This is a genomic window from Cupriavidus sp. OV096 (assembly GCF_900115455.1).
Lineage (GTDB): Bacteria > Pseudomonadota > Gammaproteobacteria > Burkholderiales > Burkholderiaceae > Cupriavidus.
The window spans coordinates 509,336-567,006 of sequence record NZ_FOWM01000003.1 but is presented as its reverse complement, the minus strand read 5'-3'; the positions used below and the strand labels follow the sequence as shown (position 1 = coordinate 567,006).

Here is a 57,671-nt window from a genome sequence, read left to right as displayed (position 1 = left end):
ATCGCCTCGCCAGCGCGGCCCTTGTAGTCGAGCGTGGTCACGGCCACATCGGCCACCGGCACCTGCCACGGGCCGACCATCTGGTCGCGCGCGTTCATGCCGCCCACGGTACGGTCACCGATGGTGATCAGGAACGACTTGCTGGCCACGGTGGGGTGGCGCAGCACGTCGCGCACCGCCTGCTCCAGCGCGATGCCGGTCACGTCCACCGGCGGCAGTTCCTTGGTCACGCGGGTCACGTCGCGATGCATGCGCGGCGGCTTGCCCAGCAGCACGTCCATCGGCATGTCTACCGTGAAGTGCTCCTTGAGCGCGGCGTCCACGTGGGCGTCCACCAGTTGCAGCTGCTGCTCCTCGGTGGCCACGCCGACGACGGCAAACGGGGCGCGCTCACGCTCGCACATGGCCTGGAAGCGCGGGAAGCTGTCCGGCGCAATCGCCATGACATAGCGCTCCTGCGATTCATTGCACCAGATTTCCGCCGGCGACAGGCCCGACTCCTCCAGGTGCACCTGACGCAGGTCGAAGCGCGCGCCACGGCCAGCGCCGTCCACGAGCTCCGGGAAGGCGTTCGAGATACCGCCCGCGCCCACATCGTGGATCGACAGGATCGGGTTGTCGTCGCCAAGCTGCCAGCAGGCGTTGATGACTTCCTGCGCGCGGCGTTCCATCTCGGGGTTGCCACGCTGCACCGAGTCGAAATCGAGGTCGGCCGTGTTGGTACCGGTGGCCATCGAGCTGGCGGCGCCGCCGCCCATGCCGATGCGCATGCCCGGGCCGCCGAGCTGAATCAGCAGCGTGCCGGCCGGCAGCGGGTCCTTGTGGGTATGGCCCGCGTCGATATTGCCGATGCCGCCGGCAATCATGATCGGCTTGTGATAGCCGCGCACCGTGCCGGCCACGTTCTGCTCGTAGACGCGGAAGTAGCCGCCCAGGTTGGCGCGGCCGAATTCGTTGTTGAACGCGGCGCCGCCGAGCGGGCCCTCGATCATGATCTGGAGCGGCGAGGCGATGCGGTCCGGCTTGCCGGTCACGCCAGCCTTGTCGTCCGGATTGCGATGGGCCACCGGCTGGGCGGCATCGCGGGCGTTTTCCCAGGCCTCGATGGCGTCCGGCAGCATCAGGTTCGACACCGTGAAGCCGGTCAGGCCCGCCTTGGGCTTGGCGCCCCGGCCCGTGGCGCCCTCGTCGCGGATTTCACCGCCGGCGCCGGTGGAGGCACCCGGGAACGGCGAGATCGCGGTCGGGTGGTTATGGGTCTCCACCTTCATCAGCGTGTGGGTCAGCGCCTCGTGGCGGCCGTACTGCTGGTCCGCGCCGCGCGGGAACCAGCGCTCGGCCATATCGCCTTCCATCACGGCCGAGTTGTCCGAATACGCGACGATCGAGCCCTGCGGATTCAGCTGGTGCGTATTGCGGATCATCGCGAACAGCGACTTGTCCTGGCTCACGCCGTCGATCGTCCACGTGGCGTTGAAGATCTTGTGGCGGCAGTGCTCGCTGTTCGCCTGCGCGAACATCATCAGTTCCACGTCGGTCGGGTTGCGGCCGAGCTTGGCGTAGGCGTCGAGCAGATAGTCGATCTCGTCCTCGGACAGCGCGAGACCCATCGCCGTGTTGGCCTCCTCCAGCGCGGCGCGGCCGGTGGCGATGTCCACGAAGCGCAGCGGCTTGGCCGGCAGTTCCTGGAACAGCCCAGCGGCGTCCTCGCGCGAGGCGATCACGGTTTCGGTCATGCGGTCGAACAGGTGCGCGGCCACGGCGGCACGCACGTCGGCGTCCAGCGTCTTGCGGCCACGCAGCAGGCCCTTCTTGCAGATCACGGTGATCTCCACGCCACGCTCGATGCGGTGCACGTGGGACAGCCCGCAGTTATGCGCGATGTCCGTGGCCTTGCTGGCCCATGGCGAGATCGTGCCGAAACGCGGAATCACCACGAAGCGGTCGCCCTCGGTCTGGGCCGTGAACGGCGTGCCGTAGGTCAACAGCGCGGCAATGCGCGACTGGTCTTCGGCGGAAAGCGGGGTGTCGGTATCGACGAAATGCAGAAACTGGCCATGTACCGATTCAATATCGGCATCGATCTGTTTGAGCGTGGCAAGCAGGCGTTGCTGGCGGAAGGCGGAAAGCGCCAAAGCGCCGGGGAAGCACGAGAAATGCGCCATGATCGTAGCGGTCGGGAGGCGTAGGGAGGTCGGGGCTGGCGGCCGCCGGCACCGCTGAGTGGGGAACCGGCTGGCGGGAAACCGCTATTGTACCTTGCCGGGGCCCGCTTTTTGCATTGCGCAATGGGACGGAGGCGGACATGGACGTCCAAATCGGCTGCGACACCGGCAAGTGCAGCGGACGCACCGTTTTAGTGCGCCATGAATCACTTGATTGATAGCCGATGCTTAGAGCGACGTCGCCGAGCGTGCCGCCTGCTCGTACAAGCCGGTCAACACCCGCAAAAGGCGCGCAAGTTCGCCAATCTCGATGTTTTCCTCGCTACCTTCGGTGAAATTGCTGGTCAGGCACTGTTCGCGGATCTCGCGATAGCGGGCGCAGGCCTCGGCGCCGGCCTGCGTGGTGGCGTAGGTGGCCTCTTTGCCCACCCGCTCGCCGGCGACCAGCCCCAGGCCTGCCAGCTTCTTCAGCGCGTAGGTGACAAGGTGGGTGTCTTCCACATTCAGCACGAAGCAGATATCGGCCAGCCGCTTGGCCCGGCCCCGGTGATTGACGTGGTGGAGCACCAGCACGTCCAGGAAGGTCAGGTCGCGCACGCCAGCCGCGCCCATGCAGCGCACCACCCAGCGGCTGTAGGCGTTGTAGGCCGTGTTCAGGCCGAACTCGAACTCGGACAATTCCGGGCTCCGCACCGAGACGAGGTGCGACGATGAGACGATGTTGACGCCGGCGGCGCGGCCCAGCGTGGCGGGAGGCCGGACGGCGGCCGATGGCGCGTCGTCGGACGCGCTGGCCTGGACTGGCTTGCGTGCCATGAAGCAGGTCTCCCTTCGAAGATGAATAAAATTCGTCGAATCACGACAGATTGTTGACGAATTATCGAGGTGAAGTCGGCCTGAGTCAAAAAACCGGCTCAGAACCAGGCGCGAACGCCGGCCACGAAGCGGGTCTCGCCACTGCGGCCACCGGCCGTGCGGACCATGTCGGCGGTATTGCCAAACGACTGGTAGCGCTCCACGCCGACATAGGGTGCGAACTGCCGGCTGATCTCGTAGCGCAGCCGGATGCCGACCGTCCCGCTCGACAGCCCGCTGCCGACGCCCGTCTCCGGATCGTTCTTCCCGTACAGATTGGCCTCGATACGCGGCTGGAGGATCCACCGCTGCGTCAGCAGCAGCTCATATTCCGCCGCCAGGCGCACCGCGGTGCGCCCTTCTGTGCCGACATAGGCCGTCGCGTCCAGCTCGAACCAGTACGGCGCCAGCCCCTGGATGCCCATCGCCAGCCAGTTCCGGGCCGGCCGGCCATGGCCGACATCGTTCCGGAAGCCGAGTTGGGTGTCCCAGTACGAGCCCACCGCGTGGCCCCAGAGCAATTCCGTGCGCGCATCGTGCACCCTGCCCTGCGCGGCCCCCCCTTCGGCCTTGATCACGAGCCGATTGTAGGTACCGCCGAACCACGCTTGGGCCTCGTAGGCGGCGGCATTGTTGCCGTTGCCGTGCGCCCATTCGAGCCGATCGATCAGCACCGAGCCGAAGGGGTGCTCATCCATCATGTGCAAGGACCGATGGCCGCCCAGTGCGTACTGGCCGACGCCCAGCTGGTAACCATCCGAATACGCGTGCGGGTCGCGCGCATCGGCGGGCGCGCTGCCACCCTGCATCGCATCGTGCTGGGCCAGCGCAGCGCTCGTGCCCAGCCCGGAAAACAGCGCCGCGACAATCATTCTTTTCCGAAATTGCAGCGTCATCATGCCACCACCACTTCGCGGAACATGCCGGCGTCCATATGCATCATCAGGTGGCAATGCCAGGCCCAGCGGCCGAGCGCGTCGGCGGTGACGAGGAAGCTGATGCGCTGCGCGGGCTGAACCGGGATGGTGTGCCGCCGCGCCTGGAAGGAGCCGTCCGGCGCCTCAAGCTCGCTCCACAGGCCGTGCAGGTGCATCGGGTGGGTCATCATCGTGTCGTTGTGGAGGATCACGCGCAGCCGCTCGCCGTGGCGGAAGCGCACCGGCGTCGATTTGCCGAACTCGACCCCATCGAATGACCACGTGTAGCGTTCCATATTGCCGGTCAGGTGCAGTTCGACTTCACGCCCCGGGCCGCGCGGGTCCATCGGGCCGCCGATCGTATACATGTCCGAGAGGGTCAGCACGCGCCGCCCGTTGTTGCGCAGGCCAATGCCGGGGTCGTCGAGGTTGGTGCGGGCCATGTCGACGCGCATGTCGGTGCTCGGGCCGTATTCGGTGCGCGCGTGGCGCGCCTTGGTGCTGGGCACCCGGAGCCGGTCGGGCGCGGCCATGCCGTGCTGGCTGTGATCCATGGCGCCGTGGTCCATGTGCCCCATCGCAGCGTGATCCATCGCGCCGTGATCCATCGCCCCATGGTCCATCGCTCCATGGTCCATGCTGCCCATCATGTCGACCGGGGTGAGCCACTCGGGCTGGTCCAGCGGCGGCACGGGCGCCTTGATCCCATCCCGCACGGCCAGCGTGCCGCGCGCGTAGCCGCTCCGGTCCATCGACTGGGCGAAGACCGTGTGGGCGTCGTCGGTCGGCGTCACCAGCACGTCGCAGGTCTCGCCGGGGCCGAATCGGAATTCGTCCACGGAAACCGGGTCGATGCCCTGCCCGTCCACCTGGACCACCTTGAGCTTCAGCCCCGGAATCCGCACGTCGTAGAACGTATTGCCGGCGCCGTTGATAAAGCGCAGCCGCACCGTCTCGCCAGCGCGGAACAGGCCGGTCCAGTTGCCGGCCGGCGTGACGCCGTTCATCAGGTAGGTCAGCGTGGCGCCCGAGAGATCGGCCAGATCCGTCGGATTCATCCGCATCTGGTTCCACATCTTGCGCTTCTCCAGCGCGGCGCCCAGGCCGTCCTGCGACACATCGCGGAAGAAGTCGCCCACCGTGGGCCGGTTGTAGTTGTAGTAGTCGCTCTGGGTCTTGAGCTTGGACAGGATGCGCATCGGGTCTTCTTCCGTCCAGTCGGACAGCAGCACCGAATAGTCGCGATCCGCGCGGATCGTGTCGTCATCGCCATCGATCACAATCGCGCCGTAGACGCCGGTCATCTCCTGGAAGCCGGAATGCGAGTGGTACCAGTAGCTGCCGCTCTGCGCCACCTTGAAGCGGTAGGTGAACGTCTCGCCGGGCGCGATGCCCGGGAAGCTGATCCCGGGCACACCGTCCATCTGGTACGGCAGCAGGATGCCGTGCCAATGGAGCGACGTGGGCTCGTTCAGCCGATTGGTCACGCGGATCGTCACCGTATCGCCCTTGCGCCAGCGCAGCGTGGGGCCGGGCAGCATGCCGTTGATGGTCGGGGCGATGGTTTTCCGGCCGGTGAAGTCCACCACCGCGTCCTGGATGACGAGATCGAACTCGGTGCCGCGCAGCACCGGCGCGGTGCCGCTGCCGGCGCGGGCCGGGCCGGTGGACGCCTGCGCCCATGCCGGCACGGCGCCAACCGCCCCCAGCACGCCGCCTGCCGCCAGGCCCTGAACGAATCGACGCCTTGTCAGGCCGCGCGGCGATGACAGCAACAGCCCCGCCGGAGATATGGGTCGCATGCAATGAATCCTTGGTGTCTCTTATATAGGCGCAGCCAGCTTAGTGACTTCGCAGTAACCGACAAATGACCCGAACATTACATTCCGGTAATCTTCTTGTCATGTTGAGGGAGCGACATACACTGTTGCCTCGCACGGATGGGAGTGGGCATGAAGCTGCTGGTGGTGGAAGACGAGCCGAAAACCGGGGAATACCTGAGGCAGGGCCTGACCGAGGCCGGCTTCGTCGTGGATCTGGCCGTCAACGGTCAGGACGGCGGGCACCTGGCGATGACCGAGGCCTACGACCTGCTGATCCTCGACGTGATGCTGCCCGGCATGGACGGCTGGCGCGTCCTCCAGACCCTGCGCGGCGCCGGCAACCCCGTGCCCGTGTTGTTCCTGACCGCCCGCGACAGCGTGGCCGACCGGGTCAAGGGGCTGGAACTGGGCGCCGACGACTACCTCGTCAAACCCTTTGCCTTTTCCGAGTTGCTGGCCCGGGTCCGGACCCTGCTCCGGCGCGGCACCGCCATCGTGCAGCTGGACCGCATCGAGATCGGCGACCTTGTGCTCGACCTCGCCCGCCGCCGGGCCACGCGCGCCGGCCGCCGCATCGTGCTGACCGGCAAGGAATTCGCCCTGCTGGAACTGCTGGCCCGCCGGCGCGGCGAGGTGCTGCCGCGCTCGCTGATCGCCTCGCAGGTCTGGGACATGAATTTCGACAGCGACAGCAACGTGATCGACGTGGCCATCCGCCGGCTGCGCGCCAAGATCGACGATGACTTCGAACCCAAGCTGATCCAGACCGTGCGCGGCATGGGCTACGTGCTCGAGGTGCCGGAGGACGAGGCGTGAGGCGCCGATACTCGCTCACCACGCGGCTGACAGTGCTGTTCTCGCTGTCGTCGGCGGTGGTGCTGCTCGGGCTGGCCGGGCTGATCCTCTCGGCCATGGACAGCCATTTCGCCGATGAGGACTACGCGCTGCTGCGGGATAACCTCCGCGTCATCGAAAAATCGCTGGCGGCGGGCGCTTCGCCCCAAGCACTTCATGCGGGCCATGCCGGCGACCCCTACGCGCACCACGCCGGCGTGCTGATCCACCTCCGCGAGCCCGATGGCCGCACCCGCTACGCCACCCCGGATTTTGACTTCACGGCAGCGCTGGCCGCCCGGCCGGTCCACGAAGAAGGCGAAGATCGCCTCGCCTGGCAGCAGGCCGGCAAGCGCTACCGGGGCCTGCGCGCGGCGGTGCCGGCGGGCGATGCCGCCCAGCCCATCGGCGTGATCCTGGCGATGGACACCGACATCCACGAGCATTTCCTGCGCGCGTTCCGCCGCTCGCTGGTGCTCTACTGGGCGCTGGCGGTGCTGGCGAGCGGCCTGTTCGGCTGGTGGGCGGCGCGGCGCGGACTGTCGCCGCTGCGTGCGATGGCCTCGCGCGCCAAGGCCGTGACCGGCGACAAGCTCGACCAGCGCATGCCCGTGGAGGCCGTGCCGGTCGAGATGGCCGCCCTGGCCGCCGACCTGAACGCGATGCTGGCGCGCCTGCAGGACGACTTCCGCCGGCTGTCCGAATTCTCGTCGGACCTCGCCCACGAACTGCGCACGCCGCTGACCAACCTGATGACGCAGACCCAGGTGGCGCTCTCGCAGCCGCGCGACGCGGCCCGCTACCGCGACGTGCTGGTCTCGAACGTCGAAGAGCTGCAGCGCCTGTCGCGCATGGTCTCCGACATGCTCTACCTCGCCAAGATGGAGCATGGGCTCGACCTCCCCCACAAGGAGTCGATCTCGATCGGCACCGAGGTGCTGGCCCTGTTCGAGTTCTACGAGGCGCTGGCCGAGGACAAGGGCATCGCCCTGCGGCTGGTGGGCGATGCGCGCATCGACGGCGACCGCCTGATGCTGCGGCGCGCGCTCAGCAACCTGCTGTCGAACGCGCTGCGCTACACCCCCGAGCGCGGCAGCGTCACGGTCACCGTCACCCGGCAGGCGGGCGAGGTGGAAGTCGCCGTGGAGAACGATGGCCCCGGCATCGCGCCGGACCTGCTGCCCTCTTTGTTCGACCGCTTCTTCCGGGGCGACAAGTCGCGCGCCCGGCCGGAGTCCGAGACGGTGGGCCTGGGGCTGTCGATCACCCGCGCCATCGTCGCCGCGCACGGCGGCAGCATCTCGGTGCGCTCCGCGCCTGGCACCACCCGTTTCGCGATGCAATTCCCCCCGCCCGCCCGCGAGCCGGCCGCGTCCTGACCCGCGCGGCGCGCCCGCCACATCCAGACGAACCCTATCTGTCGGCGCCGGGCGCTTCTTGCTACCCTGTGGATTCCCGAAGCCATGCCCGGTGCGCAGCCACTGGGCACGGCCCTTGCATTCGAAGCCATCGTGCAATGCTCACCGCGCGGCGACCGAGCCAGAAGCCGCGCGCGTGATCGCGGCGTACGTCATGTCTCAGACAATCGAACCCTGTATTGCCTGATATCTGACGCGCGCCCGGTAGTTCCAACCCGCGCAGTCGGGCAGGCGCCCACGCGCAACACCAGGAGAGATCGAGATGCGAGTCAAGGCAATGGCAGTTGCGGCGGCAGCCCTGCTGCTTGGCAGCACGGCAGCATGGGCGGACACCAAGTGGGACCTGCCCACCGGCTATCCGGCCACCAACCTGCACACCGAGAACCTGCAGCAGATGGCCAACGACGTGGAAAAGGCCACCGGCGGCAAGCTCAAGATCCTGCTCCATCCCAATGGCTCGCTGCTCAAGGCCAACGAAATCAAGCGCGGCGTGCAGACCGGCCAGGTGCAGATGGGCGAGATCCTGATGTCCACGCTGGCCAACGAGAACCCGGTCTTCGGCGTGGATGCCGTGCCATTCCTGGCCACCAGCTACGCCGATGCCTTCCAGCTCTGGCAAGCCTCCAAGCCGGTGACCGAGAAGGTGCTGGACCGCCAGGGCATGAAGCTGCTCTACGCCGTGGCCTGGCCGCCGCAGGGCATCTACGCGAACAAGCCGATCAACAGCGCCGCCGACATGAAGGGCCTGAAATGGCGCGCCTATAACCCGGCCACGTCGAAGATCGCCGAACTGGTCAGCGCCCAGCCCGTGACGATCCAGGCGGCCGACCTCGCCCAGGCACTCGCCACCGGCACGGTCAACTCGTTCATGTCCTCCGGCGCCACCGGCGTGGACACCAAGGTCTGGGAATCGGTCAAGTACTTCTACACCGTGGACGCCTGGCTGCCCAAGAACATGCTGGTGGTCAGCAAGAAGGCCTTCGCCGCGCTGGACAAGCCCACGCAGGACGCCCTGCTCAAGGCCGTGGCCGATGCCGAGAAGCGCGGCTGGCAGGTTTCCGAGCAGAAGACGCGCGACTACCTGGCCACGCTGGCGAAGAACGGCATGACCGTGGCACCGCCCTCGCCCCAGCTGAAGAGCGATATGCAGAAGGTTGGCCAGGTCATGGTCGACGAATGGGCCAAGAGCGCCGGCGACGACGGCAAGGCCATCCTCGGCGCCTACAAGAAGTAACCCCCATGACCACTCCGTTGCCTGACAAGCGCTGGCTGGATCGCTGGCTGGACTTCTGCGCCGTGCTGGGCGCGCTCTGCATCCTTGCGGTGTGCATCGTCATGATCGCCATGTCGATCTCGCGCGAGACCACCATCACGCTCAAGGGCGGCGACGACATCGTCGCCTGGCTGTGCGCCGCCTCGGCCTTCCTCGTCCTCGGACAGACCTTCCAGCACGGCGGCATCGTGCGCGTGGAGATGCTGCTCGAGGCCGTGGGGCCGCGCCGCCGCTGGATGCTGGAGCTGCTCTCGCTCTCCATCTGCCTGCTGTTCGCCGGCTACGCGTCCTGGGCGCTGGGCACCTTCGCCTGGCAGAGCTGGGATATTGGCGATGTGTCGCAGGGGCAGATCGTGATTCCGCTCTGGATTCCGCAGAGCTTCGCCGTGATCGGCGCGGTGGGCTTCCTGCTCGCCGTGGCCGACGAATGGCTGCGCGTGGTGCGGCGCCTGAAGCCGCGCTACCAGCTGGCGCAGGAGGCCAAGCTGGCGTCGGGCGACTTCGGGGAGACGATCTGATGAGTACCGTTGTCGTCGCATTGATCCTGCTGGTCGTGCTGGTGGTCTTCCTGGCGGTGGGGACGTGGATTCCGGTGGCCATCGCGGCCACCTCGTGGGTGGGGCTGGTGGTGTTCTCGGACCACGATGCGCTGGTCAACCTCGCCAACGCGTGGTGGTCGTCGAGCGCCTCCTACACGCTGGCCTCGCTGCCGCTGTTCGTGTGGATGGGCGAGATCCTGTTCCGGACCAAGCTGTCCGAGCAGATGTTCTCGGGGCTCTCGCCCTGGCTCAACTGGCTGCCGGGCCGGCTGATGCACGTGAACATCCTGGGCTGCGGCATCTTCGGGTCGGTGTCGGGCTCGTCAGCGGCCACCTGCGCGACCATCGCCAAGTCGGCGCTGCCCGAGTTGACCCGGCGCGGCTACGACGAGCGCATGACGCTCGGCTCGCTCGCCACGGCCGGCACGCTGGGCATCCTGATTCCGCCGTCAATCACCATGGTGGTGTACGCGGTATCTGCCGATGTGTCGATCATCCGCGTGTTCCTGGCCGGCTTCCTGCCCGGGCTGCTGCTGATGGTGCTGTTTTCGGGCTACATCGTGGTCTGGGCGCTGATGAACCCGAAGCGCGTGCCGCCCGCCGAGACCTTCGGCTGGCGCTCGCGGCTGGCTTCCATCCGCCAGTTGATGCCGTGCATCGTGCTGATCGCGTTCATCACCTGGATCATGATGGCCGGCTACTCCACCGCCACCGAGGCTGCGGCCTATGGTGTGGTGGCGTCGCTGGCGCTGGCCTGGATGGGCGGGTCGCTCACGCGCCGCGCGTTCTGGGACAGCCTGATGTCGGCCACGCGGCTCACGGCGATGATCATGTTCGTGCTGGGCGCCACCTCGTTCCTCTCGGTGACCATGAGCTTCACGGGCATTCCGCGCGCGCTGGCGGAGTGGGTGGCGGCGCTGCACCTGTCCCCGTGGGCACTGATCGGCGTGCTGACGATCATCTACATCGTCCTCGGCACCGCCCTGGACGGCATCTCGATGATCGCCCTGACCACTGCCACGGTGCTGCCGATGGTGCAGCAGGCCGGCTTCGATCTGGTATGGTTCGGCATCTTCATCGTACTGCTGGTGGAGATTGCCGAGGTCACGCCGCCGGTCGGGTTCAACCTGTTCGTGCTACAGAGCATGACCGGCAAGGACAGTAACTACATCGCCCGGGTATCGCTGCCATTCTTCATGATGATGGTGCTCGCCATCGCCATCGTGACGGTCTGGCCGGCCGTGGTCACGTGGCTGCCGGACGTGGTGATGGCGAAGGAGCTGAAGTAGCGGCGGCGCCATCGAGGGTTCATCGACACAGGGACAAACCGCCAAGATGCATGTGATTGTGATCGGTGCCGGCGTGATCGGCGTGTGCTCCGCCTGGTACCTGCGCCAGGCCGGTTTCTCCGTGACGGTGCTCGAGCGGCGCGGCGCGCCGGCGCAGGAGGCCAGCTTCGGCAATGCCGGCGTCATCGCGCCGGGCTACGTCACGCCGTGGGCCGCGCCGGGCATGCCGGGCAAGGTCCTGCGGACGCTGTTCCAGCGCGAATCCCCCGTTGTCTTCCGGCCCAGCGCCGATCCGGCCATGTGGCGCTGGATCGGCCGCTGGCTGCGCGAGTGCCAGCCGGAGCGCTACCGCGCCAACAAGCTGCGCATGCAGCGCCTGGCGTTCTACAGCCGCGACTGCCTGCATGGGCTGCGCGAGGCGCTGGAGATCGAGTACGAGCAGTCGCGCGGCTATCTGCAACTGTTCCGCACCCAGCGGGACCTCGACCTCGCCGCGCCGGCGCTGGCCGTGCTGCGCGAGAACCGCGTGCCCCATCAGTTGGTCGATGCCGCCGGCTGCCGGCGGATCGAACCCGGCCTGGCTGCCGACACGGCACTGGCGGGCGGCCTCCATCTTCCCGAAGATGAATCGGGCAACTGCCCGATGTTCGTGCGACGGCTGCACCAGCACGCCGAAGCGGCGGGTGTGCAATTCCGGCTCGATACCGATGTGGCCCGGCTGCGCCCCACTGACAGTGGCGGCCTGACAGTCGAACTGGCCGCTCCGCGCGGCGCCACGCCCGAGACCCTGCAGGCGGACCGCGTGCTGGTGGCCGCCGGCGTCGGCAGTGCCGCGCTGCTGCGCCCGCTGGGGCTGCGCGTGCCGCTCTATCCGGTGAAGGGCTATTCGGCCACGGTCATGGTGCGCGACGAGCTACAGGCGCCGCTCGCCGCCCTGATGGACGAGTCGTACAAGGTGGCCATCACGCGCATGGGCAACCGGCTGCGCGTGGCGGGCACGGCCGAACTCGGCTCGCGCCGGCTGGACCCGCGCCCGGCTGCGCTCGACACGCTGATCAAGGTGGCGCGCGACTGGTTTCCGGTGGCGGGCCACTACAACGAGGCCACGCTGTGGGCCGGCGCCCGGCCGATGCTGCCGGACGGCCCGCCGCTGATCGGCGCCACGCGCGTGCCCGGCCTGTTCCTGAACCTCGGCCATGGCTCCACGGGCTGGGCGATGGGCTGCGGATCGGGCAAAATCGCGGCGGACCAGATTGCCGCCAGCGCGGGACAAGGCGACGGACCGGCCATCGACATGGACGGCCTCACCCCTGCGCGCTACGGCCTGGCCTCCGCTTGATACTGGCCTGATGCCGACCATGACCGCCTCGCCCTCCCCGTCTTCCCCACTGCCTGACTGGCTGCCGCTCGACCCCACCGGCACCGACGCCACGCCGCTTCATGACGTGGCCACGATCCGCGAGATCGAGCATGCGGCGCTGGCGGCACTGCCCGCCTTCACGCTGATGACGCGCGCCGGCCATGCCGCCGCCGACTGGCTGGCGCGGCAGGTGCCGGAGGGCCGCATCGTCCTGCTGGCTGGCGCCGGCAACAATGGCGGCGATGCGCTGGTCGCGGCCACGCGGCTGCACCAGTCGGGGCGGCAGGTCGAAGTCTGGCTGACTGCCGAGACCGACCGGCTGCCGCCCGATGCCTCGCGTGCCTGGACCGAGGCCCGCACGGCCGGCGTGCCGCTGCTGGCCGTGCCGGCCGACCCGTCCAACACCACCGCTGCCCTGCCGCCCTGGCCGGCGGGCTGCACTGCCCTGGTCGACGGCCTGCTCGGCATCGGCCTGAACCGCCCGGCGGACGGCAACGTGGCGCGCTGGATCGATCATGTGAACGCCGCCGGACTGCCGGTGTACGCGCTGGACATTCCAAGCGGGCTGTCCGCCGATACCGGCGCGGGCCGACCGGCCATCCGCGCGCGCCGCACGCTGACCTTCATCGCCGCCAAGCCGGGCTTGCTCACGCTGGACGGCCGCGACTGCGCAGGCGAGATCGACATCGCCCCGCTCGGCCTGCCCTATCCGCCGGCGCAGGCCGCCATCGCCCATGTGAACCTGCCGGGCGCATTCCGCGATGCGCTGCCGGGGCGCCCGCATGCGGTGAACAAGGGCACCTTTGGCTCGCTGGCGGTGCTCGGCGGCAGCCACGGCATGGCCGGGGCGCCGCTGCTCGGCGCGCGGGCGGCGCTGCATCTGGGCGCGGGGCGCGTGCATGTGGGCTTCCTCGCCCAGCCGGCGCCGTTGATGGACCCGGTCCACCCCGAACTGATGCTGCACGATGTGGCCGACATGGCCGTCGAGACCATGTCCGCGCTGGTCATCGGGCCGGGCATGGGTACCGGCGGCGCGGCGGGCAAGCTGCTGGGGCAATGGATCGACACCTGCGCCAAGGCCAGCCCACCCCCGCCGCTCGTGCTCGACGCCGATGCGCTGAACCTGCTGTCTGGCGACAAGACCCTGGCCGATGCGTTGCGCGCCAGCGGCGTGCCGCACGTGATGACGCCGCATCCGCTGGAAGCAGCGCGGCTGCTCGGCTGCACCGTGGCCGAGATCCAGCGTGACCGCCTTGGCGCCGCGCGCGCGCTGGCCGCCGCATGGCAGGCCACGATCGTGCTGAAGGGCTCCGGCACGCTCATCGCGGCGGCTGGCGTGGACAGCATCGCCATCAATCCGACCGGCAACGCCGCGCTGGCCACGGCCGGCACGGGCGATGTGCTGGCCGGCATGATCGGCGCGCTGCTGGCGCAAGGCATGGCGCCGAAGGACGCCGCCTGCGCGGCGGTCTGGATCCATGGGTGCGCCGCCGACCGGTTGGTCGCCAGCGGCACCGGCCCGGCGGGCATGACTGCCAGCGAACTCTATCTGCCCGCCCGCGACATCCTCAATGCGCTGATCCAGGGCCGGACGGCATGACCCAGGCCGCCAGTCTCACCACGGGCGACGATCCGCGCCGTCGCCTGCTGACCGGCATCGCGCTGCTGGTGCTCGGCCAATGGATCCTGAGCCTGCTCGACGCCACCGGCAAGACGCTGACCCAGCAGGGCCTGCCCGTGGTCGCGGTGGCCTGGGTGCGCTATCTCGGCCATGTCGTGGCCATCTTCCTGTTGCTGGGGCCGACGCGCTGGCGGCTGCAGTATCGGCCCTCGCGGCCACGCCTCCAGTGGCTGCGCGGCGTGCTGATGCTGGCATCGACGCTGGTGTTCTTCAGCGTGCTGCGCCTGATGCCGCTGGCGCAGGCCACCGCCCTCAACTTCTGCGCGCCGCTGTTCGTGGTGGCGCTATCGCCGTGGCTGCTCGGTGAGCGCCCGGGGGCGCACGCGCGCTGGACGCGCTGGATCGGCGTCGCCATCGGCTTCGCCGGCATGCTGGTGGTGGTGCGGCCCGGCGGCGAACTGAGCACGCTCGGCGTGGGGCTGGGGTTGCTGTCCGCGATGTTGTTCGCGCTGCTGCAAATGCTGACGCGCCACATCGCCGCCCATGACGCGCCGATGACCACGCTGATCCAGAGCGGCGTGACCGGCGCGGTGCTGACCACGCTCATCGTGCCATTCTTCTGGTTCGAGGCGGTTCCCACGCCGGCGCAGGCCGCGCTGCTGCTGTCCGCCGGCATCACCGGGTCACTTGGGCATTACTTCGTGATCCGCGCGTTCCAGTACGCCGATGCCTCGTTCCTGAGCCCCTTCCTGTACCTGCAGATCTTCTCGGCCACGGTGGTCGGGTACTTCGCATTCGGGCAGTTGCCGGACTGGACCACCGCGCTCGGCATCGCCGTGATCTGCGTGGGCGGCGTCTGCGTGGCCGGCGGCGAGCCGTTGCTGCGCCGTGTGGCGGGCCGGCTCGCGGCACGCGCCCGTCCCCGCACTTGAGGGGCAGCAGGGGAACGCACCACGTCGGACAATGTCCGATAAAACACGGACGCCATGGCTGCTAAGGTAGCGTGTGCGTCCGCCCATCCGCCCTTGGTGACGCAATCGGAACAAAAGACGGGAAAGATCCGTCCGTTACCGCGCATGTACCGCCAAATTCCGGCGATATACTACCGCTGCCCGCCACGCCGGGCGTTTGCCCCCCTGAGACAAACCGAACACCGCATGCCGACTGAACTCCACGCCTGGACCGCCCTTCGCCAACACCACGACGCCATCCGCCATACGCCGATGCAGGACTGGTTTGCCGAAGCCGAAGCCGCCCGGCGGGTCGAGGACTTCTCGCTGGAAGCCGCCGGCCTGTACCTGGACTACTCCAAGAACCGCATCACGTTCGAAACCTTCGCGCTGCTGATGAAGCTGGCCGAGGAAGCCGGCGTGACGCAGCGCCGGGACGCCATGTTCGCGGGCGAACACATCAACACCACCGAAGACCGTGCCGCCCTGCACGTGGCGCTGCGCGCGCTGCCCGATGCGCCGTTCAAGGTCGATGGCGTCTCCGTGATGCCGGCCATCCATGACGTGCGCTGCCGTATGCAGGACTTTTCCGAACGCGTACGCGGCGGCGCCTGGACCGGTTCCACGGGCCAGACCATCACCGATGTCGTCAACATCGGCATCGGCGGGTCTGACCTCGGCCCGCGCATGGTCTGCCGCGCGCTGGCGCACCTGGGCGACCAGACCGGGCCGCGCATCCACTTCGTCTCCAACGTAGACGGCACCGAACTGGCCGAAACGCTCGTCCGACTGAACCCGGCGCGCACGCTGGTCATCGTCTGTTCCAAGACTTTCACCACGCTCGAGACCATGGCCAACGCGCGCAGCATGCGCGACTGGTTCCTGCGCAACGGCGTTCCCGAGAACCAGCTCGCGCGGCATTTCGTGGCGGTGTCCACCAATCGCGAGGCCGTGACCGAGTTTGGCATCGACCCCGCCAACATGTTCGAATTCTGGGACTGGATTGGCGGCCGCTTCTCGCTGTGGTCTTCAGTGGGCCTGTCGATCGCGCTGGCCGTGGGCTTTGATGCCTTCGACGACCTGCTGCTCGGCGCGCGCGCCATGGACGATCACTTCCGCACCGCCCCGCTGGCGCGCAACATGCCCGTGGTGATGGCGATGCTGGGCATCTGGTATCGCAATTTCTTCGGCATGCCGACCAGCTGCATGGCGCCGTACTCGACCTCGCTCGAACTGTTCCCGGCGTTCCTGCAGCAGCTGGAAATGGAGAGCAACGGCAAGTCGGTCCAGCTGGACGGCCAGCCGGCGCACGTGCAGACCTCGCCCGTGGTCTGGGGCACGGCCGGCACCAATGGCCAGCACGCCTACTTCCAGATGATTCACCAGGGTTCGCAGATCGTGCCGGTCGACTTCGTGGCACCGCTGGTGCCGCCGCGCAGCCTGCCCGGCCATCATGCCAAGCTGCTGGCCAACTGCTTCGCGCAGGCCGAGGCGCTGATGCGCGGGCGCAGCGCCGAGGAGCTACGCGCGGCCGGCATGACCGACGAGGACCGCCTGCCCCACATGGTGTTCGAGGGCAACCGCCCGAGCAACACGCTGCTGATGGAAGACCTGACGCCGCATGTGCTCGGCGCGCTGATCGCGCTCTACGAGCACCGCACGTTCGTGCAGGGCGTGGTGTGGAATATCAATTCGTTCGACCAGTGGGGCGTGGAGCTGGGCAAGATCCTTGCGCGCCCGATCGAGGCCGAACTCAATGGCAGCGCCCAGGCTACGCACGATGCGTCCACGGCGGCGCTGATCGCCCGCGCGCGCCCCGTGCTGGCGCGCGGCTGACGCCGCGCCCGCCGGAGCGTCAGACTTCGGTGCCCATCCACTCGTCGCTGGCCACGCGGCCGGCGTCGATGGTCAGGATGCGGGCGCAGCGCGCCGCCACGGAGCGGTCGTGCGTGACCAGTACCAGCGTGGACCCGGCATTGCGGTTCAGCTCGAACATCAGCGCGATCACGGCCTCGCCGGTGCTCGTGTCGAGGCTGCCGGTCGGCTCATCGGCGAACAGGATGTCCGGCCGGGCGACGAACGCCCGCGCCAGCGCCACGCGCTGCTGCTCACCACCGGAAAGCGTGCGCGGATAGTGGGTCAGGCGCTTGCCCAGGCCCACGCGCACGAGCATTTCCGTGGCACGCTCGCGCACGCGGTCGGTCTCGCCGCGCAACTCGAGCGGCAGCATCACGTTTTCGAGCGCTGTCAGGTGGCCCACCAACTGGAACGACTGGAACACGAAGCCCACGTGCCGGCCACGCAGCGCGGCGCGCTGGTCTTCATCGAGCGTGAACAGATCCTGGCCGTGCAGCCGCACCGAGCCCGTGCTGGGCAGGTCCAGGCCCGCCAGCAGCCCCAGCAGCGTGGATTTTCCCGAGCCGGACGCGCCGACGATGGCCAGCGTTTCGCCCGGCGTGACGGAAAACGAGACGTCGTGCAAAATCGTCAGCGAACCTGTCGTGTCGGCAACGGTCTTTCCGAGTGACTCGACAGCGAGAATGGAAGAGGACATGAGCGAGAGGATTGGATACGGTTGGCGCCCCAGGGCGCTGGCGGCGTGCGGTGCGATGCTGGGCGCGGCGATGTTGATGGCGGCGCTGCCGGCCGGCGCCCAGGCTCAGGCCCAAACTCAGGCCAGGCCAACGGCCGCGAAACCGGCTGCCACCGCTGCGCCCGCGGTGCTGGTGCTTGGCGACAGCCTGTCGGCCGAGTACGGCATCGCGCGCGGCACCGGCTGGGTCAGCCTGCTGCAGGACCGCCTGCACAAGGAGCGCCTCGATTATAGCGTCGTCAATGCCAGCATCAGCGGCGAGACCACGTCGGGCGGCAAGACGCGCCTGCCGGACCTGCTCGCCCGGCACAAGCCGGCCGTGGTGGTCGTGGAGCTTGGCGCCAACGATGCCCTGCGCGGTCTGTCCCTGCAATCCACAGAAACCAACCTGCGCGGCATGCTGACGGCGGCGCGCCAGGCGGGCGCCGGCGTGGTGCTGGTCGGCATGCGGATTCCGCCGAACTACGGCCCCGACTATACCGAGCGCTTCTTCGCGCTCTACAGCAAGCTGGCCAGCGAGTACCGCGTGAGTCTGGTGCCGTTCTTCCTCGACAAGGTGATCGCCCGGCCCGAGTGGTTCCAGGACGACCGCATTCATCCCACCTCCGCCGCCCAGGCCACGCTGCTCGACAATGTCTGGCCGCAGTTGCAGCCGCTGCTGAAAGCGCCGGCGAAAAAGCGCTGAGATCGTCCTCCCCAAACAAAAAACCCCTGCTGGTCGCTGACCGCAGGGGTTTTTTGCTGGCAAGCCGCGCCGGTTACTGCGCTGCGCCTTCGCTGGCCGGTACGTCGGTGGCCGTGATCGGACGCAGGATCTTGACCTTCGCCCGCGCCTTCAGCGTTTCATAGTAGGCGGCGAGTTCGGCCTGGCCGGCCAGTTGGGCCAGCTGTTGCGACTCGGCGTCGCGCTGGCCCGGGTTCGCCTGGGTCGGCGAGCTGACCTTGCCGATGCGATAGATCGCATAACCATCCGCACCGAGGTCCACGCCGACCACAGCGGGCAGCTTGGTCGTGTCGGCGCGCATGACGGCCTCGACCGCCTTCGGCGACAGGCCGTCTGCCTTGGTACGCGACACCGTCACAGCCTGGCCGAAGCCGGCAGCGCTGTCGGCCTTCTTCAACGCTTCGAGCTTGGCTTCGCCATCCTTGCGGGCCAGTTCGGCAGCCTGCTGGGCGACGTAGGCCTGGCGCACCTGGGCTTCCACGTCCTCGAATTTACGCGCGGTCGCCGGGCGATAGTCGACGATACGTGCCGCCACCAGCGTGGTCGGGCCCACCTGCACCGCTTCGGTGTTGCGCTTGTTCTTGAGCGCGTCGTCGCTGAACAGGGCCTTCAGCACCTTCTCATTGTTGAGCGGGTTCTGCGCGCCCAGCGCCAGGTTCGGCGTGCGGGTGACGTTGTCGGCGGTCTGGATCGTCAGCTTGAACTTGTCGGCGGCCGGCTTGAGGCTTTCGGACTGCTCGTAGACGGTGTTGCCGAAGGCATCGGCCAGCTCCGTGTACTTCTTGCTCGCCAGTTGCTTCTTGAGTTCGGCTTCCAGTTCGGGGCGCACGGCCTCGAGCGGCTGCGTCTCGGCCGCCTTGATGCCGGTCAGCTTGATGATGTGGTAGCCGTAGTCGGTTTCCACCACATCGCTGATCTGGCCGTCCTTGAGCGCGTACATGGCGTCCTCGAACGGCTTGACCAGCGCGCCGCGGCCCATGAAGCCGAGGTCGCCGCCCTTCTCCGCCGAACCCGGATCCTGCGACTGCTTCTTCGCCACGTCGGCGAACGTCTCAGGATGCTTGCGCAGGTCTTCCAGCAGCTTGGTGGCCTTGTCCTTCGCGGCCTTGCGGTCGGCTTCCTTGCCGTCCTTGGGCGCTGAGATCAGGATGTGGCTCGCACGGCGTTGCTCGTCGGTCCGGAAACGCGCGATGTTGCTCTCGTAGTAGGACTTGAGCTCTTCCGGCGTCACGGTCTGGCTCGCGGCCAGGGAGTCGCCGGACAGCACCACGTACTCCACCTTCGCCTGTTCCGGCGTGGTGTAGGCCGACACATGCGCGTCGTAGTAGGCCTTCAGCGCGGCGGCGTCAGCCGTGACCTTGGACGTGAAATCAGCCGGCTTGATCGTCAGCGTCTGCACGTCACGCTGTTGGTCGCGCACGGCGATCAGGCGGTCCAGCAGCGACTTCGGCACGAACGCCGTGGTCCCCACGGCGCCGCCAAGCTGCTGCGTGGCCAGTTCGAAGCGCAGGCGCGCATCGAACTGCTCGGGCGTCATGCCCTGCGTGGCCAGCAGTTGGATGTAGGCCTTGTCGTCGAACTTGCCGTCCGCCGTCTTCAGCTGGGCGATGGCCGGGATGTTCTGGATGGCTGCCGCCACCTGGGCATCGGACACCGTCAGATTCTTCTTGGCGGTGGCGTCGGACACCACGCGTTGCAGGATCAGCTGGTTCACCACGGACTGGCGCGCGGCGGCACCTTCGAACATGCGCGGATCGTACTGATTGCCCAGCATCTGGCGCATGCGCTCGCTCTGGTCGCGCACCACGTTGTCCACTTCCTGCACGGTGATTGCGCGACCATCGACCTTGGCGACGTCGTGCGAGGTATCCATGAAGCGCGAATAGCTTTCCACGCCGAAGAATACGAACGACGGGAAGACAAGCACCAGCAGCAGCAAAAGCATCAGGCGCCGGTTGTTGCGTACGAAATCAAGCATGCTGATTCTGGTAAGGGGTTGGCACGAAGACAAACTCCGCGATTCTAGCAGGTGCCGGGCGCGAAACCGTCATTTGCTGATGCGGCAGCGTCACGTGAGCGGGGAATGGCTGGGAAGACAACAGATACAAAAAAACCCGCATGCGCGGGCGATTTTGCTTGGCGGAGTGGACGGGACTCGAACCCGCGACCCCCGGCGTGACAGGCCGGTATTCTAACCAACTGAACTACCACTCCTGCGTGGGTTCCCTTGGGATGGTGAAGTGGTGGGTGCTGAGGGGCTCGAACCCCCGACCTACGCCTTGTAAGGGCGCCGCTCTACCAACTGAGCTAAGCACCCACTAGACCATCGCGGGCTTGCGCGCCCGCTGGGTAATCTCGCTTCGCACGACTCGGCGGTTACTGCCTGGCTGCCGCTGTTTGCGTTGCGAGGCCGCGATTGTAATACGAGACTTTCCGCGTTGCCAACCCCGGCCGCGCAAAAAAAATGCCGCGGGGGAACCCCGCGGCATCTTCCTGACAGCGCTCGGTCAATCAGTGATGAATCATCTCGACCGTGGCCTTGGCCTTGTCCGCCACCTCGGCGGGCTTGGCCTCTTCCTCGGCCAGCGGCTCGGGCTTGCGCTCGAGTGCCAGCTCCAGCACCTTGTCGATCCAGCGGACCGGCACGATCTCGATGGCGTTCTTCACGTTGTCCGGAATCTCGGCGAGATCCTTGACGTTCTCCTCGGGGATCAGCACCAGCTTGATGCCGCCACGATGGGCCGCCAGCAGCTTCTCCTTGAGACCGCCGATCGGCAGCACTTCGCCGCGCAGCGTGATCTCGCCAGTCATGGCCACGTCCGCCCGCACCGGAATGCCGGTCAGCACCGACACGAGTGCAGTCGTCATCGCCCCGCCGGCCGACGGACCATCCTTGGGCGTGGCGCCTTCGGGTACGTGGATGTGGATGTCGCGCTTCTCGAACATCTCATCCGTGATCCCCAGGCGACGTGCCCGCGAACGCACCACCGAACGCGCAGCTTCGACCGATTCCTTCATCACATCGCCCAACGAGCCGGTACGCGTGATGTTGCCCTTGCCCGGCATGATGGCGGCTTCGATGGTCAGCAGATCGCCGCCCACCTCGGTCCACGCGAGGCCGGTCACCTGGCCCACCTGGTTTTCCTTGCCGGCCAGGCCGAAGTCGTACTTGCGCACGCCCAGGAACTTGTCCAGGTTCTCCGAATCGACCTTCACCGCGCCCGATTCCTTCTTCAGGAGCAGTAGCTTGACCACCTTCCGCGCGATCTTCGACACCTCGCGTTCCAGCGACCGCACACCGGCTTCCCGGGTGTAGTAGCGGATGATGTCGCGGATGGCCGCTTCGGTGATGTCGATCTCGCCAACCTTCAGACCATTGTTCTTGATCTGCTTGGGCAGCAGGTAGCGCGTGGCGATGTTCACCTTCTCGTCTTCGGTGTAGCCCGAGAGGCGAATCACTTCCATACGGTCCAGCAGCGGCGGCGGGATGTTCAGCGAGTTCGACGTCGCCACGAACATCACGTCCGACAGGTCGAAGTCCACCTCGATGTAGTGGTCCTGGAACGTGTGGTTCTGTTCCGGGTCCAGCACCTCGAGCAGCGCCGACGACGGGTCACCACGGAAGTCCATGCCCATCTTGTCGATCTCGTCGAGCAGGAACAGCGGATTGCGCACGCCAACCTTCGACAGGCTCTGCAGGATCTTGCCCGGCATCGAGCCGATATAGGTCCTGCGGTGGCCGCGGATCTCGGCCTCGTCACGCACGCCGCCCAGTGCCATGCGCACGAACTTGCGGTTCGTGGCGCGTGCCACCGACTGCCCGAGCGAGGTCTTGCCCACACCGGGGGGGCCGACCAGGCACAGGATCGGCGCCTTCACCTTGTCCACGCGCTGTTGCACTGCGAGGTACTCGAGAATCCGTTCCTTGACCTTCTCCAGGCCATAGTGGTCTTCGTCAAGCACGCGCTCGGCGTTCGCGAGGTCATTGTTGACCTTGCTCTTCTTGCGCCACGGCAGGTTGACCAGCGTGTCGATGTAGTTGCGCACGACGGTGGCTTCGGCCGACATCGGCGACATCAGCTTGAGCTTCTTGAACTCGGCGTCGGCCTTCTTCTTGGCCTCCTTGGGCATGCGTGCGGCCTTGATGCGCTTATCCAGCTCCTCAAGGTCGGCGCCTTCCTCGCCCTCGCCCAGTTCCTTCTGAATCGCCTTGACCTGCTCGTTCAGGTAGTACTCGCGCTGGCTCTTTTCCATCTGGCGCTTCACGCGGCCACGGATGCGCTTTTCCACCTGCAGGATGTCGATCTCGCCTTCGAGCTGCGAGAGCAGGCTCTCGAGACGCTCGGTCACATTGACCATCTCGAGGATCTTCTGCTTCTGCTCGAGCTTGATCGGCAGGTGCGCGGCGATGGTATCGGCCAGACGACCAGCTTCATCGATGCCCGACAGCGACGTCAGGATCTCGGGCGGGATCTTCTTGTTCAGCTTCACATACTGGTCGAACTGCGACACGATTGCGCGGCGCAGGGCCTCGGTCTCGGCGGATTCGACCGGCGCGGGCGGCACAGGCACGGCTTCGCACATGAAGTGCGAATCGTCCTCGCTCACCTCGGTGATATTCGCGCGTTGCGTGCCTTCCACGAGCACCTTCACGGTACCGTCGGGCAGCTTCAGCATTTGCAGGATATTCGCGATGCAGCCAACCTCGTACAGGTCGTCAGCCGTCGGCTCGTCCTTGGCAGCCGTCTTCTGGGCCACGAGCATGATGCTCTTGCCCGACTCCATCGCAGTCTCAAGCGCCTTGATGGACTTCGGGCGACCCACGAACAGCGGGATCACCATGTGCGGAAACACCACCACGTCGCGCAGCGGCAACAGTGGGAGGCGAATCGGCTCAGCCGGGAGGAGTTGTGTTCCGGACATCATTTTCCCCAGTCAGTCATTTAAGGCGTAAATAGGGTCACGGGAATCGATTGCAAGGTACCGCCCCCGATTCTTTGTGCCGTCATGCCGCGCGAAAAAGTGCCGCGCAAAGCACCTGTGACCCACTCTGAAACAGCATACCCGCGTTTCCTCCCGTTCGTATCGTCGAATTGAAGAAAAAAAGCCGTTCGCTTTCAGGCGAACGGCCGCTTGATTTTTAAGCCGGTGTGGCATGCACCACGTAGGCCGGCGCGTTCGTCAGTTGGACCCCGCAACCTTGGGCTGCTGCTCTTCGTACATGAGCAGCGGCGGTGCATCGCCGGTGATCGTATTTTCATCGATCACCACCTTTTGCACGCCCTTGTAGTTCGGGAGGTCGTACATGACGTCCATCAGCGACTGTTCCAGGATGGAACGCAAACCGCGTGCCCCCGTCTTGCGACGGATGGCCTTGCGTGCGATGGCGGACAGCGCGGCCGGACGAATCTCCAGTTCCACACCTTCCATCGCCAGCAGCTTCTGGTACTGCTTGAGCAGTGCATTCTTGGGCTCGACCAGGATCTGCATCAGCGCGGCCTCGTCCAGCTTGGCCAGCGTGGCCACCACCGGCAGGCGGCCGATCAGCTCCGGAATCAGGCCGAACTTGATCAGGTCTTCCGGCTCGGTCTGGGGCAGCACCTCGCTGACATCACGTTCTTCCTTGCTCTGCACCTGTGCCGCAAAACCGATGCCGGTCTTGTCCGAGCGCTGCATGATGACCTTTTCCAGGCCGTCGAACGCGCCGCCGCAAATGAACAGGATGTTGGTGGTGTCCACCTGCAGGAAGTCCTGATTCGGGTGCTTGCGCCCGCCTTGCGGCGGCACCGAGGCCATCGTGCCTTCGATCAGCTTCAGCAGCGCCTGCTGCACGCCCTCGCCCGACACGTCGCGCGTGATGGACGGGTTGTCGGACTTGCGCGAGATCTTGTCGATTTCGTCGATGTAGACGATGCCGCGCTGGGCCTTCTCGACCTCGTAGTTGCAGTTCTGGAGCAGCTTCTGGATGATGTTCTCGACGTCCTCGCCCACGTAGCCGGCTTCGGTCAGCGTGGTGGCGTCGGCAATCACGAACGGGACGTTCAGCAGCCGGGCCAGCGTCTGCGCGAGCAATGTCTTGCCCGAGCCGGTCGGCCCGATCAGCAGAATATTGCTCTTGGAGAGTTCGACGTCATCCTTCTTGCCAAGATGCTTAAGGCGCTTGTAGTGGTTGTACACCGCTACCGCCAGGATCTTCTTGGCTTGCTCCTGCCCGATCACATACTGATCCAGGCTTTCGCGGATTTCGTGGGGCGTGGGCAGGTCCGAACGCGTGGCGGCCGTGGCGTCCTTATCGGTCGCGGCGGCCTCGTCACGGATGATTTCATTGCACAGGTCGATGCATTCGTCGCAAATGAACACCGACGGGCCCGCGATGAGCTTCTTGACCTCGTGCTGGCTCTTGCCGCAGAACGAGCAATACAGAAGCTTCTCGCTGGATGAACCTTTTTTGTCCGCCATAGGAATCAGTCACATTAGCAGTGTGGTCCCCGCACGGCGGGAGAGCCCCACGGGAAACGCATTAAACGCATCATACGCCAAAACAATTGGCGCAGTCGGCGGCTTCCCCGGCGTGTGGGGCAAAACGCAAAAACGAGGCGCACAGCCTCGTTCCGGTGTAGCCTGCGTCATTTGGCGCAGGCTGTGTGGCGGGAGCCCCGGCGCAGGGCCGTGGGCCGCCCGCTCCGACACACCGGCGTCGGCTCAACCGCGGCGCGAGATGACCTTGTCGATCAGACCGTAGTCCACGGCCTGGTCGCCGCTCATAAAGTTGTCGCGATCGGTGTCGCGGGCAATCTTCTCGACGGGCTGGCCGGTCACTTCCGACAGGATGCTGTTCAGGCGCTCGCGCAGGTACAGGATCTCGCGCGCCTGAATCTCGATGTCCGAGGCCTGGCCACGCGCGCCGCCCAGCGGCTGGTGGATCATGATGCGCGAGTTCGGCAGCGCGCTGCGCTTGCCCTTGGCGCCAGCCGCCAGCAGGAAGGCGCCCATGCTCGCCGCCATGCCCATGCAGAGCGTGGTCACGTCGGGCTTGATGAACTGCATCGTGTCGTAGATCGCCAGGCCGGCGGATACCGAACCGCCGGGCGAGTTGATGTACAGCGACACGTCCTTATCCGGATTCTCGCTCTCGAGGAACAGCAGCTGGGCCACGACCAGGTTTGCGGTCTGGTCGTTCACTTCGCCGACCATGAACACCACGCGCTCCTTGAGCAGGCGCGAGTAGATGTCATACGCGCGCTCGCCCCGGCCGGACTGCTCGACGACCATCGGCACCAGCCCAAGACCCTGGGTTTCCAGAGCAGAGGCCTGCGTCGTGGCGAGACGGTCAAGCAAATCATTGCGGGTCATGCAGGTTCTCCAGGTATTCAGGGAATGCGCCAATCGGCCCCGGCCAGCACTTGCGCGCCAAGCCGGATGCCGCGCAACCGGGGCGCGCCGCGCAATTCGTGCGGCGCGATCCGGTCATGCGAACGCTCAGGCTTGCTGCGCGTTGGTCTCGGCGGTGAGTTCCTCGAACGACACCGACTTGTCCGTGACCTTGGCCTTGTCGCACACGAAATTTACCACGTTGTTTTCGAGCACGTAGGCTTCCATTTCCGCCAGGCGTTGCTGGTCGCCGTAGTACCAGCGCATGACTTCCTTCGGGTCTTCGTAGCTCTTCGCGAAGTCCTCGATTTCCGTCTTGATCTGCTCCGGCTTGGCCTGCAGGCCGTGTGCCTTGACGATCTCGGCCAGGATCAGGCCCAGCTTTACGCGGCGCTCGGCCTGCTGGGTGAACATCTCGGCCGGAATCGGCATGTCCTTGGCGTTCGGCATGCCACGTTGCTCGAGGTCGCGGCGGGCCATTTCCACCAGGCGTTCCTGATCCTGTTCGATCAGGGCCTTGGGCACGTCCAGCTCGCTCACCTTCAGCAGCGCTTCCATGACCTGATCCTTCAGCATGGCGTGCGTGCGGCGCTTGACTTCGCGCTCGAGGTTTTCGCGGATGTCGGCGCGCATCTTCTCGACGCTGCCGTCAGCGATGCCGAGCGACTTCGCGAAGCCGTCGTCCACTTCCGGCAGGTGCGCCCACTCCACCTTCTTCAGCGTGATCGTGAACTCGGCAGTCTTGCCGGCCACTTCCTTGCCGTGGTAGTCGGCCGGGAAGGCCAGCGGGAACGTCTTGCTCTCGCCCAGCTTCAGGCCCAGCGCGGCTTGCTCGAACTCGGGCAGCATGCGGCCTTCGCCCAGCACGAATGCGAAGTCATCGGCCTTGCCGCCAGGGAATTCCACGCCGTCGATCTTGCCGACGAAGTCCAGCGTCACGCGGTCGCCATTCTTGGCGGCGTCATCGGCACCACCGTCGCCATGGGCGCCGGCTTCGCCGCGCACGTGGTAGTGCACGCGCTGCTTGCGCAGGATGTCGATGGTCTTGTCGATCTCGGCGTCGCCGATTTCCGTCTGGGTACGGGTCACTTCAGCCGTGGCCAGGTCGCCCAGCTTGACTTCCGGGTACACCTCGAAGGTGGCTTCGAACGCCACTTCGTCTTCCGACACGCCGTCGGTCTTCAGGTCGAACTTGGGCTGGCCGGCAACCTTCACGTCCTGGGCCTGCGTGATGTCGAAGAACTTGCGGGCGGCCTTGTCGAAGCGCACTTCGAACTCGACCTGCTGGCCATATTGCTTCTCGACCATCTTCATCGGCACCTTGCCCGGGCGGAAGCCGGACATCTTCACCGTCTTCGACAGGCGCACCAGGCGTTCCTGGGTTTCCTTCTGCACTTCGGCCTTGGGAATAGCCAGGGTTACCTTACGGTCCAGCTTGCCGAGGTTTTCAATGACGTTCGACATGGTCGTTAATCCAATCCAGAAATGTAGTTTTAAGCGCAACCGCCTGCGCACCGGCCTGGCCGCGGCCAGTGAAACCTACGGAATCCCGACGCGAACGAAGGGCTTCCGCGCAAACGGAAAACGGGGATTATCGCACGGTTTTTGTTCGCTTCCGGCAGTTTTTACCCTGACGCGTCCGAGGCCGCCCCGGGATCGATAGCCGGCGCGTCCGCCGTGTTGCCGTGCCGCAGCGCCCGCAGCAGCAGCCGGGCGGGGTCGACGGCATCGGCCAGATCCGACTCGATGGGCAACGGTTCGCCCTCGATCTGGCTGGCAATCAACTCCGCGCCCAGTGCGGCCCATGTGAGGCCGCGCGACGCATACGCAAGTGCCGCGTAGAGCCCCGGCATCCGGGGCAGGTCCCGCAGGTGGGCGCCGCGCAGTGGCCCGGACCGGGCCAGCGCCTGCGCCTCATCCGCGAGGAGGCCGATCAGCGGCAGGCGGTTGTGCGTCACGGTGCGCACGCCGACGTAGCCGGTCAACTGCGCGGGATCGAGATGGGCGATGTCGGCGGCACGGTCCGGCAGCAGCGTGGCGAGGCGCTCCAGGTTGGCGGCGTGGACCTCGGGACGCTCGGCCAGCGGGCCTTCGTCAGCGTCATAGCTCGAGCCGATGCGCGCCCCGCCCTCCGGGGCCTGCGGCAGCAGGTAGCCGCCCCCGGTCACCACGCAGTCGGGCCAGCGACCCATCGCCGCGACCTGCGCCGGGGAGAGATCGGTCAGCTGTCCACGCACCCGGCGCAGGGCCAGAAAACGGTTGGAGACGAGCCGTTCGGCCTCATGGGCATTGGCCAGCACCAGGACCGGCGCCTCAGCCAGCACGCTGCCATCGGCCGCCCTCGCCTGCCAGGCGCCATCCACATATTCGATCGCGGCCACCCGGCAGTTGAACCGCGCATCCAGGGCCGCGCCGGCCTTGTCGAGTTGGGCGCGGCAGATGTCGGGCGGCGCCACCCATCCGCCACGCGGGAACCAGAGCCCGCCGCGCGCCACCGTGGCATCGTGGCGCACAGCCGCTTCGGTGGGGTCCATCCACCTGACGAACGATTCGGGGAAGCCCAGGGCGGCCAGCGCCGCCTGCTGGGCCGCACTATCGGCATCACCCTCCCCGATCTGGAGCACGCCGCAGCCGTGCCAGTTCACCGGGTGCCCCGCCGCCGCGAGGGCCGTCCACGCGCGCAGCGCATGAAGATTGCCGGCGCGCGAGAGCCGGGACAGCTGGCTTTCGTCGGGCGACACATGGGCGTGCATGGCCGCCGCGCGATGGCTGGAGGTCTGGCGCGCCGGGCCATCATGGGCGTCGAACAGCGTCACGCGCCAGCCGCGTGCTGCCAGCCGCTCTGTGACCGCGCAGCCGGCCAACCCCGCGCCGATCACAATGGCGTGACGCTTTCGCCACTCCGCAGCGGGTGTCGGGGCATGGCGCCGGTTCTTCCAGGCTGGGGCGAAGCGCGCCACTGTCATGTCGTGCTTGCCGCCGAAACCTGGCGCCTTGTCGACCTCAAACCCGACTGCCTGCAAGCCGCGCCGCACCGAACCGGACGCTGTATACGTAGCGAGCGTGGCACCGGGCCGGGCCAGCCGGGATACCCCCCGGAAGACGGTTTCGGACCACATGTCCGCGTTGCGGGATGGGGAGAAACCATCGAGATAGAACGCATCGGCGCCGAGCGCGAGCTTGGGCAGCATTGCGTCGATATCGCCCAGCGCCAGCGTCAGCGTGACCGCACCGCCTTCGAATTCGAGTCGATGCAAGCCCGGCAGCGCATCGGGCCAGGCCGCTTGCAGCGGTTCGGCGAGCGGTAGCAAATCGCCGAGTCCGGCATGCAGCGCCGCCAGTCCATCGCGCGTAAATGGATGTTTTTCAACGGAAACGAAGTGAAGCCGACGGCAGCGGTGCGGATCGTCGCGCCAGGCTTGCCAGGTGGCGAGGAAGTTCATCCCTTGCCCGAATCCGGTTTCCACGATCACGAACTGGTCGCGCCCCGCCCAGTTGCCGGGCAGACCATTGCCACCCAGGAACACGTGATGCGCCTCCGTCAGCCCGCCTTCCGCGCTGTGATAGACGTCGTCGTAACGTGGCGAAAAGGGAATGCCGTCGGGGGAGAGGATCGGCTCGGCGGACTCGAGGGCACGCGGCATGGCAGGCATCGGCGGACGGGACACTTCGGACGGCAACAGCCGCAGGAACGGGCCGTAAAACGGGCTTCCGGGGGCGGCGGATGGTAGCATAGCGCCCTTCGCGCCACGCGCCCGCCGACGCTTTTTTCGCCGACGCTTGCGCGCCGTCATCCCGCCTCATCATGCTCAGTTATCGCCACGCCTTCCATGCCGGCAACCATGCCGATGTCCTCAAGCACGCCGTCGTGGTCCAGTTGCTGGAGCACCTGACGCAGAAGGACAAGGCGTTCTGGTACATCGACACCCATGCCGGCGCCGGCCTCTACGCGCTGGACCACGCCTACGCGCAGAAGAAGGCCGAGTTCGAAACCGGCATTTCGCGCATCTGGCAGGCTGCCGCCGATGGCCAGACCCTGCCCCCGTTCCTGGACGAATTCCTGGACCAGGTGCGCGCCCAGAACCCGGACGGCAACCTGCGTCACTACCCGGGTTCGCCATGGCTGGCCTGGCAGATGCTGCGCGATCAGGACCGCCTGCGGCTGTTCGAGCTGCACAGTACCGAGATCCAGGTGCTGCGCGACAATTTCCGCGGCGCGGGCCGCAAGGTCATGCTTTACGACGGCGACGGCTTCAATGGCATCAAGGCCATCCTGCCGCCGCCGCCGCGCCGCGCGCTGGTGCTGATCGACCCCTCATACGAAGACAAACAGGACTACGCGCGTACCGTGCAGGCCCTGGAAGACAGCCTCGAACGGTTTGCAACTGGCGTTTATGCGATCTGGTATCCGCAGGTGCAGCGGCGCGAGTCGATCCAACTGCCGGCGCAGCTGATGCGCCTGCCGCTGAAGAGTTGGCTGCATGTGACGCTGACTGTGAAGCATCCGGTGGAAGGCGGGCTCGGCCTGCATGGCAGCGGGATGTTCATCGTCAACCCGCCATGGCGGCTCAAGGAGACGATCGAGGAGGCGATGCCGCTGCTGGTGGATTTGCTCGGTCAGGATGCCGGCGCAAGCTACACGCTGGAATCGCTCGATAACTGACCCCGGCGCGCGTCAGGCCCGGGGCTCATTCCGATGGGCCGACAGACTGGGCCAGACCCGCGTCAGTGCGGCATGCACCAGCAGGCCCAGCGCCAGCCCGGCGGCGTCGGCGACCAGGTCATGCCAGTCGGACGAGCGGGTCGCCGTCATGCCTTGCAGCCATTCGATCAGCACGCCATAGGCCATCAGGCCGGCCAGCACCGCCGCCATGCGGCCGGCCCAGGCGCGCACGCCAAGCAGCGCGAGCACCCCGAAGGCAAGAAGGTGGTTGGATTTGTCCCAGCCGGTGGTCGGCTGTGGCACCGAGAGCGGCAGCAGCGACAGGACCAGCACGGCCACCGCGCAGATCGAGAACAGCAGTCGGTATTGATTCGGGGTCAGGCGCGGCACGGGGATTGGGGCCTATCGACGAGATGTCACGTCCAGAGCATAACAGGCCGCACCGCCACGGCTACGTGGCGTGCCACACGTTCCCGCCGCGCGCTATTGGTAAGTCATGGTAAAGGTCATCGCCGTATTCGCAGTTCCGCCGGTTATCGCCCAGGCGGTCTGGTGATAGCGGGCCCTCAAGGGAATCCGGTAGCTTCCGCCAGCCGTGGGCCAATAGCCAGTAAATGATCGGTTCGCGCCGAGCGGCAGTATGGCGCCGGCATTATCCAGCAATTGCACGCCAACGCCCCGCGCGGTTGAGTTGCTGTCGAGCGCCACGATCGATTTCGCGGCGTCGAGAACCCGCGTGACAGCATCCAGTCGATACTGAATGCCTTGTATCCCCGCCGGGCAGTTGTTGACGTCGATGGCGAACGACGTGGCGGGCGCGGGCGATCCGATCCCCCCAAAATCCATATTCGAGCGCGTGCCCATATTCACCGTGACATTGGGGGTTGAGCAGGCAAGCTCGGAGAACGTGGGATTGCCACTCACTGTGACATCCACGCCAGCCATGGGAAGCTGCTTGTAGAACTCCTCGATGCCAGCCTGTGCGACCCTGCCCGGCAGACTCACTGTGCCGGCCCTGATCGGCCCGGTCTTGACGAAGGCGAAATTCATTCGCGTTCCCCATTGCATCCGTGTCGCGCCGGGATTCGTCGTCCCCATGGTAATGCCCCAGGTCGGCGGCACGCTAACAGGCTTCGCGTTGTCACCGCCATACCACTCGCGCCGCGTCCCTGAATTCACACCGATAACCAGGCCAACGCCCTGTAGATTGGTATTGTAGACATGGTAATTCACGCCATTTTCAATGAATGTCACCCCAGACTGCTGGAGGGTTGACCGATAGTACGGCCCCGCAGGCCGATACGCCGCCAGCATGCAGGTCCACACCTCCCGGCCCATGCTCTGCATGCCTGTCCACGGAGAAATGCGGGCGCCGATCGGCACATCCCGCGCTACCCCGAAGTTGCCCGAGGGCAGCTGGAAGTTGAACACCGAGGGGTTGGGACTGTCGCACGACACGGCCTGGGCCTCCCCCTGCACGAGGGCGAACCACGCCATCACGGCGCCTCCTGTCGTGCGAAGGAGGGTTCTTGTGTGAATCACTGACATATTTACCTGCTTTTGATGCATTACTGGTAAGTCATGGTGAAGGTCATTGCCGTATTGGCGGTGCCTCCCCTTATTACTTCGCCAGTTTTGTAATAGCGTGCCTTTAGCGGAATCTTGTAGCTTCCGCCAGACGTGCGGTTATATCCGGTGAATGGCTTATCCACCCCGAGCGGCAGCACGGCACCGGCGCCATCCAGCAACTGCACGCCAATGCCCTGCGCGTTCGAATTCCCATTGAGGGCCACCACTGAATTGGCGCTATTAAGTACCTGGGTGACGGCATCCACCCGATACTGGATGCCATTCAGCCCCCCGGGACAATTGTTGACGTCAATGGTGAACGCGGTGGCGGGCGCGGCGGACCCCACACCTTGAAAATCCGTGTGCGACCGCGTGCCCATGTTCACGTTGACATTGGGCGTGGTACAGGCCACTTCGGAGAAGGTGGGGCTGCCACTTGCCCTCACATCGACGATGGCTTGCGGATTCCCGTCGTACATTGCGTCAATGCCGACCTGCAGGACAGTACCCGGAAGATTCACCGCGCCGGCTGTAATCGGCCCGGTCTTGACGAATGCGAAACTCATTCGCGTCCCAAACCCTATGGGTTGGCGGCTACTGCTTGTTGTCCCGACGGCAACCTCCCAATTTGTCGGGACGCCGTGCAGCCTCGCGTTATCGCCGCCATACCAATTGCCCCCAGCCCCTGAATTGACGCCGATCACCAGTCCAACCCCCTGGACATTCGTGGTGAAGACCGGAAAATTCTCCCCGCCCTCGGAATAGTGGAGTTGCCCGGCCCGCGGCAGCCCTGCCCGATAAGCCGGCCCGATGTTCACGTCCGCCGGCACAGTGCATCGCCACGTCTGCCTGCCCGCAGTTTGTCTGCTGGTCCACGGGGAAATGCGCGTGCCAACCGGCGCATCCCTTGGCACCGCGAAGGTCCCCACGGGTAGCTGGAAATTGAACACGGCGGGATTGGGACTGTTACACGTGAGACCCTGGGCGTGGGCTTGCCCCTGGGCAAGCGCCAGCCATGCCACCACGGTGATCACCATCGTCCGCCCAAGCTTTGCTGCTGTAATGACTGACATCAAAAATCCTCCGCTGTTGGCATTTGCCTCCGGCTTTCCGGCGGCGATTGCGGGCCGAAGCCGCGCGGCTACAGGCATTGCGCATCGACGGTGGCGATGCCGATCGCGTTGCGCGCATCGGACAGCGCGGGGAGTCGATAGCTGAACTGACATGCCTGCCCCGCGCCATCGGCCGAAGCCACCGTCAACTCGCCGCTATCGCTCTGCAGGCCACGGACGATGATTCGCCCGCCCTGCCCCACCATGCCCACCGATTCGCCCGCGGCGTCGAGCACTTCCCCGCCGAACGGCACCGGCTTGCCATCCGCCGTCCGCACGCGCACGATGGCGGCCCGGCCGGGGTTCGCCGTCTCGAACAACACCTTCACGATTGCGCCGGCGGTCGGGGCGAGTTGTTGCAGCGTCGACTTGAGTTCGACATCCAGCGGCAGGCCCTTGGGATCAATTTCCACCTCGTTTCGGGCAAACGGCATCAGGCTCGACACCACCGCACGCCCCCACGGATCCACCCGCAAGCCATTGCCGCCCCCGACCCGCGCACCGGATGCACCCTTCGCTTCGACGATCGCCAGGGTGTCGCCCAGGCTCGGCGTCAGGACAACGCCGCCGCTGTAGGCAACAACGCCGCCCGAGATACCGGCGGATGCCTGGGTATAGGTGTTGCTCTTGCTGGCACCGCCCGTGAACGCGGCCAGTGTCGACTGATACGACGCGTTCCCACCGACGCTCGTGGCATGGCTCGCGCTGCCCCCTCCGGTGTACCCGGCATTCAAGCCGTAGCTGAATGCGTTGTCGACGCCGTACGATCCAGTCACCGACTGGTTCACCGAGGTAGGCCCCGACGAGCCGGTCTGTACGCTGGTCGTCGAGTACGGTGCCTGCGTGGCCTTGCCCAGCGGAACGCCCAGGCTCAGCATCACGCGACTGTTCCACCTCGCGGTGTTCACGTCGAACTGGCGCGCGGCAGAGACACCATAGTTGACCCGCCGGAAGCTGTTGTTATAGCCAAGCTGGAACTGTGTATCGCGGCCGTTGCGCCGCCAGTAGTCCTGGGTGGATCCACTCACGTAGAAGTTGCCGTAGCCGCCCGGCAGCGCCTGGTTCAGCACCAGTTGCAGCCGGCCGCGTGGGGTGCCGTGCAAGGCCACGCCCATGTCTTTCCGGTCCAGATCGCCCAGGGCGACGGCATCCGCGAGGCTGAGGTACCCGCCCGTGGAGTACCGATAGGCGGCCAGCGTCAGGTTGGTGTTGGTGGGTTCCACCAGCTTGCTCAAGCTCAGCCGCACACTCTGCCCATGACGGTCCGGCTCGTTGCGCAGCCGCGTGGAGGCATGGGTGATATCCGCGCCCAGCGCACCAAAGCGGGTGTTAAGCGCGGCGCCAATCACGCCGGCCGCATAGTCCTGCGCAACCGTCACCCCGCCAAAGCCTGTGATCAGGTTGGTGAAGCCATGCTGCACGGTGGCCTGCATCATCAGCGGCTTGCCATTGCTTGTGGCGCTTCGATACTGGCCCGCGGCCACGCCATAGCGGGTCACGCCCGGCCGCAGAGCATTCACCGCGCCGGCATAGGGCACCTTCGAGATGTGCACGCTGCCATCGGCCTCCGTCACCACCACTTCGAGGTCGCCGCCATAGCCGGTGGGGTACAGGTCGTTGATCTCGAAGGCGCCGGCCGCGACGTTGGTTTCGTAGATCGTGTTGCCGTTCTGGCGGATCTCCACCCGGGCATTGCTGCTGGCGATGCCGTGCACCACCGGCGCATAGCCGCGCTGCGACTCCGGATACATCCGATCGTCGCTCGACAGTTGCACGCCTCGAAAGCCCACGCTGTCAAACATGGTGCCATCGGTGTAGGCATCGCCAAAGACCAGCTGGCTCTTGATGGAAGCAAGCGAGCGCTGGACAAACGTCTGCGTCGCCTGGTAGCGGGTGCCGGTGCGTTCGTGGTGGGTCAGGCTGCCGTTGTGACGAAAACGCCATGCGCCCGCGTTCACGCCGCCATTCAGCCCGACGAAGCCCTGCGTGGCGGAAAAACCCTGCCCGCTATTGTGATAAACGCTGGCGTTGTAGAGCAGGCGTCCTGCGCTCACACCTTCATCCCAATACTTCGGGTCGATGTAGCCACGCGGCTGGCGGCTCATGGCAACTTGCGGCAGGCTCAGATCGAGGCGCTGCTCACTGCTGTCGAAGTGCGCGACAGCGTCCGGCACCAGTTGCGCGAGCGTCGGGCAGGCAGCGGCATCGTCCAGTAGCGCATTGGCCTCCGGCGTCAGCGCGGCAAGGTCCACGCCGATGCGCTCGAGCAGGGCGCGATCGAAACACGGATGCACCTCGTTTGCTGCGCCGGCCTGGCGCAAGACAACCTCAGTCCGGCCCAGCCAGACTTCGTTGACATGCAGATCCGCCCGGTACGTACCCGGTACGGCCGCATTCCCCTTGCTGAAGCGGCTGACATCCACCCGCCCGTGACCGGGCTGGTGCAGGAAGATATCGTTGAAGGCAACCTCCCCAGCAGTAGGGGTGGCCATTCCATCCGCCCACGCCGAGGCGCTGGTGAACAGCGCGAGCGAGACCATGGTCGGACGCAGGCGGAAACGGGATGCGAGGGGTTGTTTTTGGTGGGACACGGGGATCTTCATCACAAATTCAGACAAGCCGATCCCCTGCCGTATGGCGGCATCGCAAAAACGCTAGATAGGGGATACGTTGGAGGCGTCCTGCGCGGCGACAGCTTCGCCGGCAAGCGCCGCTATTCAGTGGGTCGCGGCGGCTTCGCCGGTGACCGCTCCGCCATGGTCATTGAGGGCGGTGTAATGGACCTTGGGGGCTGCGGACTGCGTGACGTCGCCCTTGAGCGGGAACACCTGGGTTTCGCCCGGGTTCACCATGCCGCCGTCATCGAAGCTGGCGACCTTGCCGTCGCTGCCTTTCACTTCCAGCGCGGTAAAGGAAACGTGGTACGAGGTCGGATTGCGGGCTTCCAGGCTGAACTGATTGCCGGATGCCACCAACCGCCAGGCCACCTGCCCCGGAGCGTCCAGTGCGCTGCCCTTCAGGTTTGCGGGGCGATAGAACATCTTGATGCGCGAGCGGAACGCGAGCTGCAAATGGTTGGTGTTCGCGCCACTGGCTTCGGCCTTGGGCGGGATTTCCAGCACGTTGAGCCAGAACACCGACTCCTTGTCCTGCGGCAGTGGCTCGCCGGTATGGAGGATGCGCAGGGTCTGCGCCTTCTTCGGATCAATGCGCATCACGGGCGGAGTGACCAGAAATGGCACCTCCACGGTAGATGGCGCGGCCTTGGGGTCGCCATTGTCGAGCCAGGCCTGGGTCAGCGCCGGAGCATTTCCCTGATTGGAAAGCTTGATCGTCGCTTCTTTTTCGTTGGCGTTGTACACCACACGCGTGCCGCCGATCACCACCGAAGCGTGAGCGCTCCACGCGGCAGGCAGGCTCAGCACGAGCACGGCTGCGGTCAGTACGGAACGGATTTTCTGGTTGGTGATCATGATTGCACGCGGTATTCAGGAAACAAGGGGTGAAAAGGTGGCGCGACACCGCGCCACCCGATACGGCTTTACTGATAGGCGATGGAGTACATCACGCTGGTATTGGCCGCGCCGGCGGTTGCCGCGCCGGTGGCGACGTACTGGGCGTAGTAGCGCAGCGTGGCGGCACCAGAGGCCAGGGGAACCGACTTCGAGTTTTGCAGGGCATTGGCGAAACCGACGTTGATGTTGGTTTCGTCCGAGGCGTTCTGCAGGCCGATCTGCACGCGCTGGGCGCCGCCTGCGGTGAGGTTCAGGCGACCCGTGGAGGCGTCGGTGTTGGGACCCGCCTCAAAGAAGGTGCGCACATTGCCTGCGGTCGGCGTGCAGCCCGACAGCGCGATGCTGAACGGCGTGCGGCCGGCGGTCTTGCCCGCTGCGGAGAGCGAGGACGCCGACACGGTCGGCAGGGCAACCACGAAATTGGTAGCGCCACCATTGATGGCACAAGTCTGCGCCGTGACGTTGCCGGTGAAGGTGATCGTACCGTCGGCGGCTGCAGCCATTTGCGAAGCCATTGCGGTGCCACCAATGATCAAGGCGGAGAGGAGTTTGCTTTTCATGAAGGAATCTATGCAGAGGTAAAACGACTGAGAATCTGGACATTGCGAACATGCGTACGGATGTGGCCAGCCTGTTTGCAGGACGTGTTGCCGTGGTCGGGAACGCTTCGCTGCAATCGAGCGAATAATAGGGAGGACAGCCCGCCCGATAAATCGACGATTCTTTAATTTTCAGACGGGAGAAGACGTGCGAAAGCCGTCACTGGCGTGCGCCGTGACGGCCGAAAATGCAGAGAGAATCACGAAATCCGCTGGTGCGGCGGGGGCTCCGGTGAAGCGCGAATTTCGCGAGCAGTCAGGAGACCATCGCTGGGCGGATGCCTCGGCGCTGGCTCGCCATACTTCGATGCGCGGCCATGGCAAAGCCGAAGGCCATGGCGATCAACACGGCCGCGACCAGGCTCAGGTACTGCCCGCCTGTCGACTGGATTACGACCCCGCCCAGCAGGCCCGAGCAGGCCAGCCCCGTATAGGTAGCCGTATTGTTCAGCGCAAGCACCAGCGGCGCCGTCGTCGGGGACAACTGGACGAGCCGATGCTGTTGCGGAACGATGAGCCCCCATCCGCAAATGCCCCAGATGACCAGCGAAACCAGGGCCGTCGCCGCGTGGCCGGCCATCCACGGCAGCGCACAGAAGTTGAGGATCGCCACCCAGAGCATCGCGTGGATGATGTGGCGGCTCTCGAAGCGGTCCACGAGACGGCCGGCCATGAGGTTCCCGAACGTCGCGGCAACGCCCCACACCAGCAACATCCCAGCCAGAATGCGTTCGTCGCCACCCGTCACGCGCGCCAGCACCACGCCGGCGTAGGTGTAGACCATCAGGAACCCGCCGAACGCGAACAGTGACGTGAGCAAGGTCAGCGCGACGCGCCTGTCACGCAAGGGAGCAAGCCGCTCCCGCAACCGGACGGCCGCTGGCAACGGAACGGACGGCAGCATCGTCCAGACGCCGATCATCGCGACGATACCGAGCGCCGTGACGAACCAGAGCGTTCCCCGCCACCCGCCGAATCCGCCGATAAAGGTGCCGAGTGGCGAGCCCAGCGCCGTGGCCCCCGTCAGGCCGGCTGTGACCGTGGCCAGCGCACGCCCGCGCTTCTCCGGTGCGGCGAGCGCGGCGGCCACACCCAATGCGGTCGGCGAAAACAGCGCGGCGCCGAAGCCTGCCAGCACCCGGCTCAGCAGCACCCACTGGAGGTCGGTAGCGAGCGCGCTGATGGCGTTGCCGATCACGAAAATGCCCAGCGCGGTCACCAGCAGCCGCTTTCTCGGCAAGTTGCCCGCCACGGCGGCCATCACGGGCGCCGCCACGGCATAGGTCAACGCGTAGCAAGTCACCATCAGGCCGGCCATGCTGATCGATGTGTGCAACGAAGCCGCCACGCCGGGCAAGATGCCGGCGACGACGAAGTTGTCCGTGCCCATGGCGAACATGCCCAGCGCCAGTATCAGTAGTCGACGATCCATAGGAGCAACTCGGTGAAATGCGGTTGATATCGATCATATTCGCCGTTGACCGTGTCTCAAATGTCATATATACCGTCAATTCAGGACATGACCCCGGGTATCACCATGCACACGATCGGTTTCGTCGTCTTTCCGAACTTCTATCTGATGGGCCTGGCGGCCGTCACGGCGTTCGAGCTGGCCAACGTCGTCCTCGAAGAGCGGGCCTACGACGTGACGGTGCTGTCGGAGACCGGCGGACTGGTGATGTCGTCGGCCGGCATTCGGGTCGATTCGCAGCCCTTCGGCGACAACGCCTATGACACGGTCATGTTCGGCTCGGGGGTCGAGATCGACATCACTTCCGCCGCGTTGACCGCTTTCGTCGCCCGTTCGCTGAAGACGGCAAGGCGGATTGCGGCGCCATGCACGGGCGCCTTCATCCTGGCGCAGGCGGGCGTCCTGGATGGCCGGCGCGCAACCACCCATTGGCGGTTCGCGCATGACCTGCAGCGCCGCTTCCCGAAGATCGCGGTCGAAGAGGACCAGATTTTCATCGTGGACGGGCCGATCTGGACTTCCGCAGGCATGACGGCCACCATCGACATGGCGCTCGCCATGATCGAGAAGGACCACGGCGCGGAGGTCTCGCGCACGGTGGCGCGCAAGCTGGTCATCTATCATCGGCGCGCGGGCGGCCAGTCGCAGTTTTCCACGTTGCTCGACCTCGACCCGAAGTCCGACAGGATCCAGAAAGCCATCGACCACGCCAACGCCAACCTGCGCCATCCGCTGACGGTGGACGAACTGGCCGATGTCGCCGGGCTCAGTCCACGCCAGTTCAGCCGGGCATTCAGCGCGGAGACCGGTCAATCGCCCGCAAAGGCCGTGGAACACCTGCGCGTGGAGGCGGCGAGGCTGCTGCTGGAGAAAGGCCGACTTTCGCTGGACGTGATCGCGCAGGAAGTCGGATTCTCTGACCGCGAGCGCATGCGGCGCGCCTTCGTCCGCACCACCGGGCAACCGCCGCAGGCAGTTCGCCGCCTGAGCCGGGCCCCTGCCGAGCGATCGGCCTGACACCTTCCCATCGACAGTCTCCCCCCAACATGACCAGCACGCTCGATCACATCCCCCGCCACGCTACGGCCGCCCCGGTGTCTCTGGAAAGCGCCATCGAGGCCGCGGGCGTCGGCAAGTTCCAGTACCGGCTCTTTGTCATCTTCGGCCTGGTGTGGCTGGCGGACGCCATGCAGGTGCTGTCCATCGGCTTCAGCGCCCCGTCGATTGCGAAGACGTTCGGCATCTCCGTGCCCCAGGCGCTGCAAACGGGCACGTTCTTCTTCGTCGGCATGCTGGCGGGGGCGTTCTTCTTCGGGCGACTGGCGGACCGCATCGGCCGGCGGCCCGTGCTGATGACGGCCGTGGTCATCGACGCGATCTGCGGGGTCGCCTCCGCCTTCGCGCCGGACCTGACCTGGCTGCTGGTGCTGCGCTTGTTCACGGGGATTGGCGTCGGCGGCACGCTGCCCGTCGACTACACCATGATGGCGGAGTTCCTGCCCCGCGACCGCCGTGGCCGCTGGCTGGTCCTGCTGGAGTCCTTCTGGGCGCTCGGCACGCTCTGCCTGGCCTTGCTGGCGCTGGCAGCGCTGTCCTATGGCGATCAGGCCTGGCGCGCGATCTTCCTTGTCACCGCCATTCCCGCGCTGGTGGGCGTGGTCCTGCGCTTCTATATCCCGGAATCGCCGATGTTCCTCAACCGAAACGGGAAGCCGGACGCGGCGCGCGCGGTGCTCCAGCGTGTGGCCGATGCGAACGGCAGGCAGGTGGAAATCCCGCCGCTGCAAGCGGAGCGTGCCGCGCCAAAATCGGTCCTTGCGCTGTTCTCGGGCGGTCTTCGGCGCCGCACCCTGGCGCTGCTGGCGGCATGGGCGCTCGTCTCCATCGCGTACTACGGCGTGTTCGTCTACCTGCCGATCAAGCTCGGCGCCGAAGGATTCGCCTTCATGCGCGGGCAGGTCTTCCTGGTGATCCTCGCCATCGTGCAGTTGCCGGGCTACGCCTTGTCTGCCTATGGCGTGGAACGCTGGGGCCGGAAGCCCACCCTGATCGGCTTCCTGCTGCTCAGCGCCGCGGGGTGCATGCTGTACAGCTTTGGCACCGATCCCACGGTGGTGGTCGGCTCGACGCTACTCATGAGCTTCTCGCTGCTTGGCACATGGAGCGCGCTGTACGCCTTCACCCCCGAGGTCTATCCGACCGACCTGCGGGCCACGGGCATGGGCACGTGCGGCGCCGTGGCGCGTTTCGGCGGACTGTTCGCGCCCTCGATCATTGCCCCGGTGATGGCCACGCACTTCACCCTGGCGCTGGCCTTGATCTCCGCCATGCTGCTCGCCGGGGCGGTCGCCATTGGCGCCGTCAACGTGGAGTCGAGGAACCGCGCGCTGGATTAGGAGGACGGCACCAGATCCGGCGACGGCGCCCTCGGCACCAGCGCGAAGGCGATCTGGATCAGGCCAACGGTCAACCCCAGCGCGGCGCCCACCTTCCACGCGACGGAGTAGTTCTGCATCAGGTCATAGAGCCAGCCGCCCCCGAAGGCGCCGATAAAGCTGCCGATCTGGTGACTGAAGAACGCCACGCCGGCGATCATCGCCTGCCAGCGCAGGCCGAACGTCTGCGCAATCCATCCTTGCACCAGCGGCGACACGCCCAGCCAGAGAAACCCCATGACCCCGGAGAACACCAGCGTGCTTTCCGGGGTCGGCAGGGTGTGGAAGAACCAGATGAAGCCGAGGGACCGGCAGATATAGATGCCGCCGAGCAACAGCAGCTTGTTGACCCGCCCGCCCGCCCATCCGAAAAACAGGCTGCCCAGCACGTTGAATCCGCCGATCATGCCGAGCGCCTTGGCGGACAGCATCGGGTCCATGCCACAGATATCGAGGTATGCGGGAAGGTGCGTCGTCAGGAACACCAATTGCATCCCGCAGACGGTGTAGGCCAGCGCCATGACCACGAACGGCGGATGCCGCAGCGCGCCCATCAGGGCCTGGCGGCCACTCAGCTCCGGCTGCGCCCGCGTGGGCGCCTGGCGCGAAGTGTCAGAACGGCCAGCAAACCAGGCGGCGGGCAGCATCACCAGCGCCAGCACGACAAAGGCGGCCACGCCCATGCGCCAGCCCCATTCGCTGGCAATGCTCTGCCCCAGCGGCGCGGCGATCATCGCCCCGAGCGAACCGCAGGCCGACACGCAGCCGAGCACCAGGCTGCGCACCTGAACGTTCACGGCGCTCGATGCCGCGGCCATCGCCATCGCCGTGCCGGTGGAAGCCATCGCCATGCCGATCAGCACCCCGGCGCCGAGCACGACCGCCCAGAGTCCGTGGGACGTGGCGAGCAGCACCAGCCCGATCAGGTACAGCAACGCGCCCCCGACCATCAGCGGGCGGAACCCGGTTCGTACCGCCAGCGCGCCGGCAAATGGCTGCAACACACCCCAGGTGAGGTTTTGTACCGCCACGGCAATCGTGAAATCGCCCACTGAAATCCCGATGTCGCGGGTCAGGGGCGGCACGAAAATGCCCAGGCTCTGCCGCAGGCCCATGGCGAGCGACAGCATGACTGAGGCGCCAATGAGAATTGGCAGTGCGGGACGCACCGAGGCAAGACGGGACATGCGAGGGCTCTTGTTATTAGCGGCCTGTGCACAGGCCGGAAATGCCATTTTCGTTGAATCGTCAATGAAAATACATCCTCGGGAATACCGAGGAAGCACTGCCCTGCAGAATGAGGGCGACGCATTACACTGTCGGCCATGCACCACATCCCCCAACCCTCTCCTGCACCGCTCATTGCCTATTTCTGGAGTGACGATGCCATCCGCAGCCGGAGTGTGAGTGACGTCGTGTTATCCGGCACGGTCGACATTCCCGAACCGCCGGCCCGGCTGCGCGCGGATTGGGCGCGGGAAATCGGGTCCAATATGTCGCTGGAAACCGGCGATGTCGAAGCGATGTCCCTGCCACGGGCGCGAATGCGCTGGCCCGACTACTCGGCCTGCGTACAGGCGGTGTCAGATTGGGCGCGCACCTTCGGCATGATTTTGTCGACCGACGTCGCGCTCATGGCCTGCCGCGGCGCGCGCTATCACCATGATGGAGAGCAATACGCCGGTCTGGCCTTCTGCAATCTCTTCCTGAGTGAAGACAAAGGGCTGGACGTGCATTTTCCGGCGCTGGATCTTCGTATCCCCTTGCAACGGGGGACGGTGATGATCTTCGATACCTGCCAGCCGCACGCCGTCATTCGGCGCGGCAGCGATGGTTTCGATTTGGCCGATTTTCCCTCGGACCAGGATTGGACACAGCTATTTTTGACCTGGGAGTTGCCGGTCGAAAGGGCCCCCGTCGAACAGGCGCTCAACATCAAATTCGATATTGACCCTGCCGCTGCCGCGACGATGAATGCCGAGCAATTGCGGCTGAATGGCGAAAGGGTCGATGTCCGCCACGACTCCGGCCAGTGGCGACCGGCGGATTAACCGCCTCAGTCATCCGCTGCGTCGAACGCCTGCCGCACGCACGCCGCCAGCCGGCTAGCCAGGAAATTCAAGGGGAAATGGTCAGACGTGACCGCGAAGCTGCGGAACATGACCTCGCCCGCAAACGGAATCTCGCGCACATCGGGCAAGCCAAGCGCGTGGCTGACGATCGGACTCACGATGGACACGCCGAGACCCTTGCTGACCATCTTGCAGATCGTCGTGGCAAACGGCGTTTCGATGGCCAGCAGCCGCGAGCCGATCGGAAAGTGCCGGTCGATCTCCCGCCGGTTCGCGCTTTCCGCCGGCAGCGAAATGAAGGATTCCCCTTCGAAATCCGCCGGATTCAGGACCGAACGTGTCGCCAGCCGATGGGATGCGGGAACAATGCCCACGCCACGCGCGAGATTGATTTCCTCATATTGCAGGCTCGGTAGTTCGGTCGGAACGGAGCAAAATCCAATATCGCAAAATCCTCTCGCGATCCATTTAGCCACCACCTCGGACCTGCCCGTATTCAGCAGCACTGGAATATCGGGAAAATCCTGCCGAAAAAATCGCATGGCGTCCGGCAATATGCTGTCGGCAATAGAGCCGACGGCCCCCACGCGCAGTAGCCCGGTGCCCCGGCTGCGAATGGTGTTCGCACTATCGTCCAGAGATTCGAGTCCGATGAAAGCGCGTTCGACATCCGCATAGAACGCCTCGGCCTCTGCCGTCGGAATCAACTTGGTCCCCACGCGCTGAAACAACTGGAAGCCCACCTTGCTCTCCAGCAAGCCGATCCAGCGGCTGATATTGGGTTGCGACGTATGCAGAAGACCGGCCGCCGTGGTCATGGAGCGCGACATCATCACGGCGCGGAACGCCTCGATTTCTTTGAAGTTCATGGAACGGCCTCCCGAAAGATGGCGATTGTGGCACGCAGGGACGCATGCGCCACCCCGCCCTCAACCCATATCGGAATTGTATAAGACAGTGCGATCGGCTGATTTGACGCATGGGTTGTCGCAAACCAAACTCGATGTATGTTTATTTCAACCGAGTTTGAAAATGGAATCCAAAGTCAGCCGCCGGCTTAAGCAACCTCCCGCCAAAGAGGTTATCCAGTACATTTTCCAGCCGCGTACCACGCGTGAATTCTTTACCAAGAATTTCGAAGTGCTGACGCAAATCAACCTGGCCCATCTGGTCATGCTGGACCAGCAGGAGATTCTCGACAAAACCACCACGGCGACCCTCGCCAACGCCCTGCTGAAAATGCGGCGCGAGGGCCCCGAGGTCGTCGAACTCGATGAAGCGCGGGAGGATGCCTATTTCAACTACGAGGCGCACCTGATCCGCCTGATTGGCCAGAATGTCGGCGGCCGTCTGCACACGGCACGGAGCCGCAACGATATTGGGGCGACCAATGACCGGATCCGCGCGCGCGGCTTCGTGATCCGGATCTGCTCGGCGCTGGCCGGGCTATGCGACGCCGCGCTGAGCCAGGCGGATGCCTACGCCGACTACGTCATGCCCGGCTATACCCACATGCAGGCCGCGCAGCCCATCACCTATGGCTATTACCTGTCGGCGCTGGTGGAAGCCTGGTCCCGGGACATCGACCGCCTGATGCACGTCCTGGAAACCCTCGACGGCTGCCCGATGGGCGCTTGCGCGCTCGCCGGCACGTCATTTCCGGTCGACCGCACCCTCACCAGCACCCTGCTCGGCTTCAGCCAGCCGCTTGGCAACGCGCTGGACAGCGTGGCGTCCCGGGACTTTGCGCTGGAGTTGAGCGCGGCACTCTCGATCATGATGATCACCTGCAGCCGGATGGTGCAGGACTTCTATATCTGGTCGACGCCGGAATTCGGCTACCTGACGTTTCCGGACAGCATCGCCGGCACGTCGAGCATCATGCCGCAGAAGAAGAACCCGGTCGTGCTCGAATACCTGCGTGGCAAGACCGCCCAGCTGATCGGCCTGACCTCGGCCGCCCTCACGACGGTGAAATCCACGCATTTCTCGCATTCCGGCGACAGCAGCCGGGAAAGCACGCGAACCTGCTGGGAGAGCTGCGAAGAGGCCCTGAAGAGCCTGGAACTGATGAAGCTGCTGGTGCGGGACGTGCAGCCCGAGCGGGAACGCATGGCGTCGCGCGCGGCTAACGACTTCTCCACGGTGACGGATCTGGCCGACCTGCTCGTCCGCAAGGCCGACCTCTCGTTCCGCGATGCCCATCACATTATCGGCGCCGTAGTGCGGCGTGCGCTCGACGAGGGCCTGCCGGCGACCGCGATCACCCCAGCGATGATCGATGACGCCACTGCGGAGCAAGTTGGCAGGCCCGCCGGGCTCTCGGCCGAGGACGTCGCCCAATGCCTGGACCCGATCCGCAATGTGAACAGTCGCCAGTCGTACGGCGCGCCAGCCCCGCAAGGCGTGCGCGAGCGGCTCGACGTGCAGCGCCGCGCGCTCGATACCCGCACCACCGCGCTGGACGCCACCGTCACCCGCATCGACGACGCCGCCGCATTGCTGGAGCAGCGCACCCGGAACCTGGCCGCCGGCTGACAACATCAAGAATAGAGGAGACAACCATGTTCAAGTTCACCACCGTGCTCATCGCGGCCATGGCGTGCTGCTCGGCCGCCGGCGCGCAGGGCTACCCCAACAAGCCGATCGACCTCGTCGTGCCCTTCGCGCCCGGCGGCACTGTGAATCTCACCGCGCGGCTGCTGGCCACGCGCATGTCCCAGATGCTCGGACAGCCGGTGATCGTCGACAACAAGCCGGGCGCCGGCGGCGCCATCGGCGCGGCCTATGTGGCCAAGGCACGTGCCGATGGCTACACGCTGCTGTACGCCACCATGGGCAGCCAGGTCATCCAGCCGCTCCTGACGAAGAACCTGACCTTCTCGCCCGCGAAGGACTTCACGCCAATCGCGCTCTTCGCCACGGTGCCGAACGTGCTGGCTGTCTCCGCAAACACGCCGGCGAAGAACATGGCCGAACTGCTCCAGTACGCCAAGGCGAATCCCGGCAAGCTGAACATGGGCTCCGCCGGCCAGGGCTCCGTCAACCACATGATCGGCGAGCTGTTCATGCTGCGGACGGGCGTCAAGTTCACCCACGTGCCGTACAAAGGCGCGGGACCGGCGACCACCGACCTCCTCGGCGGCCAGATCCAGATCCTGTTCGCGAATCTTCCGGGCCTGCAGCCGTATGCGAAGGCCGGCAAGATCCGGCTGCTCGGCGTGGCCAGCCACCAGCGCAATCCCGCGATTCCGGACGTGCCGACGTTTGAGGAACTCGGCATCAAGAACGCCGAGACCGAGTCGTGGTCAGCCCTGATGGCACCGGCCGGCACCAGCGCAGAGGTCATCAGGAAGCTGCAGGACACCGTGCGGACCGTCGCCACGGATCCGGCCATGGTCAAGCAGTTGATTGCCGAAGGCGCGCAGCCGTTCTATGGCACGAGCGACACCTTCGCCAAGGTGATCGCGGAGGACAACAAGCGTTGGACCGAGGTGGTCAAGCGCGCCAATGTCCAGCTCGATTAGGAACGGCGTGTTCGCGCCCACCCAACTGGGGCAGAGCCGCCCCCCCATTACAGGGAGGGTAGCCCACCCTCTTTGACCTACATCATCCCCGAACACCGTATGTTTCGAGGGGATGACGATGGCACGCAAGTTTCCATGCTGCACCACGGCGAAGCGGCGCGCGACGCTGGCCGCACTCGCTGTGACCCTGGGGTTGTGCGCCGGCGGTGTTCGCGCTGAAACGTTCCCCTCCCGTCCGCTGCGCATCGTCCTGTTGATCGGCCCCGGCAGTAGCGGCGATGCCGTGTCGCGCTTCGTCGCCGACAAGCTCGGCGCTGCCTTGGGCCAGCCGGTCATCGTCGAGAATCGCCCCGGCGCGGAGGGCCTGATCGCTGTGCAGAGCGTCCTGAGCGCACCGGCCGACGGCTACAGCATCCTGCTGGTGACGCCTTCCATGCTCAGCGGTCCGCTACTGAACAAGGCCGCGAACTACGATCTCCAGCGGGACTTCCGCATGGTGTCGTTCCTCTACCGCAACTCCGCGCTGCTCGTGACGGGGCCGCAGAAGCCCTACGCCGACGTGAAGCAGGCGCTGGAGACCGTCCGCGCCACGCCCGGCGCCGTCAGTTTGGCCGACTACGGCAACACCTACCGCGTCGCCGGCATGCTGCTGGCCCAGCAAGGTGGCCTGGCGTTCAATGCGGTCAGCTACAAGGGCTTCTCGCAGGCATCGGCCGATGTGATCGGCGGTGCGGTGGACCTCGGCCTGCTCGACGCCGGCGCCTCCATGCCGCTGGTGCGCGCGGGCAAGCTGCGCGCACTGGCCAGCACCGCCACGACCCGCCTGCCGGACCTGCCCGCCGTGCCCACGCTGCGCGAAACGGGCTTCCCCGGCTACGAGATGTATGTCTGGATCGGGCTCGCGGTCCGCCGCCAGACCGACGACGCCACGGCGCGGCGTCTGGAACAGGCTGTCGCCGCCATCACACGGTCCCCGGCCTACCTGCAATTCCTGACGACGTTTGCCGGCTCCGAAGCGATGTCCGTCTCGGGCGCGCAGGCCGATCAGGACCTTGCCAACGAATCCACACGATATCGGCGCGCAGTCGAGGCCATCCAGCAGGCCCGGCGCTGAATTCCCCGAACCTCCGAATCCCCCGCACACACAGAAGGAGTGTCATGAGCGAGCTTTGCAAGGATCGCGTCGTCGTCATTACTGGCGCCGGTCGCGGCATCGGGCGCGAGTACGCGCTGCAATTTGCACGCGCCGGCGCACGCGTGGTGGTCAATGATCTGGGCGCCGCACCTGACGGCGCCGGCGCGGCAAGCGGCCCCGCACAGGCGGTGGTCGACGAAATCCTCGCGGCAGGCGGACAAGCCGTGGCCAATACCGACGACATCTCGGACTGGGACGGCGCGCAACGCCTGATCCAGACCGCCATCGACCACTTTGGCGGGCTGGACGTGCTCGTCAACAACGCCGGCATCCTGCGCGACCGTACCCTCGTCAATATGACGGAAGCGGACTGGGACTCCGTGATCCGCGTCCATCTGCGCGGCACCTTTGCACCGATGCGCCACGCCGCCGCTTACTGGCGCGACGAGGCCAAGGCCGGGCGCACCCGCGAGGCGCGCGTGATCAACACGAGTTCGTCGTCGGGCCTTTACGGCATCGTCGGCCAGACCAACTACGGCGCGGCCAAGGCGGGCATCGCCAATATGTCGATCGTTGCCGCACGGGAGCTGGAGCGCTACGGCGCCACCGTCAACGTGATCTACCCGACGGCCATGAGCCGCCTGACCGAAGACCTGTTCCGACAGAACGGCATGGCCGCGCAGGCGGAACAGACGCAGGCCGGCGGCGGCTTCGATCCGCTCGACGCCGGCAACGTCGCGCCGCTCGTGGTCTGGCTCGGCAGCACGCAATCCAGCACCATTACCGGACGCGTGTTCGGCGTGCGCGGCGGCGCCATCACGGTGGCCGAGGGCTGGCACGCCGGCCCTCGCATCGAGAAAGAGGGCCGCTGGCTGCCGGAGGAGTTGTCGGCGCACATCCCCGATCTGGTGGCCCGCGCCGCGCCCAACGCGCTGATCTCGGGCGAGATCCCGCACCGCGAGGGCGTTCCGGCATGACCCCGACTCCATCCCCCGTCGCGAAATTCACGCCGCAGCCGGTGCCCGGCACGCGCCCCTTCTGGGAAGGCACGCAGGCCGGCGAACTGCGCCTCCAGGTCTGCGACAGCTGCGGCACGCACGTGCTGTATCCACGCCCGCACTGCCACCAATGCGGTGCCGAGACCTTGTCGTGGGTCCGCGCCAGCGGCCGTGCGCGCCTGTATTCCTATGTGATCAGCCACCTGGCCATGCCGGGCTGGGCCGGCCAGACGCTCTACGTGATTGCCGTGGTGGAACTCGAGGAAGGCCCGCGCATGATGACGAATATCGTCGGCGTACCCGCCGACCCGGCGCACCTCGTGCTCGATATGCCGCTCGAAGTGGTGTTCGAGCCGCGCGGCGAGGTCATGCTGCCGCAGTTCAAGCCCCAGACGGAGGCCGCCCGATGAGCCGGCTCGACCAGATCATCGCCATTGCCGGCGCCGCCGAGACGGAACTGGGCGCCCTGCCCCACCTGTCCGAGATGGACCTGCGCGCCGACGCCGCGCGCCGCGCGCTGGCCGACGCCGGCCTCACGCTGGCCTCACGCTGGCCGATGTGGACGGCATCACGAGCGCCGTGGACAGCCCCATCGACGTCGCCCACTACCTCGGCATCACGCCCGCCTGGTACGACGGCACCTCGGTAGGCGGCTGCTCGTTCATGGTCCACGTGCGGCACGCCGCCGCCGCGATCCGCGCCGGACTCTGCAACACCGTGCTGGTGCTCCACGGCCAGTCCGGCCGCTCGCGTGTGGGCTGGCCGCCTCGCTCAGTGCCGCCATTCTCGATGCTGGGCCAGTTCGAGATGCCCTACGGCAGCGGCGCGCCGCCCAACACCTTCACGCTGCCGATGCTGCGCTACATGAAGGAGACCGGCACCACCCACGAGCAACTGGCCGAAGTGGTCGTGGCGCAGAGCCACTGGGCCGCCGGCAACCCGCGCGCCAGCCGCAACAAGCTGCTGACCGTGGACGACGTGATGGCGTCCCCGATGATCGCCTATCCGTTCCACAAGCTCGAATGCTGCGTGGTCACCGACGGCGGCGGGGCCCTGGTTATCACTACGGCGGAGCGCGCGCGCAACCTCCGGCGCGCGGACAGCCCGGTCTACCTGCTCGGCTCGGGCGAGGCCTGCGACAGCCCGCTAATCTCGATGATGGACGACATGACCAGCTCGAAGGCGTTCCGCCTGTCGAGCCGCCAGGCGTTCGCGGAGTCTGGCGTGAGCCACGCTGACATCGATCATCTGATGATCTACGACGCCTTCGCGCACCTGCCGCTCTACGGGCTGGCCGATCTCGGTTTCGTCGCGCACGGCGAAGCCGCGCGTTTCATCGAGGCCGGCCATACCCGCCCCGGCGGCAAGCTGCCGATGAACACCAATGGCGGCGGCATCCTGTACACGCATACCGGCATGTACGGCATGTTCGCGATCCTGGAGGCCGTGCGCCAGCTGCGCGGCGAGGCCTTCCGGCAGGTGGATGGCGTGCAGTGCAGTTTCGTGCAGGGGGTGGGCGGCATGTTCACGGCCGCCGCCGCGCTGGTGCTCGCCAACACGCTGCCATAGCTGGATGCCACCCGGAGACAACACGACCATGCAGAACGAAGACTGGACACACCTGGGCGACCGCGCGCGGCGGCACCCCGAGCGGATCGCCGTCATCAATGGCAGCAATGGCATCTCCCTGACCTACGGCGAGCTGGACCGGCGTGCCAACCGCCTCGCGCGGCGGCTCCAGCAAATGGGGCTGCGCCCGGGCGACCACATCGCCATGGTGCTGGAGAACAACCTCCGTTGTTTCGAAATCGGCTGGGCGGCCTTGCGCTCCGGGTTGCTCGTCACGCCGGTCAACCGGTTCCTGACGCCGGCCGAGGCGGCCTACATCGTCGAGGACAGCGAGTCGCGCGTGGTCATCAGTTCCCATGCCATGCGCGAGCTGGCCGAAGGGCTGACCGGGCTGATGCCGAACTGCTCCGCGCGGCTGATGGTGGACGGCACGATCGACGGCTGGGACAGCTACGAAGCTGTCGTCGCGACGGTCTCGGACGCCCCGCTCGACGCCGAAACCCTCGGTGCCCTGATGCTATACAGCTCGGGCACCACCGGACGCCCGAAGGGCATCGTGCGTGCCCAGCCTTCGACCCGGATGGCCGATTTCATCGACCCGTTCCGGCGCGGCCAACTGCGCCACTACGACTTCTCCGACGACATGGTCTACCTGTCGACGGCCCCGCTCTACCACGCGGCACCGCTGGCCTGGGCGCTGCAGCTGCAAGCCACGGGCGGCACCGCCGTGTTCATGGAGAAGTTCGAACCGCTCGCCGCGCTGGCGCTGATCGAGCGCTACCGTGTCACGCACAGCCAGTGGGTGCCGACCATGTTCGTCCGGCTGATGAAGCTGACCGAGCAGGAGCGGCACGGTTTCGACCTGTCGAGCCTGCGCATGGCCGTGCACTCGGCGGCGCCCTGCCCGGCCGACGTCAAGCTGCGCATGATCGAATGGTGGGGCCCCATCCTGCACGAGTACTACGGCTCCACCGAAGGCAGCGGGCTGACGATGATCGACAGTGCCGGCTATCTTGCGCATCCGGGCTCGGTCGGCCGCGAAGCCATCGGCAAGCTACACATCTGCAACGACGAGGGCGACGTCCTGCCCCCGGGGCAGCCGGGCCTGATCTACTTCGAGCGGGACACCCTGGCGTTCCACTACCACAACGATCCGGAGAAGACCGAGTCCGCGCGACATCCCCGGCATCGCAACTGGACCACGGTGGGCGACGTGGGCTATGTGGACGAGGAAGGCTACCTGTACCTGACCGACCGGAAGACGTTCATGATCATCTCCGGCGGCGTCAACATCTATCCCCAGGCGATCGAGGACGCGCTGGTCACGCACGAGAAGGTCGGGGACGTGGCGGTCATCGGCGTTCCGTGCGCCGAGATGGGCGAGCAGGTCAAGGCCATCATCGAGCCGGCACCAGGCATCGTGCCCAGCGCGGCGCTCGGCGAGGAGTTGATCGCCTACCTGCGCGGGAAGGTGGCGCGGTACATGATTCCGCGCTCGGTGGATTTCATCGACCGCATGCCCCGGTTGCCGACCGGCAAGCTGTACAAGCAGGCGCTGCGCGAGCGGTACCGCACCAGCCCCTGACGAAAACAGGCCCGCAAGGGCCTGTTTTCTTTCCTGCCACCGCTCGAACCGCCGCCGGCTCAGGCGCCCCGCCAGCCGGCAATCGCCTCGGGCGACAAGCCCCAGGCGGCCAGCGCGGCATCCACGCCGTCGGCATCGGGCGATTGCGGCGCCTGTGGCGGCGTCGGCATGGCCGAAGGCGTGCGGCTGAAGCGTGGCGCCGGCGCGGGCTGCACCACGCCATCCACCTCGACGAATGTGCCGCGCGCCTTCAGATGCGGGTGCGACGGCGCCTCGGCAAACGACAGGACCGGCGCAAAGCAGACATCGGTGCCTTCGAGCAGATCGCACCAAGCCGCGCGCGTGCGGGTGCGGAACGCGGCGGCGAGCACCTCGCGGGTATGCGGCCAGCTCGCGGTGTCCATCTGCGGGCCGATGGCGTCCGCCGGGATGCCCATGCGCTCCAGCAACTCGGCATGGAAGCGTGCCTCGATCGGGCCGATCGAAATCCATTTTCCGTCGGCGCAGGCGTAGACATCGTAGAACGGCGCGCCGGAGTCCAGGATGTTGGTGCCGCGTTCGGGCTGCCACTTCCCGGCCGCCGCCAGCCCAAAGAACGTCATCGCCATGGACGCGGTGCCGTCCACGACGGCCGCATCCACCACCTGCCCCTTCCCGGAGCCGCGCGCCTCGAGGATGGCGGCGAGCACGCCCATGGCCAGATAGAGCGCCCCGCCACTCATGTCGCCGAGCAGCGCCAGCGGCACGGAAGGCGGCTGTCCCTGCCGGCCGATGGCATCGAGCGTGCCGGTCAGCGAGATGTAGTTGATGTCGTGACCCGCCACCTGGGCGAGCGGCCCCTCCTGCCCCCAGCCCGTGATGCGGCCGTAGGCAAGCCGGGGATTGCGCGCCAGGCAGACGTCGGGGCCGAGCCCCAGCCGTTCCGTCACGCCGGGCCGGAAGCCCTCGATCAGCGCATCCGCGTCAGCCACGAGTTGCAGGACGCGCTCGACACTGGCCGGCTGCTTCAGGTCCAACGCAATCGATGTGCGATTGCGCAGCGTGAGGTTGTAGCGCAGCGGCTTGCTGACGCCGAGGTCCACCGGCGTCTCGCGTTCGATGCGAATCACCTCCGCCCCCATGTCGGCCAGCAGCATCGCCGCCATCGGCCCGGGGCCGATGCCGGCCAGCTCGACGATCCGTACGCCGGCCAGCGGCCCCTTGCGGTTCGCCTCCCCCATCTCAGCCCTCCATGGCCACTGCCGGCCGCTCGGCGACCAGACGCGTGCGGGCAAAGTCGAACAGCGTCGAAGCCGGCTCGGCCAGCAGCGCGCCGCCCAGCCGCGCAGCGCAGCGCGACTCCGTGCCCGCCGTGGTGCGCCATTCGTGCAGTCGGCGCGTGAACAGCCCCAGCACGTGTTCCTCGGTGATGCCGATGGCACCATGCACCGCGTGGGCGATGGCGGCGACGCGCGTGGCGGCCGCCGAGGTTCGCAGCTTGGCCGTCGCCGCGAGCAGCGGATCGGGCAGATATCCCGCGCTGGCCGCGCAGCCGAGCCGGGCCGCCAGCACCGCTGCCGCCACCTGCTCGGCCAGCACGCTCAACTCCTGTTGCACCGCCTGGAACTGGCCAATGGCGCGCCCGAACTGGCGGCGGTCGGTCGCGTAGGTCACGCCGAGCGCCTGGATGCGCTGCATGGCGCCCGCCATGCCCACGGCATGTAGCGCGTTGCAGAGCGTCTCGGCATCGGCCCCGGCGGCGGGAATACGCGCCACCGCCTGCGCCGAGCTGTGCCAGCGGACCGTGGCCGACACGCGCGGCCGGAAGGCACCGGGCTCGCGTTGCGCGCCTTCCGTCGGCATCAGCCACCAGGCGTCGTTTCGACTCAGCAATACATGGTCGGCCAGCGCCGCGCCGGGCACGTCCGGGCAGACGATCTGTCCGCCGACCTCCAGCGCGAGCGGGGCGATGGCGATGGCACCCGGGCCCCCCGTGATGCCGGCCGAGGCCAGGATGGCTCGCGCCACGGCGGTTTCGGCAAACGGCAGCGGCAGTCCGGCACGCGCCGCGGCCAGCGCCAGCGGGAACAAGTCGGACAGCGACAGCCCGGCGCCGCCACTCGCCTCGGGCAAGAGCGCGTCGGTGTAGCCGAGCGCGTCGATGCGCGCCCAGAGGTCGGCGGCGCCCTCGCCAGCTTCGGTCCGGCGCAGTTGTTCGTCGTCGCAGAGATCGAGCAGGGGCCGCTCGAATCCTTCCAGCAGGGAATCGGTCATCAAACCATCTCCAGTATCAGCGTAATCCGAGGCTGCGGGCGATGATGCCGCGCAGGATCTGGCGCGTGCCGCCGCGCAGCGAGTAGCTTGGGGCGAGCTGCATCACGTAGGCCAGCGTGCGTGCGAGCGCGGGCGATGGCACCTGCGCGTCGCGCTCGAGCGCCGTCTGGATCCAGTCGGGCATCGCCTGTTCAAATTCGGTGCCGAGGTCCTTGACCAGCGCGGCCTCCTGCTCGGGGTTCTCGCCCCGGTTCAGCTTGTCGGCCACGGCCAGCGACATCGCACGCAGCACCGCCAGATTGCCGACGATCCGGCCCGCGAGTTCGGTGGATGCCAGCGACACCTCGCCCGCCGCGCGAACCTCCGCCAGCCATGTTTCCGCCAGCACCAGGCTCGAATAGATGCGCTCGGGGCCGCTGCGCTCGAAAGCCAGCTCCGCCGTCACCTGCTTCCAGCCCGAGCCCTCCTCGCCAATCAGCGCGTCGGCGGGCAGTTGCACGTCCTCGAACAGCACTTCGCAGAAGTGGGCGTCGCCGGCCACGTCGCGGATGGGGCGGATCGTGATGCCGGGCAGCGAGAGGTCGATGACGACCTGCGACAAGCCCTGGTGGCGATCCTCGGTCACGCCCGACGTGCGAACCAGTGCCACCATGTACTGCGAGCGATGCGCGTTGGTCGTCCAGATCTTGCGGCCGTTGAGCAGCCAGCCCGCGTCGTTGCGCGTGGCCCGGGTGCGCACGCTGGCGAGATCGGAGCCCGTATCGGGCTCACTCATGCCGATGCAGAAGAACGCTTCGCCGCGAATGATGCGCGGCACGTAGAAGTCACGCTGCGCCGGCGTGCCGTAGCGCAGGATCAGTGGCGCGGTCTGCCGGTCGGCGATCCAGTGGGCGGAGACCGGCGCGCCGGCAGCGAGCAATTCCTCGAGTAGCACGAAGCGCGCGAAGCCGCTGCGGCCACCGCCGCCGTATTCCCGTGGCAGGGTCAGGCCGATCCAGCCCTGTGCGGCGAGCGCCTGGCTGAAGCTGGCATCGAAGCCAAGCCATGAGCGGGAGCGGACCTCGGGTGCGACGTCGCGCATCGCCGAGCGCAGGAAGGCGCGCACCGGTGCACGCAGGGCCTCGTCCTCGGGCGGGATCGCAATCAGGCCGGGTGTGGGAAGCAAAGTCGTCAAGATGGCTCCGGTTTTTGCATGGCCGGCAGGCCGCCTGTTGCGGTGCCGGGATGGCATAATCTATGGCCCCCGCCCGGCCGCGTCCAATACCGGATAGAGACCGCCCGATACGCCAGCCGTATTGCCAACCGCCCTTCTTCGCGCCCATGGAGCTTCGTCAACTCAGGCAAGTCCTCATTCTTGCGGAAACGCTGAACTTTCACCGTGCCGCCGAAAAACTGCACATGGCGCAGCCGCCGCTTTCCACGTCGATCCGCAAGCTCGAGGAAGAGCTGGGCGTGACGCTGTTCGATCGATTGCCGTCGGGCCTGCGCCTGACGCCGGCGGGCGAGGTGGTGCTGCGCAACGCGCGCCGCACGCTGTTCTATTCGGAGGAAGTGCGCCGTGCCGCGCGCGAGGGCGAAGCGGGCGAGCAAGGCATGCTGCGGCTGGGGTTCATCGGATCGGCCACGTACTCAGTGATGCCGGAACTGCTGCGTACGTATCGGCGACAGTACCCGGGCGTGGACCTCGCCATCGAGGAATCGACGACCGTGGAACTGCTGAGCCGGCTCGAGGACCACTCGCTCGACGTGGCGCTGGTGCGCTACCCGGTGCTCGAACCCACCAATGCCGAACTGACCCTGCTGCAGCGCGACCACTTCATGCTGGCCGTCAGCACGGACTCGCCGCTGGCCGCACAGGCGGACATCGCCCTATCCGAACTGGGGGATGTGCCCTTCATCATGTACTCGCGCACGCGGGTGCCGTCGATGCACATGCTGATCACCTGCGCGCTGCACGGCGCCGGCATCAAGCCGCGCATCGCGCAGGAAGCGGTGCAGGTGCAATCGATCCTGAGTCTGGTGGATAGCGGGCTGGGCGTGGCGCTGGTGCCGAACAACGCGGTCAAGTACGCCGGCACCGGCGTGCGGCTGCTGCGGTTGCGGGACTGGCCCATGCAACAGGCCATGGGCGTTGCACTCGCCACGCTGCCGGATGCGATGACCGCCACGGCGAGCAATTTCGTCGCCGTCGCCCGCAGCATCGCTGCAGCGGGCTTGGCGGGCGAGGCTGGCGGCACTACTCCTGGTGGATATTCGCCGTCTTGACGATGCGCCGTGTCCGCTCGATCTCGCTGACCTGGAAATCGCGGAACTGCTGTGGAGTGGCCGGGAACACCGTGCCGCCCATCGTCTCGATGAAACGCGCGCTTTCCTGCGTCGCAAGGAGATCACCCACCGCCTTGGCAATCCGGTCGACCACGGCCTGCGGCGTCTTGGCCGGCAGGAACACGCCGGTCCAGGCGAACGCCTCGTAGCCCTTGCTGCCGGTCTCGGCGATGGTGGGCACGCCGGGCAGCTCCTTGAGCCGTTCCGGGCTGCCTACCGCCAGCGCGCGCACCTTGCCGGCTCGCACCAGCGGCATCACGGCGCTCACCTCCGCCATCGTGTAATCCACGCTCCCGCCGGCGAGGTCGCTCATGGCGAGCGACGTCCCCTTGTACGGCACGGGCATGGCGCGGATACCACGCGTTTCGTGGAACAGTTCCAGCGCCACCTGATAGGTCGGCGTGCCGGCTGCGTAGTTCAGCTTGCCCGGCGCGTTGCGCGCGGCCGTGACCAGTCCGTCGAGCGTCGTGTACGGCGAGCTGGCGGGCACCGCCAGCACCATCGGGAACCGCGCGATGCGCGCCACGGGCACGAAGTCCTTGATCGGGTCATAAGGCAGCTGGCGGAAGACTGCCGCGTTGGTCACCATCGGCGAGTTGCTGGCGACGAACATCGTGTAGCCGTCCGGTGCCGACTCGGCTACCTGGCGCGCGGCAATGAAACTGTTGGCGCCCGGCTTGTTCTCGACCACGAAGGGCTGGCCGAACTTCTCGGTCAGGTGCTTGCCGATAAAACGCGCGGTGGTGTCGGCGCCGCTGCCGGGCGGCAGCGATACCACGATCTTGACCGGCCGGTCTGGGTAGTCCGCGGCGGCGGCGGCGCCGCTGGTCGCGCAAAGCATGGCGGCCATGCACAGGCCCGCGATTTGTCGATGCATTGTTGTCTCCATTATGGTCATGTGCCGACCGGCGACGGCCGGCTGGTGTGACGCTAGCGCTTCAGGAAACCGTCGAGCGCGGCCTCGTGCTCCTCGGTATGGTGCGCCAGCGCCTGGAAGCCGGCGGACATTTCGAGCAGCGTGGCGAGGCTGGTTTGCTGGCCTTCGCGCAGCAGCCGCTTGGTCATGCGCAGCGCGTGCCCCGGGTTGGCGGCGATTCGCCCCGCCAGCGAC

The 57,671-nt window shown here is 66.5% G+C and carries 48 protein-coding genes and 2 tRNA genes (2 of these 50 running past the window's edge); 23 read left to right on the top strand and 27 right to left on the bottom strand.

The annotated features are described in order from the left end of the window. From purL to BM115_RS09875, 4 genes are all read right to left on the bottom strand, one after another. On the bottom strand, window positions 1-2,165 hold the 5' portion of the coding sequence (gene purL / locus BM115_RS09890; RefSeq protein ID WP_092293112.1) for a phosphoribosylformylglycinamidine synthase. The gene continues 1,882 nt to the left of window position 1, outside the view; 2,165 of the gene's 4,047 nt are visible here — the first part of the coding sequence; the start codon lies at window positions 2,163-2,165; its stop codon lies off the left edge, out of view. A gap of 228 nt (window positions 2,166-2,393) precedes the next feature. Next, entirely contained in the window at window positions 2,394-2,981 is a 588-nt protein-coding gene (locus BM115_RS09885) for a winged helix DNA-binding protein (RefSeq protein ID WP_092293110.1), read from the bottom strand. A 98-nt stretch (window positions 2,982-3,079) separates the two neighbouring features. Then, window positions 3,080-3,916, bottom strand: a complete 837-nt coding sequence (locus BM115_RS09880; protein WP_092293108.1) for a copper resistance protein B — start codon at window positions 3,914-3,916, stop codon at window positions 3,080-3,082. Next, window positions 3,916-5,739 (bottom strand): copper resistance system multicopper oxidase, encoded by a 1,824-nt coding sequence (locus BM115_RS09875; RefSeq protein WP_092293106.1) that lies wholly within the window; start codon window positions 5,737-5,739, stop codon window positions 3,916-3,918. Before BM115_RS09875 ends, BM115_RS09880 begins: the two co-directional genes overlap by 1 nt. A 150-nt stretch (window positions 5,740-5,889) precedes the next feature. Here BM115_RS09875 and BM115_RS09870 point away from each other — a divergent pair, with 150 nt between their 5' ends. The 9 genes from BM115_RS09870 (at window position 5,890) to pgi (ending at window position 16,880) form a co-directional block, all read left to right on the top strand. After that, window positions 5,890-6,576: a heavy metal response regulator transcription factor gene (locus BM115_RS09870; protein WP_092293104.1), complete on the top strand. Its 687-nt coding sequence runs from the start codon at window positions 5,890-5,892 to the stop codon at window positions 6,574-6,576. Next, entirely contained in the window at window positions 6,573-7,973 is a 1,401-nt protein-coding gene (locus BM115_RS09865) for a heavy metal sensor histidine kinase (protein WP_092293102.1), read from the top strand. Before BM115_RS09870 ends, BM115_RS09865 begins: the two co-directional genes overlap by 4 nt. A gap of 301 nt (window positions 7,974-8,274) precedes the next feature. Then, window positions 8,275-9,246: a TRAP transporter substrate-binding protein gene (locus BM115_RS09860; protein WP_092293100.1), complete on the top strand. Its 972-nt coding sequence runs from the start codon at window positions 8,275-8,277 to the stop codon at window positions 9,244-9,246. 5 nt (window positions 9,247-9,251) lie between these two features. After that, complete coding sequence (locus BM115_RS09855) at window positions 9,252-9,803, top strand: TRAP transporter small permease subunit (protein WP_092293098.1); 552 nt, start codon at window positions 9,252-9,254, stop codon at window positions 9,801-9,803. Next, window positions 9,803-11,113: a TRAP transporter large permease gene (locus tag BM115_RS09850; protein ID WP_092293096.1), complete on the top strand. Its 1,311-nt coding sequence runs from the start codon at window positions 9,803-9,805 to the stop codon at window positions 11,111-11,113. The genes BM115_RS09855 and BM115_RS09850 overlap by 1 nt, the downstream gene beginning before the upstream one ends. Window positions 11,114-11,159: 46 nt before the next feature. After that, window positions 11,160-12,452 (top strand): D-amino acid dehydrogenase, encoded by a 1,293-nt coding sequence (locus tag BM115_RS09845; RefSeq protein WP_092293094.1) that lies wholly within the window; start codon window positions 11,160-11,162, stop codon window positions 12,450-12,452. Between the two features lie 19 nt (window positions 12,453-12,471). Next, a complete protein-coding gene (locus tag BM115_RS09840; RefSeq protein ID WP_177219890.1) occupies window positions 12,472-14,073 on the top strand; it encodes an NAD(P)H-hydrate dehydratase in 1,602 nt (533 codons plus the stop codon). Continuing rightward, the gene (locus tag BM115_RS09835; protein WP_092293090.1) at window positions 14,070-15,026 is read left to right on the top strand and encodes a DMT family transporter; all 957 of its coding nucleotides are present in this window, start codon (window positions 14,070-14,072) and stop codon (window positions 15,024-15,026) included. The genes BM115_RS09840 and BM115_RS09835 overlap by 4 nt, the downstream gene beginning before the upstream one ends. Before the next feature lie 225 nt (window positions 15,027-15,251). Next, window positions 15,252-16,880: a glucose-6-phosphate isomerase gene (gene pgi, locus BM115_RS09830; protein WP_092293088.1), complete on the top strand. Its 1,629-nt coding sequence runs from the start codon at window positions 15,252-15,254 to the stop codon at window positions 16,878-16,880. Between the two features lie 19 nt (window positions 16,881-16,899). On the opposite strand, the gene BM115_RS09825 is transcribed toward pgi, so the two are convergent. Next, the gene (locus tag BM115_RS09825) at window positions 16,900-17,598 is read right to left on the bottom strand and encodes an ABC transporter ATP-binding protein (protein ID WP_092293087.1); all 699 of its coding nucleotides are present in this window, start codon (window positions 17,596-17,598) and stop codon (window positions 16,900-16,902) included. Between BM115_RS09825 and BM115_RS09820 the strand changes: the two genes are divergently transcribed. Further along, entirely contained in the window at window positions 17,597-18,322 is a 726-nt protein-coding gene (locus BM115_RS09820; protein ID WP_255370755.1) for an arylesterase, read from the top strand. The two genes, BM115_RS09825 and BM115_RS09820, sit on opposite strands and share 2 nt — an antisense overlap. A 73-nt stretch (window positions 18,323-18,395) precedes the next feature. Here BM115_RS09820 and BM115_RS09815 read toward each other — a convergent pair whose 3' ends face one another. From BM115_RS09815 to mnmC, 8 genes are all read right to left on the bottom strand, one after another. Continuing rightward, entirely contained in the window at window positions 18,396-20,339 is a 1,944-nt protein-coding gene (locus tag BM115_RS09815; protein ID WP_092293083.1) for a SurA N-terminal domain-containing protein, read from the bottom strand. 159 nt (window positions 20,340-20,498) lie between these two features. Then, window positions 20,499-20,575 (bottom strand) — tRNA-Asp (locus BM115_RS09810). Between the two features lie 27 nt (window positions 20,576-20,602). Then, window positions 20,603-20,678, bottom strand: a tRNA-Val gene (locus BM115_RS09805). A 194-nt stretch (window positions 20,679-20,872) separates the two neighbouring features. Continuing rightward, on the bottom strand, window positions 20,873-23,284 hold the full coding sequence (gene lon / locus BM115_RS09800; protein ID WP_092293081.1) for an endopeptidase La: 2,412 nt from the start codon (window positions 23,282-23,284) through the stop codon (window positions 20,873-20,875). 258 nt (window positions 23,285-23,542) lie between these two features. Beyond that, entirely contained in the window at window positions 23,543-24,820 is a 1,278-nt protein-coding gene (gene clpX / locus BM115_RS09795) for an ATP-dependent Clp protease ATP-binding subunit ClpX (RefSeq protein WP_092293079.1), read from the bottom strand. Between the two features lie 243 nt (window positions 24,821-25,063). Further along, complete coding sequence (clpP, locus tag BM115_RS09790) at window positions 25,064-25,714, bottom strand: ATP-dependent Clp endopeptidase proteolytic subunit ClpP (protein ID WP_092293077.1); 651 nt, start codon at window positions 25,712-25,714, stop codon at window positions 25,064-25,066. A 126-nt stretch (window positions 25,715-25,840) separates the two neighbouring features. Next, entirely contained in the window at window positions 25,841-27,196 is a 1,356-nt protein-coding gene (gene tig, locus BM115_RS09785) for a trigger factor (RefSeq protein WP_092293075.1), read from the bottom strand. 161 nt (window positions 27,197-27,357) lie between these two features. After that, the gene (gene mnmC, locus BM115_RS09780; RefSeq protein ID WP_092293073.1) at window positions 27,358-29,376 is read right to left on the bottom strand and encodes a bifunctional tRNA (5-methylaminomethyl-2-thiouridine)(34)-methyltransferase MnmC2/FAD-dependent 5-carboxymethylaminomethyl-2-thiouridine(34) oxidoreductase MnmC1; all 2,019 of its coding nucleotides are present in this window, start codon (window positions 29,374-29,376) and stop codon (window positions 27,358-27,360) included. Window positions 29,377-29,537: 161 nt separating this feature from the next. Between mnmC and BM115_RS09775 the strand changes: the two genes are divergently transcribed. Continuing rightward, window positions 29,538-30,395 carry a 23S rRNA (adenine(2030)-N(6))-methyltransferase RlmJ gene (locus tag BM115_RS09775; protein ID WP_092293071.1) on the top strand — a complete coding sequence of 286 codons (858 nt, stop codon included), beginning with the start codon at window positions 29,538-29,540 and terminating at the stop codon, window positions 30,393-30,395. A gap of 12 nt (window positions 30,396-30,407) precedes the next feature. Here the strand turns inward: BM115_RS09775 and BM115_RS09770 are convergent, their stop codons facing one another. The 7 genes from BM115_RS09770 to BM115_RS09740 all read right to left on the bottom strand — a co-directional run bounded on the left by BM115_RS09770 (window position 30,408) and on the right by BM115_RS09740 (window position 38,622). Next, window positions 30,408-30,785, bottom strand: coding sequence for a VanZ family protein (locus BM115_RS09770; RefSeq protein WP_255370754.1), 378 nt, complete (start codon window positions 30,783-30,785; stop codon window positions 30,408-30,410). A 93-nt stretch (window positions 30,786-30,878) separates the two neighbouring features. After that, on the bottom strand, window positions 30,879-31,892 hold the full coding sequence (locus BM115_RS27390) for a fimbrial protein (RefSeq protein ID WP_218158025.1): 1,014 nt from the start codon (window positions 31,890-31,892) through the stop codon (window positions 30,879-30,881). Between the two features lie 71 nt (window positions 31,893-31,963). Next, entirely contained in the window at window positions 31,964-33,037 is a 1,074-nt protein-coding gene (locus BM115_RS27385; RefSeq protein ID WP_218158024.1) for a fimbrial protein, read from the bottom strand. Window positions 33,038-33,105: 68 nt separating this feature from the next. Beyond that, window positions 33,106-35,679, bottom strand: coding sequence for a fimbria/pilus outer membrane usher protein (locus BM115_RS09755; RefSeq protein ID WP_255370753.1), 2,574 nt, complete (start codon window positions 35,677-35,679; stop codon window positions 33,106-33,108). A gap of 114 nt (window positions 35,680-35,793) precedes the next feature. After that, window positions 35,794-36,549, bottom strand: a complete 756-nt coding sequence (locus tag BM115_RS09750; RefSeq protein WP_092293067.1) for a fimbria/pilus periplasmic chaperone — start codon at window positions 36,547-36,549, stop codon at window positions 35,794-35,796. A 68-nt stretch (window positions 36,550-36,617) separates the two neighbouring features. Further along, the gene (locus tag BM115_RS09745; RefSeq protein ID WP_092293065.1) at window positions 36,618-37,151 is read right to left on the bottom strand and encodes a fimbrial protein; all 534 of its coding nucleotides are present in this window, start codon (window positions 37,149-37,151) and stop codon (window positions 36,618-36,620) included. Window positions 37,152-37,446: 295 nt separating this feature from the next. Next, window positions 37,447-38,622 carry an MFS transporter gene (locus tag BM115_RS09740; RefSeq protein WP_092293063.1) on the bottom strand — a complete coding sequence of 392 codons (1,176 nt, stop codon included), beginning with the start codon at window positions 38,620-38,622 and terminating at the stop codon, window positions 37,447-37,449. A gap of 105 nt (window positions 38,623-38,727) precedes the next feature. Between BM115_RS09740 and BM115_RS09735 the strand changes: the two genes are divergently transcribed. Continuing rightward, window positions 38,728-39,678 (top strand): GlxA family transcriptional regulator, encoded by a 951-nt coding sequence (locus BM115_RS09735; RefSeq protein WP_092293333.1) that lies wholly within the window; start codon window positions 38,728-38,730, stop codon window positions 39,676-39,678. A gap of 29 nt (window positions 39,679-39,707) precedes the next feature. Further along, window positions 39,708-41,057, top strand: a complete 1,350-nt coding sequence (locus BM115_RS09730) for an MFS transporter (protein ID WP_092293061.1) — start codon at window positions 39,708-39,710, stop codon at window positions 41,055-41,057. On the opposite strand, the gene BM115_RS09725 is transcribed toward BM115_RS09730, so the two are convergent. Then, window positions 41,054-42,283: an MFS transporter gene (locus tag BM115_RS09725; RefSeq protein WP_092293059.1), complete on the bottom strand. Its 1,230-nt coding sequence runs from the start codon at window positions 42,281-42,283 to the stop codon at window positions 41,054-41,056. The genes BM115_RS09730 and BM115_RS09725 overlap by 4 nt on opposite strands. 138 nt (window positions 42,284-42,421) lie before the next feature. Between BM115_RS09725 and BM115_RS09720 the strand changes: the two genes are divergently transcribed. Next, entirely contained in the window at window positions 42,422-43,147 is a 726-nt protein-coding gene (locus tag BM115_RS09720) for a hypothetical protein (protein ID WP_092293057.1), read from the top strand. Window positions 43,148-43,152: 5 nt separating this feature from the next. Here the strand turns inward: BM115_RS09720 and BM115_RS09715 are convergent, their stop codons facing one another. Beyond that, on the bottom strand, window positions 43,153-44,037 hold the full coding sequence (locus BM115_RS09715) for a LysR substrate-binding domain-containing protein (RefSeq protein WP_092293055.1): 885 nt from the start codon (window positions 44,035-44,037) through the stop codon (window positions 43,153-43,155). 163 nt (window positions 44,038-44,200) lie between these two features. Between BM115_RS09715 and argH the strand changes: the two genes are divergently transcribed. From argH to BM115_RS09680, 8 genes are all read left to right on the top strand, one after another. Beyond that, on the top strand, window positions 44,201-45,706 hold the full coding sequence (argH, locus tag BM115_RS09710) for an argininosuccinate lyase (RefSeq protein WP_092293053.1): 1,506 nt from the start codon (window positions 44,201-44,203) through the stop codon (window positions 45,704-45,706). 26 nt (window positions 45,707-45,732) lie between these two features. Further along, window positions 45,733-46,695, top strand: coding sequence for a Bug family tripartite tricarboxylate transporter substrate binding protein (locus BM115_RS09705; protein WP_092293051.1), 963 nt, complete (start codon window positions 45,733-45,735; stop codon window positions 46,693-46,695). Window positions 46,696-46,813: 118 nt separating this feature from the next. After that, window positions 46,814-47,809, top strand: a complete 996-nt coding sequence (locus BM115_RS09700) for a Bug family tripartite tricarboxylate transporter substrate binding protein (RefSeq protein WP_177219881.1) — start codon at window positions 46,814-46,816, stop codon at window positions 47,807-47,809. Window positions 47,810-47,853: 44 nt separating this feature from the next. Then, the gene (locus BM115_RS09695) at window positions 47,854-48,807 is read left to right on the top strand and encodes an SDR family oxidoreductase (RefSeq protein ID WP_092293047.1); all 954 of its coding nucleotides are present in this window, start codon (window positions 47,854-47,856) and stop codon (window positions 48,805-48,807) included. Beyond that, entirely contained in the window at window positions 48,804-49,238 is a 435-nt protein-coding gene (locus tag BM115_RS09690; RefSeq protein ID WP_092293045.1) for a Zn-ribbon domain-containing OB-fold protein, read from the top strand. Before BM115_RS09695 ends, BM115_RS09690 begins: the two co-directional genes overlap by 4 nt. Beyond that, window positions 49,235-49,477 (top strand): hypothetical protein, encoded by a 243-nt coding sequence (locus tag BM115_RS27460; protein WP_255370752.1) that lies wholly within the window; start codon window positions 49,235-49,237, stop codon window positions 49,475-49,477. The genes BM115_RS09690 and BM115_RS27460 overlap by 4 nt, the downstream gene beginning before the upstream one ends. After that, complete coding sequence (locus BM115_RS09685) at window positions 49,408-50,397, top strand: thiolase C-terminal domain-containing protein (RefSeq protein ID WP_255370751.1); 990 nt, start codon at window positions 49,408-49,410, stop codon at window positions 50,395-50,397. The genes BM115_RS27460 and BM115_RS09685 overlap by 70 nt, the downstream gene beginning before the upstream one ends. Window positions 50,398-50,425: 28 nt before the next feature. Continuing rightward, window positions 50,426-51,982, top strand: a complete 1,557-nt coding sequence (locus BM115_RS09680; protein WP_092293043.1) for an acyl-CoA synthetase — start codon at window positions 50,426-50,428, stop codon at window positions 51,980-51,982. 59 nt (window positions 51,983-52,041) lie between these two features. On the opposite strand, the gene BM115_RS09675 is transcribed toward BM115_RS09680, so the two are convergent. From BM115_RS09675 to BM115_RS09665, 3 genes are read right to left on the bottom strand one after another with little or no spacing between them, the layout of a single operon-like run. Continuing rightward, window positions 52,042-53,202, bottom strand: coding sequence for a CaiB/BaiF CoA transferase family protein (locus BM115_RS09675; protein WP_092293041.1), 1,161 nt, complete (start codon window positions 53,200-53,202; stop codon window positions 52,042-52,044). 1 nt (window position 53,203) lies between these two features. Beyond that, window positions 53,204-54,235, bottom strand: a complete 1,032-nt coding sequence (locus tag BM115_RS09670) for an acyl-CoA dehydrogenase family protein (RefSeq protein WP_092293038.1) — start codon at window positions 54,233-54,235, stop codon at window positions 53,204-53,206. A 16-nt stretch (window positions 54,236-54,251) separates the two neighbouring features. Then, window positions 54,252-55,409, bottom strand: a complete 1,158-nt coding sequence (locus BM115_RS09665) for an acyl-CoA dehydrogenase family protein (RefSeq protein WP_369823380.1) — start codon at window positions 55,407-55,409, stop codon at window positions 54,252-54,254. A 146-nt stretch (window positions 55,410-55,555) separates the two neighbouring features. On the opposite strand from BM115_RS09665, the gene BM115_RS09660 reads away from it, so the two are divergent. Beyond that, complete coding sequence (locus BM115_RS09660; protein ID WP_092293034.1) at window positions 55,556-56,500, top strand: LysR family transcriptional regulator; 945 nt, start codon at window positions 55,556-55,558, stop codon at window positions 56,498-56,500. Here BM115_RS09660 and BM115_RS09655 read toward each other — a convergent pair. Beyond that, window positions 56,472-57,437, bottom strand: coding sequence for a Bug family tripartite tricarboxylate transporter substrate binding protein (locus tag BM115_RS09655; RefSeq protein ID WP_092293032.1), 966 nt, complete (start codon window positions 57,435-57,437; stop codon window positions 56,472-56,474). The genes BM115_RS09660 and BM115_RS09655 overlap by 29 nt on opposite strands. A 53-nt stretch (window positions 57,438-57,490) precedes the next feature. Beyond that, window positions 57,491-57,671: the end of a crotonase/enoyl-CoA hydratase family protein gene (locus tag BM115_RS09650; RefSeq protein WP_092293030.1), read on the bottom strand. Its footprint extends 596 nt past the window's final position; 181 of the gene's 777 nt are visible here — the last part of the coding sequence; the start codon falls outside the window, past its right edge — the gene reads right to left on this strand; it ends in the stop codon at window positions 57,491-57,493.

Excerpts from the sequence above, each read along its gene's own strand:
- BM115_RS09655 (WP_092293032.1), bottom strand. The coding sequence starts at position 57,437 with ATGCATCGACAAATCGCGGGCCTGTGCATGGCCGCCATGCTTTGCGCG.
- BM115_RS09850 (WP_092293096.1), top strand. The coding sequence starts at position 9,803 with ATGAGTACCGTTGTCGTCGCATTGATCCTGCTGGTCGTGCTGGTGGTC.
- BM115_RS09820 (WP_255370755.1), top strand. The coding sequence starts at position 17,597 with ATGAGCGAGAGGATTGGATACGGTTGGCGCCCCAGGGCGCTGGCGGCG.
- BM115_RS09675 (WP_092293041.1), bottom strand. The coding sequence starts at position 53,202 with ATGGGGGAGGCGAACCGCAAGGGGCCGCTGGCCGGCGTACGGATCGTC.
- BM115_RS09880 (WP_092293108.1), bottom strand. The coding sequence starts at position 3,916 with ATGACGCTGCAATTTCGGAAAAGAATGATTGTCGCGGCGCTGTTTTCC.
- clpP (WP_092293077.1), bottom strand. The coding sequence starts at position 25,714 with ATGACCCGCAATGATTTGCTTGACCGTCTCGCCACGACGCAGGCCTCT.
- BM115_RS09725 (WP_092293059.1), bottom strand. The coding sequence starts at position 42,283 with ATGTCCCGTCTTGCCTCGGTGCGTCCCGCACTGCCAATTCTCATTGGC.
- BM115_RS09690 (WP_092293045.1), top strand. The coding sequence starts at position 48,804 with ATGACCCCGACTCCATCCCCCGTCGCGAAATTCACGCCGCAGCCGGTG.
- BM115_RS09670 (WP_092293038.1), bottom strand. The coding sequence starts at position 54,235 with ATGACCGATTCCCTGCTGGAAGGATTCGAGCGGCCCCTGCTCGATCTC.
- pgi (WP_092293088.1), top strand. The coding sequence starts at position 15,252 with ATGCCGACTGAACTCCACGCCTGGACCGCCCTTCGCCAACACCACGAC.
- BM115_RS09825 (WP_092293087.1), bottom strand. The coding sequence starts at position 17,598 with ATGTCCTCTTCCATTCTCGCTGTCGAGTCACTCGGAAAGACCGTTGCC.
- BM115_RS09680 (WP_092293043.1), top strand. The coding sequence starts at position 50,426 with ATGCAGAACGAAGACTGGACACACCTGGGCGACCGCGCGCGGCGGCAC.
- BM115_RS09695 (WP_092293047.1), top strand. The coding sequence starts at position 47,854 with ATGAGCGAGCTTTGCAAGGATCGCGTCGTCGTCATTACTGGCGCCGGT.
- BM115_RS09775 (WP_092293071.1), top strand. The coding sequence starts at position 29,538 with ATGCTCAGTTATCGCCACGCCTTCCATGCCGGCAACCATGCCGATGTC.
- clpX (WP_092293079.1), bottom strand. The coding sequence starts at position 24,820 with ATGGCGGACAAAAAAGGTTCATCCAGCGAGAAGCTTCTGTATTGCTCG.
- BM115_RS09700 (WP_177219881.1), top strand. The coding sequence starts at position 46,814 with ATGGCACGCAAGTTTCCATGCTGCACCACGGCGAAGCGGCGCGCGACG.
- BM115_RS09840 (WP_177219890.1), top strand. The coding sequence starts at position 12,472 with ATGACCGCCTCGCCCTCCCCGTCTTCCCCACTGCCTGACTGGCTGCCG.
- mnmC (WP_092293073.1), bottom strand. The coding sequence starts at position 29,376 with ATGCCGCGTGCCCTCGAGTCCGCCGAGCCGATCCTCTCCCCCGACGGC.
- BM115_RS27460 (WP_255370752.1), top strand. The coding sequence starts at position 49,235 with ATGAGCCGGCTCGACCAGATCATCGCCATTGCCGGCGCCGCCGAGACG.
- BM115_RS09815 (WP_092293083.1), bottom strand. The coding sequence starts at position 20,339 with ATGCTTGATTTCGTACGCAACAACCGGCGCCTGATGCTTTTGCTGCTG.
- BM115_RS09730 (WP_092293061.1), top strand. The coding sequence starts at position 39,708 with ATGACCAGCACGCTCGATCACATCCCCCGCCACGCTACGGCCGCCCCG.
- BM115_RS09870 (WP_092293104.1), top strand. The coding sequence starts at position 5,890 with ATGAAGCTGCTGGTGGTGGAAGACGAGCCGAAAACCGGGGAATACCTG.
- lon (WP_092293081.1), bottom strand. The coding sequence starts at position 23,284 with ATGTCCGGAACACAACTCCTCCCGGCTGAGCCGATTCGCCTCCCACTG.
- BM115_RS09720 (WP_092293057.1), top strand. The coding sequence starts at position 42,422 with ATGCACCACATCCCCCAACCCTCTCCTGCACCGCTCATTGCCTATTTC.
- BM115_RS09715 (WP_092293055.1), bottom strand. The coding sequence starts at position 44,037 with ATGAACTTCAAAGAAATCGAGGCGTTCCGCGCCGTGATGATGTCGCGC.
- tig (WP_092293075.1), bottom strand. The coding sequence starts at position 27,196 with ATGTCGAACGTCATTGAAAACCTCGGCAAGCTGGACCGTAAGGTAACC.
- BM115_RS09740 (WP_092293063.1), bottom strand. The coding sequence starts at position 38,622 with ATGGATCGTCGACTACTGATACTGGCGCTGGGCATGTTCGCCATGGGC.
- BM115_RS09705 (WP_092293051.1), top strand. The coding sequence starts at position 45,733 with ATGTTCAAGTTCACCACCGTGCTCATCGCGGCCATGGCGTGCTGCTCG.
- BM115_RS27390 (WP_218158025.1), bottom strand. The coding sequence starts at position 31,892 with ATGGCGTGGTTCGCCCTCGTGCAGGGGGAGGCCCAGGCCGTGTCGTGC.
- BM115_RS09885 (WP_092293110.1), bottom strand. The coding sequence starts at position 2,981 with ATGGCACGCAAGCCAGTCCAGGCCAGCGCGTCCGACGACGCGCCATCG.
- BM115_RS09750 (WP_092293067.1), bottom strand. The coding sequence starts at position 36,549 with ATGATCACCAACCAGAAAATCCGTTCCGTACTGACCGCAGCCGTGCTC.
- BM115_RS09835 (WP_092293090.1), top strand. The coding sequence starts at position 14,070 with ATGACCCAGGCCGCCAGTCTCACCACGGGCGACGATCCGCGCCGTCGC.
- argH (WP_092293053.1), top strand. The coding sequence starts at position 44,201 with ATGGAATCCAAAGTCAGCCGCCGGCTTAAGCAACCTCCCGCCAAAGAG.
- BM115_RS09755 (WP_255370753.1), bottom strand. The coding sequence starts at position 35,679 with ATGAAGATCCCCGTGTCCCACCAAAAACAACCCCTCGCATCCCGTTTC.
- BM115_RS09855 (WP_092293098.1), top strand. The coding sequence starts at position 9,252 with ATGACCACTCCGTTGCCTGACAAGCGCTGGCTGGATCGCTGGCTGGAC.
- BM115_RS09735 (WP_092293333.1), top strand. The coding sequence starts at position 38,728 with ATGCACACGATCGGTTTCGTCGTCTTTCCGAACTTCTATCTGATGGGC.
- BM115_RS09860 (WP_092293100.1), top strand. The coding sequence starts at position 8,275 with ATGCGAGTCAAGGCAATGGCAGTTGCGGCGGCAGCCCTGCTGCTTGGC.
- BM115_RS09875 (WP_092293106.1), bottom strand. The coding sequence starts at position 5,739 with ATGCGACCCATATCTCCGGCGGGGCTGTTGCTGTCATCGCCGCGCGGC.
- BM115_RS09845 (WP_092293094.1), top strand. The coding sequence starts at position 11,160 with ATGCATGTGATTGTGATCGGTGCCGGCGTGATCGGCGTGTGCTCCGCC.
- BM115_RS09745 (WP_092293065.1), bottom strand. The coding sequence starts at position 37,151 with ATGAAAAGCAAACTCCTCTCCGCCTTGATCATTGGTGGCACCGCAATG.
- BM115_RS27385 (WP_218158024.1), bottom strand. The coding sequence starts at position 33,037 with ATGTCAGTCATTACAGCAGCAAAGCTTGGGCGGACGATGGTGATCACC.
- BM115_RS09660 (WP_092293034.1), top strand. The coding sequence starts at position 55,556 with ATGGAGCTTCGTCAACTCAGGCAAGTCCTCATTCTTGCGGAAACGCTG.